General features: G+C 35.6%; 47 protein-coding genes (2 of these 47 only partly in view). 30 read left to right on the top strand and 17 right to left on the bottom strand.

Annotated features, from left to right (window positions below):
• A protein-coding gene (locus VB248_RS08785) for a hypothetical protein (RefSeq protein ID WP_323296386.1) crosses the window boundary here: on the bottom strand, positions 1–335 show its 5' portion. 220 nt of this gene lie to the left of the window's left edge; the window shows 335 of its 555 coding nt (coding positions 1–335); it begins with the start codon at positions 333–335; its stop codon lies off the left edge, out of view.
• A gap of 355 nt (positions 336–690) precedes the next feature.
• Between VB248_RS08785 and VB248_RS08780 the strand changes: the two genes are divergently transcribed.
• Positions 691–2,520: a sensor histidine kinase gene (locus VB248_RS08780; RefSeq protein ID WP_323296385.1), complete on the top strand. Its 1,830-nt coding sequence runs from the start codon at positions 691–693 to the stop codon at positions 2,518–2,520.
• A gap of 244 nt (positions 2,521–2,764) precedes the next feature.
• Here VB248_RS08780 and VB248_RS08775 read toward each other — a convergent pair whose 3' ends face one another.
• A complete protein-coding gene (locus VB248_RS08775; RefSeq protein WP_323296384.1) occupies positions 2,765–3,385 on the bottom strand; it encodes a fibronectin type III domain-containing protein in 621 nt (206 codons plus the stop codon).
• 845 nt (positions 3,386–4,230) lie between these two features.
• Here VB248_RS08775 and VB248_RS08770 point away from each other — a divergent pair.
• Positions 4,231–7,329, top strand: a complete 3,099-nt coding sequence (locus VB248_RS08770) for a BPTD_3080 family restriction endonuclease (RefSeq protein ID WP_323296383.1) — start codon at positions 4,231–4,233, stop codon at positions 7,327–7,329.
• A 2-nt stretch (positions 7,330–7,331) separates the two neighbouring features.
• Positions 7,332–9,899 carry a site-specific DNA-methyltransferase gene (locus VB248_RS08765; RefSeq protein WP_323296382.1) on the top strand — a complete coding sequence of 856 codons (2,568 nt, stop codon included), beginning with the start codon at positions 7,332–7,334 and terminating at the stop codon, positions 9,897–9,899.
• Between the two features lie 157 nt (positions 9,900–10,056).
• On the opposite strand, the gene VB248_RS08760 is transcribed toward VB248_RS08765, so the two are convergent.
• Together VB248_RS08760 and VB248_RS08755 are read right to left on the bottom strand one after the other, a co-directional pair.
• Positions 10,057–10,899 carry an Rpn family recombination-promoting nuclease/putative transposase gene (locus VB248_RS08760; RefSeq protein WP_323296381.1) on the bottom strand — a complete coding sequence of 281 codons (843 nt, stop codon included), beginning with the start codon at positions 10,897–10,899 and terminating at the stop codon, positions 10,057–10,059.
• A gap of 317 nt (positions 10,900–11,216) precedes the next feature.
• Positions 11,217–11,750 carry a leucine-rich repeat domain-containing protein gene (locus tag VB248_RS08755; RefSeq protein WP_323296380.1) on the bottom strand — a complete coding sequence of 178 codons (534 nt, stop codon included), beginning with the start codon at positions 11,748–11,750 and terminating at the stop codon, positions 11,217–11,219.
• A gap of 221 nt (positions 11,751–11,971) precedes the next feature.
• On the opposite strand from VB248_RS08755, the gene VB248_RS08750 reads away from it, so the two are divergent.
• A complete protein-coding gene (locus tag VB248_RS08750; protein WP_323296379.1) occupies positions 11,972–15,178 on the top strand; it encodes a S41 family peptidase in 3,207 nt (1,068 codons plus the stop codon).
• A 180-nt stretch (positions 15,179–15,358) separates the two neighbouring features.
• Positions 15,359–16,324 carry a pectinesterase family protein gene (locus VB248_RS08745; protein ID WP_323296378.1) on the top strand — a complete coding sequence of 322 codons (966 nt, stop codon included), beginning with the start codon at positions 15,359–15,361 and terminating at the stop codon, positions 16,322–16,324.
• Positions 16,325–16,434: 110 nt separating this feature from the next.
• Here VB248_RS08745 and VB248_RS08740 read toward each other — a convergent pair whose 3' ends face one another.
• Positions 16,435–18,675 carry a glycoside hydrolase family 20 protein gene (locus VB248_RS08740; RefSeq protein ID WP_323296377.1) on the bottom strand — a complete coding sequence of 747 codons (2,241 nt, stop codon included), beginning with the start codon at positions 18,673–18,675 and terminating at the stop codon, positions 16,435–16,437.
• A gap of 209 nt (positions 18,676–18,884) precedes the next feature.
• Between VB248_RS08740 and VB248_RS08735 the strand changes: the two genes are divergently transcribed.
• Together VB248_RS08735 and coaD are read left to right on the top strand one after the other, a co-directional pair.
• Positions 18,885–19,742 carry a DUF3822 family protein gene (locus VB248_RS08735; protein WP_323296376.1) on the top strand — a complete coding sequence of 286 codons (858 nt, stop codon included), beginning with the start codon at positions 18,885–18,887 and terminating at the stop codon, positions 19,740–19,742.
• A 173-nt stretch (positions 19,743–19,915) separates the two neighbouring features.
• Positions 19,916–20,374, top strand: coding sequence for a pantetheine-phosphate adenylyltransferase (coaD, locus tag VB248_RS08730; RefSeq protein ID WP_323296375.1), 459 nt, complete (start codon positions 19,916–19,918; stop codon positions 20,372–20,374).
• Here the strand turns inward: coaD and VB248_RS08725 are convergent.
• Entirely contained in the window at positions 20,364–20,903 is a 540-nt protein-coding gene (locus VB248_RS08725; RefSeq protein WP_323296374.1) for a MarR family winged helix-turn-helix transcriptional regulator, read from the bottom strand. The genes coaD and VB248_RS08725 overlap by 11 nt on opposite strands.
• A 352-nt stretch (positions 20,904–21,255) precedes the next feature.
• Between VB248_RS08725 and VB248_RS08720 the strand changes: the two genes are divergently transcribed.
• The 4 genes from VB248_RS08720 (at position 21,256) to VB248_RS08705 (ending at position 26,624) form a co-directional block, all read left to right on the top strand.
• Positions 21,256–22,293: an HlyD family secretion protein gene (locus tag VB248_RS08720; protein ID WP_323296373.1), complete on the top strand. Its 1,038-nt coding sequence runs from the start codon at positions 21,256–21,258 to the stop codon at positions 22,291–22,293.
• A 197-nt stretch (positions 22,294–22,490) separates the two neighbouring features.
• On the top strand, positions 22,491–24,074 hold the full coding sequence (locus VB248_RS08715; RefSeq protein WP_323296372.1) for a DHA2 family efflux MFS transporter permease subunit: 1,584 nt from the start codon (positions 22,491–22,493) through the stop codon (positions 24,072–24,074).
• Between the two features lie 55 nt (positions 24,075–24,129).
• A complete protein-coding gene (locus tag VB248_RS08710; protein WP_323296371.1) occupies positions 24,130–25,464 on the top strand; it encodes a TolC family protein in 1,335 nt (444 codons plus the stop codon).
• 38 nt (positions 25,465–25,502) lie between these two features.
• Positions 25,503–26,624, top strand: a complete 1,122-nt coding sequence (locus VB248_RS08705) for a BamA/TamA family outer membrane protein (protein ID WP_323296370.1) — start codon at positions 25,503–25,505, stop codon at positions 26,622–26,624.
• Between the two features lie 86 nt (positions 26,625–26,710).
• Here VB248_RS08705 and VB248_RS08700 read toward each other — a convergent pair whose 3' ends face one another.
• Positions 26,711–27,142 carry an FKBP-type peptidyl-prolyl cis-trans isomerase gene (locus tag VB248_RS08700; RefSeq protein ID WP_323296369.1) on the bottom strand — a complete coding sequence of 144 codons (432 nt, stop codon included), beginning with the start codon at positions 27,140–27,142 and terminating at the stop codon, positions 26,711–26,713.
• A 290-nt stretch (positions 27,143–27,432) separates the two neighbouring features.
• On the opposite strand from VB248_RS08700, the gene VB248_RS08695 reads away from it, so the two are divergent.
• The 4 genes from VB248_RS08695 to VB248_RS08680 all read left to right on the top strand — a co-directional run bounded on the left by VB248_RS08695 (position 27,433) and on the right by VB248_RS08680 (position 31,817).
• Positions 27,433–30,144, top strand: coding sequence for a PAS domain-containing sensor histidine kinase (locus tag VB248_RS08695; protein ID WP_323296368.1), 2,712 nt, complete (start codon positions 27,433–27,435; stop codon positions 30,142–30,144).
• A 113-nt stretch (positions 30,145–30,257) separates the two neighbouring features.
• A complete protein-coding gene (locus VB248_RS08690) occupies positions 30,258–30,500 on the top strand; it encodes a CBU_0592 family membrane protein (RefSeq protein ID WP_323296367.1) in 243 nt (80 codons plus the stop codon).
• Positions 30,497–31,156, top strand: a complete 660-nt coding sequence (locus VB248_RS08685) for a cyclase family protein (RefSeq protein WP_323296366.1) — start codon at positions 30,497–30,499, stop codon at positions 31,154–31,156. The genes VB248_RS08690 and VB248_RS08685 overlap by 4 nt, the downstream gene beginning before the upstream one ends.
• Before the next feature lie 94 nt (positions 31,157–31,250).
• Positions 31,251–31,817 carry a DNA-3-methyladenine glycosylase gene (locus tag VB248_RS08680; RefSeq protein ID WP_323296365.1) on the top strand — a complete coding sequence of 189 codons (567 nt, stop codon included), beginning with the start codon at positions 31,251–31,253 and terminating at the stop codon, positions 31,815–31,817.
• A gap of 188 nt (positions 31,818–32,005) precedes the next feature.
• Here the strand turns inward: VB248_RS08680 and VB248_RS08675 are convergent, their stop codons facing one another.
• A complete protein-coding gene (locus tag VB248_RS08675; protein ID WP_323296364.1) occupies positions 32,006–33,013 on the bottom strand; it encodes a zinc dependent phospholipase C family protein in 1,008 nt (335 codons plus the stop codon).
• Between the two features lie 142 nt (positions 33,014–33,155).
• Here VB248_RS08675 and rpsT point away from each other — a divergent pair, with 142 nt between their 5' ends.
• Both rpsT and radC read left to right on the top strand, forming a co-directional pair.
• Positions 33,156–33,410 carry a 30S ribosomal protein S20 gene (gene rpsT / locus VB248_RS08670; RefSeq protein WP_323296363.1) on the top strand — a complete coding sequence of 85 codons (255 nt, stop codon included), beginning with the start codon at positions 33,156–33,158 and terminating at the stop codon, positions 33,408–33,410.
• A 184-nt stretch (positions 33,411–33,594) separates the two neighbouring features.
• Positions 33,595–34,296 carry a RadC family protein gene (radC, locus tag VB248_RS08665; RefSeq protein WP_323296362.1) on the top strand — a complete coding sequence of 234 codons (702 nt, stop codon included), beginning with the start codon at positions 33,595–33,597 and terminating at the stop codon, positions 34,294–34,296.
• Between the two features lie 7 nt (positions 34,297–34,303).
• Here the strand turns inward: radC and VB248_RS08660 are convergent, their stop codons facing one another.
• Positions 34,304–35,860, bottom strand: coding sequence for a DUF5723 family protein (locus tag VB248_RS08660; RefSeq protein ID WP_323296361.1), 1,557 nt, complete (start codon positions 35,858–35,860; stop codon positions 34,304–34,306).
• Positions 35,861–36,204: 344 nt separating this feature from the next.
• Here VB248_RS08660 and pfkA point away from each other — a divergent pair, with 344 nt between their 5' ends.
• The 6 genes from pfkA to VB248_RS08630 all read left to right on the top strand — a co-directional run bounded on the left by pfkA (position 36,205) and on the right by VB248_RS08630 (position 40,315).
• The gene (gene pfkA / locus VB248_RS08655) at positions 36,205–37,179 is read left to right on the top strand and encodes a 6-phosphofructokinase (RefSeq protein ID WP_323296360.1); all 975 of its coding nucleotides are present in this window, start codon (positions 36,205–36,207) and stop codon (positions 37,177–37,179) included.
• A 121-nt stretch (positions 37,180–37,300) separates the two neighbouring features.
• Positions 37,301–37,657 carry a bleomycin resistance protein gene (locus VB248_RS08650; protein WP_323296359.1) on the top strand — a complete coding sequence of 119 codons (357 nt, stop codon included), beginning with the start codon at positions 37,301–37,303 and terminating at the stop codon, positions 37,655–37,657.
• Between the two features lie 68 nt (positions 37,658–37,725).
• Complete coding sequence (locus tag VB248_RS08645) at positions 37,726–38,505, top strand: sulfite exporter TauE/SafE family protein (protein ID WP_323296358.1); 780 nt, start codon at positions 37,726–37,728, stop codon at positions 38,503–38,505.
• A gap of 206 nt (positions 38,506–38,711) precedes the next feature.
• On the top strand, positions 38,712–39,134 hold the full coding sequence (locus VB248_RS08640) for a hypothetical protein (RefSeq protein WP_323296357.1): 423 nt from the start codon (positions 38,712–38,714) through the stop codon (positions 39,132–39,134).
• 78 nt (positions 39,135–39,212) lie between these two features.
• Positions 39,213–39,635, top strand: coding sequence for a hypothetical protein (locus VB248_RS08635; RefSeq protein WP_323296356.1), 423 nt, complete (start codon positions 39,213–39,215; stop codon positions 39,633–39,635).
• A 227-nt stretch (positions 39,636–39,862) separates the two neighbouring features.
• On the top strand, positions 39,863–40,315 hold the full coding sequence (locus tag VB248_RS08630) for a DUF2059 domain-containing protein (RefSeq protein ID WP_323296355.1): 453 nt from the start codon (positions 39,863–39,865) through the stop codon (positions 40,313–40,315).
• Positions 40,316–40,473: 158 nt separating this feature from the next.
• Here the strand turns inward: VB248_RS08630 and VB248_RS08625 are convergent, their stop codons facing one another.
• Both VB248_RS08625 and VB248_RS08620 read right to left on the bottom strand, forming a co-directional pair.
• Positions 40,474–41,991 (bottom strand): DUF7133 domain-containing protein, encoded by a 1,518-nt coding sequence (locus VB248_RS08625; RefSeq protein WP_323296354.1) that lies wholly within the window; start codon positions 41,989–41,991, stop codon positions 40,474–40,476.
• Positions 41,988–43,073 (bottom strand): plastocyanin/azurin family copper-binding protein, encoded by a 1,086-nt coding sequence (locus tag VB248_RS08620; RefSeq protein ID WP_323296353.1) that lies wholly within the window; start codon positions 43,071–43,073, stop codon positions 41,988–41,990. The genes VB248_RS08625 and VB248_RS08620 overlap by 4 nt, the downstream gene beginning before the upstream one ends.
• A gap of 342 nt (positions 43,074–43,415) precedes the next feature.
• On the opposite strand from VB248_RS08620, the gene VB248_RS08615 reads away from it, so the two are divergent.
• The 4 genes from VB248_RS08615 (at position 43,416) to VB248_RS08600 (ending at position 46,975) form a co-directional block, all read left to right on the top strand.
• A complete protein-coding gene (locus tag VB248_RS08615) occupies positions 43,416–44,447 on the top strand; it encodes a DUF3500 domain-containing protein (protein WP_323296352.1) in 1,032 nt (343 codons plus the stop codon).
• A gap of 172 nt (positions 44,448–44,619) precedes the next feature.
• On the top strand, positions 44,620–44,859 hold the full coding sequence (locus VB248_RS08610; RefSeq protein WP_323296394.1) for a 4a-hydroxytetrahydrobiopterin dehydratase: 240 nt from the start codon (positions 44,620–44,622) through the stop codon (positions 44,857–44,859).
• Positions 44,860–44,986: 127 nt separating this feature from the next.
• On the top strand, positions 44,987–45,661 hold the full coding sequence (gene rsmI, locus VB248_RS08605) for a 16S rRNA (cytidine(1402)-2'-O)-methyltransferase (protein ID WP_323296351.1): 675 nt from the start codon (positions 44,987–44,989) through the stop codon (positions 45,659–45,661).
• A 39-nt stretch (positions 45,662–45,700) separates the two neighbouring features.
• The gene (locus VB248_RS08600; protein WP_323296350.1) at positions 45,701–46,975 is read left to right on the top strand and encodes a lipoprotein N-acyltransferase Lnb domain-containing protein; all 1,275 of its coding nucleotides are present in this window, start codon (positions 45,701–45,703) and stop codon (positions 46,973–46,975) included.
• Positions 46,976–47,164: 189 nt separating this feature from the next.
• On the opposite strand, the gene VB248_RS08595 is transcribed toward VB248_RS08600, so the two are convergent.
• Positions 47,165–48,985 (bottom strand): DEAD/DEAH box helicase, encoded by a 1,821-nt coding sequence (locus VB248_RS08595; RefSeq protein ID WP_323296349.1) that lies wholly within the window; start codon positions 48,983–48,985, stop codon positions 47,165–47,167.
• A 703-nt stretch (positions 48,986–49,688) separates the two neighbouring features.
• On the opposite strand from VB248_RS08595, the gene VB248_RS08590 reads away from it, so the two are divergent.
• Both VB248_RS08590 and VB248_RS08585 read left to right on the top strand, forming a co-directional pair.
• The gene (locus VB248_RS08590) at positions 49,689–50,912 is read left to right on the top strand and encodes a hypothetical protein (protein WP_323296348.1); all 1,224 of its coding nucleotides are present in this window, start codon (positions 49,689–49,691) and stop codon (positions 50,910–50,912) included.
• Between the two features lie 238 nt (positions 50,913–51,150).
• Positions 51,151–52,056 carry a 3',5'-cyclic-nucleotide phosphodiesterase gene (locus VB248_RS08585; RefSeq protein WP_323296347.1) on the top strand — a complete coding sequence of 302 codons (906 nt, stop codon included), beginning with the start codon at positions 51,151–51,153 and terminating at the stop codon, positions 52,054–52,056.
• 17 nt (positions 52,057–52,073) lie between these two features.
• On the opposite strand, the gene VB248_RS08580 is transcribed toward VB248_RS08585, so the two are convergent.
• The gene (locus VB248_RS08580; RefSeq protein WP_323296346.1) at positions 52,074–52,262 is read right to left on the bottom strand and encodes a hypothetical protein; all 189 of its coding nucleotides are present in this window, start codon (positions 52,260–52,262) and stop codon (positions 52,074–52,076) included.
• A gap of 161 nt (positions 52,263–52,423) precedes the next feature.
• Here VB248_RS08580 and ggt point away from each other — a divergent pair, with 161 nt between their 5' ends.
• The gene (ggt, locus tag VB248_RS08575; protein ID WP_323296345.1) at positions 52,424–54,220 is read left to right on the top strand and encodes a gamma-glutamyltransferase; all 1,797 of its coding nucleotides are present in this window, start codon (positions 52,424–52,426) and stop codon (positions 54,218–54,220) included.
• 45 nt (positions 54,221–54,265) lie between these two features.
• Here ggt and VB248_RS08570 read toward each other — a convergent pair whose 3' ends face one another.
• From VB248_RS08570 to VB248_RS08555, 4 genes are all read right to left on the bottom strand, one after another.
• Positions 54,266–55,468 (bottom strand): MFS transporter, encoded by a 1,203-nt coding sequence (locus VB248_RS08570; RefSeq protein WP_323296344.1) that lies wholly within the window; start codon positions 55,466–55,468, stop codon positions 54,266–54,268.
• Positions 55,469–55,529: 61 nt separating this feature from the next.
• Positions 55,530–56,624, bottom strand: coding sequence for an FUSC family protein (locus tag VB248_RS08565; protein ID WP_323296343.1), 1,095 nt, complete (start codon positions 56,622–56,624; stop codon positions 55,530–55,532).
• A gap of 30 nt (positions 56,625–56,654) precedes the next feature.
• Positions 56,655–57,470 (bottom strand): PD-(D/E)XK nuclease family transposase, encoded by an 816-nt coding sequence (locus VB248_RS08560; RefSeq protein WP_323296342.1) that lies wholly within the window; start codon positions 57,468–57,470, stop codon positions 56,655–56,657.
• A gap of 147 nt (positions 57,471–57,617) precedes the next feature.
• On the bottom strand, positions 57,618–57,671 hold the final stretch of the coding sequence (locus VB248_RS08555) for a VIT1/CCC1 transporter family protein (protein ID WP_323296341.1). Its footprint extends 630 nt past the window's final position; only the last 54 of its 684 coding nucleotides appear in the window; the start codon falls outside the window, past its right edge; its stop codon occupies positions 57,618–57,620.

Here is a 57,671-nt window from a genome sequence, read left to right as displayed (position 1 = left end):
GGCAAACTTAGCGACTTATCTACACCCGAAAAACAAAGTGGATTGACATGATAAAGGCAGAAATAGTCGATGGCAAATGAAAAAGTAACCATCATTACATTTACGATAATAAAAAGTAAAAACCGATAAAAAGGAGTGTCGTTGGCTGTTACTTCAATAATCATTCTGGTACTTTGCCAAACAATAAAAATGATTTTACAAATCGCCAACCCAACGATTGCCCAAGTTGTATGATTGTCCGCCAGAAACTCATAGGTATCAATCAAAAAAACACTCAATCCCAAGCCAATAATCACAAGGCTTTTTAGTACAAAATCTCCGTAGTTGATACGCATTATATTCGGATTAAGGTTTATCTATAATTTTGGATGCCAAATATAAATAAATGAAATAAAAATTTCTTTTGCCTGCCGTTTAAACATTTATTTCTTCTGCTTCGGTCTTCGCTAATGTATATAATTTTATATAATAACAATAACTCCTATAATGTATCTTTTATGATTTTTGTTAGGGTTTTGCTTCTCTCATAATGTTATTTTTGACAGATTTCCCAATTGTTTAATGTCTTTTTATTTGTACAGATTAATCGTCTATTAAATGAATTAATTATGAATGTAGTACGTTTAAATGATAACAAAACCCAAGAAAATTATATTTTATTGCTTGTCCTCACATAATTTTATACTCACTATGAAAAAAGAAATTCCATTTTGTCAGGATGCTCTCGATATTCTCGTAGATCCAGTTTGCGTATTAGATGCTGAATGTAATTTTGTTCTTTTCAATAAGGCTTACAGCATTTTTTTTAAGGAGTTATATGATTATTATCCTCAGGTAGGTACTAAAAGGTTGACTGATACAGATACTTGGTTTTCGTCAGTAGCCCCTAATAACATCAGAAGAGGTCTGAGCGGAGAGACTTTCAAAACTACTCATGAAGCTAAAGGAAAGTTCTATGAGTTTTATATCAATCCTGTATTTAATGACGAAAAGAAAGTAACGCACCTGATTATCTATTCAAGAGATGTCACCGAGAATCAGCAATTAATTCAGAGGATTTCAGAACACGAAGAAAAATATAAATATGTTGTTGAAAGCGTTGACGAAGTTCTTTTTCAAACGGATACAGTTGGAAACTGGACTTTTCTCAATAAAGCTTGGACTGAAATTTTTGGTTTTTCTAACGAAGAATCTATCGGAAAACCTTTTTATAATTTTCTTCATCCTGATGATGTAAAAAAGAACGAATTACTTTTTGAACCACTCATTAAGCGTGAAAAAAGTGCCTGTGATGCTAATATTCGTTATCTGAACAAAGAGGGTAAAGTATTATGGATTAAGGTATATGCCTCTTTGTTACTAAACAACAAGGATGAAGTAATAGGGGTAACAGGAACATTAAGAGACATTACCAACGAAAAAGCTACTGCCCATTTCAGCGAGTTGCTCTCAAATAATGTGCGTGATTTAATCTGTATTAGCAATCTAAAAGGTGACTATCTCTACGTTTCACCTTCCTGTACGGAAGTGTTGGGTTATCGTCCAGAAGAACTAATTGGTAAAAATGTCTTTGAGTATGTTCATCCTGACGATTTGGACGAAGTATTAAACAAAAACGAATTACCATTAAAAGAAAGTAGTGATGAGTCTTTAGTAGAATATCGCTTTTTGAAAAAGAATGGCGAATACGTTTGGGTACAAACCAGTTATAAGGTATTCTTTGACGAATACGATATTGAAAACAGAATCATCAGTTCCAGCAGAGAAATCACTTTGCGGAAGCGAGCAGAAGAAAGTTTGATTCATGCTTTACAAAAAGAGAAAGAATTAAATCAGCTCAAAACCCGATTTGTGGCAATGGCTGCCCATGAATTTAAAACACCGCTTTCTACCATTGCCTCCTCAGCCGAAATTATAGAAATGTTTCTTGAACATCAGAAAGATGAGTCATTTAAGGAAAAAGTACATAAACAACTTAATAATATTCAGTCTGAAATCGTCAGAATTACCAATGTAATGAATGAAACACTTTTTTTAGGTAAAATTGATGATGAAAACATTGAAGTAAAAAAAGTAGAGATGGATCTTGTGGAACTGATACATTACATTATCGAACGACAAGGCAGACATCAAAAAGACGGAAGAAAATTAGTATTTAAGCAAATCGGCGAAGCAAGAAAAGTTTGGGCAGATTCACAGCATTTTGAGCATATTATAGATAATTTGGTATCGAATGCCTTTAAGTATTCACCCAACTGCGAAAGCCCAACATTGACGTTGTCTTTCAATGAAAATAACTATGTTATCGAAATCAAAGATTTTGGCATTGGTATTCCCAAAGACCAATTCAAGAAAGTGTATTCTTCCTTTTTTAGAGGGAATAATGTAGGGCAAATAAAAGGAACAGGTTTAGGACTACTGATAGTCCATAATTTAGTAAAAATGTACGGCGGTGATATTACTTTTGAAAGCGAAGAAAAAGTAGGCACAACCTTTACACTTACTTTTCCCTATGCTTAAATCAGAAGACATCAAACAGTCACTTTTTTGAATCAAAAGCCTCTTCACTGAAAAGAAGGGGCTTTTTTTCTTTCAGAGCTTGGTTCTCTTTGTCATTGTCCTTGTCTTCACTGGCAATTTTCTTTCTTCCCGAGGCAGGTCTCCTGACCAGCCTTACATTTACAAGCAAAAAAAAACTCAGTGTTCCTAATTAGAAACACTGAGTAAATCAAACTTCTTAACCTAAACAAATCTACAAAACACACTACTGAACAAACTTAAACAATATATCAGAATACACCTTTTTAGGATTTGCCCCTACACCCGTTACCCTGATAGCATATTGTGTACCTGCCGTCAGGTCTTCAAACAAAAAAGTTTTAGTCGTAGATGATTCCGTTTTCCAAATACTTTCATCCGTTACAGGAGTTTTTGTAATCTCAAATAAATATGATTTTGCTCCTTCAACTTTATCTACGCTTGCCTGTAAACTACCTGCCAATGGCCCATTTTCAATCTTAAAATTACTTGGCTTTGCCAAGATACCAATCGGTGCTCTACTTTTCTGAATTTCAAAGCCCGAACTCAAGGCAATCAATTCACTATCCTTACAATTGGCTTGTACATACAAGCCCAATAAACCCAAGAGTTTTTCCAAGTCTTTACGAGCAAGGTTTTTTCTGAGGGTTTCCTGCTTACCGCCTGTTTCATTTGCCGTTAAAGCGGCTACATAAGCATTTCTGCTTGCTGTAACTTCCGCTAAACTTGGCACAGGATTGGGAAAATCTATATTCCCTGTGAGGCTGTTGATAATCACTTGGCTTTTGGTGTCGAGGTCATCATCTCTTAGCCGTGAAAAACTGACAATTACTTTTACGATTGACATAGTCGTAGGGGGGTTAATAGTTGGAACTGTATTTTACAATAGGATTACAGCTTAACGCTTACTTAAAAAAGTTGAGTCTTGCTTGTTGTTTTAAATATATAAAAAAATGCCTTTGTAGAAAAGCCTTCCGCAAGGATTTTACTAAAAAACTTATTATACGGTAAATTTTGGATTATTCTTAGATATTTTATTGTTGACAAAAGCGAGAATTTATTAAGTTTACATCAATATTGATTTTGTTAAAGTTTTGTTATAGAAGGCATTATCTGCTGTTTTGTAGTATTACAATGCTTCATTGTAATACTACAAAAGTTTTTTGTAAGCTTGCAAAAAAGTTATGTAAGCTTACAAAAAACTTTTGCAAGGTTGCAGAGAAATTTTGTAAGATTGCAAAATAATTTTGTAAGCTTACATTAAAAATATTGAGTCGTAAAAATTGCTCTGTAAGCTTACAGAGAAGTTTTGTAATCTTACAAAAAACTTTTGCAAGCTTGCAGAGAAGTTTTGTAAGTCAACAAAAATGTATTGTAAGCTTACAAAATTGCTATGTTGGGTGAGGGGGCGGTTTGGGAGGGTATCATAGATGCTTTGAAGCTTATATTTATTATTGGGTTTTCATGCTCGGAATTAATCAATATTTAAGCAAATAAATTGCTTATCATGTTATGAAAAGCAACTATTTCAAAATTGATGGCTTTGTACTTTTTAACCTCTCTAAGATAGCATTTGATGAAGTATATTTGAAAATATGGTTTTAGTTAAGTCAGATTAAAGATTATCTTTTAAACTTGTAAATAAAGTTTTTTATCTTGCTTCCCCAATTAAAATTAATAGATTCAAACCCAATGATAGCTGATAACCCAATTTTAAATAGCCCTTATCAAGAGCCAAAACTACACTATAATACAAACAGTGAAGGAAGTTTAGATTATACAGACATCTGTAAAGGTAGAAGGGTGTTTAAACAAGACTCTGCTGTTATTCCCTCAAGACAAAAAGGACAAAAAGAAGTGTTTGAGTGGAATGATGATGCTCTTCAATATGGTACGCATATTATTAACCTTTGTAGAAAAGAAGTTGGGCTTTGGCGAAATGCTAAGTATCCAAATATTACCCGTGTTTCTAAAGAATTATTGTCCTTTTGGTTTGATAATCCTGAAAGGTTAGTAACTAAAAAATTATTCTTTGCTCAACAAGAGGCAGTTGAAACGGCTATTTGGCTGAATGAAGTAGCTGAAAAGTCAAATGCTGGACAGCATATTTTAAATTTACTTCGTGATGGACAACAAACGGTAAGTGAAGATATAGCTGATCAATTACCACGAATTGCTTTTAAGATGGCTACTGGTTCTGGCAAGACTGTTGTAATGGCTTGCTTAATCTGTTATCATTATTTTAACCGACAAGAGTATAAAAATGATACACGTTTTGCTGATTACTTCTTGATTATTGCTCCGGGAGTAACTATCAAAAGCAGGTTAGGTGTATTGTTTGTTGATACGGAAAACAAAAACCCCAGAGATATAAGTGATTACTATCGTATGCGTGGGTTGATTCCTGCCAACATGGAACATCGCTTAGAAAACTTAAATGCAAGGCTGGTCATCACTAATTATCATTCATTTGAACCAAAAATATTACAAGGTAACAAACGTAGTCCTTTTGATGGTAAAACAAATTTACAAGGTGAAAAAATTGATACTGATAACAAGGAAGATTTTTCACAAGTAGTAAAAAGAACTTTGGGTAAATTTAAAACTGGTAGTAGAGTTCTCATTCTCAATGATGAAGCTCATCACTGCTATTTGCCCAAGTCCAAAAGTAAAACTACTGATAATGAAGAAGCAGACGAAAATGCTCGTGCGGCTGTTTGGTTTAATGGTATCAGAGAAATCGCTAAAAAATTTAAACTTCAATCTGTTTACGACCTTTCTGCAACACCTTATTATTTAACAGGTTCTGGACATACTCCTTATAGTCTGTTTCCTTGGGTTGTTTCAGATTTTGGACTTATTGAAGCCATCGAATCTGGGTTAGTGAAAATTCCTTTTTTACCCGAAAGTGATAATACCCAAGAATTAACAGTTCCAATCTTACGTAATTTATACGACCATGTTCGTGATGATTTACCCAAAAAAGGTCAACGTACCAAAAAGAGAGAAGCAATAGCGGAAGGTTCAACGATTTCAGAGCAACCTCCCAAACTTCCTTCTTTGGTAAAGGGAGCTTTGGACCAATTCTATAACCATTATGTTGACTATGATTTAGGAGTAAGAAAAAATCGTGAAGCGAAAGCCAATTTGTTTTCAGCACCTCCTGTATTCATTGCTGTCTGTAATAATACTTCTGTTTCAAAAGAAGTCTATAAATATATTGCAGGTTATGAATACACTAATGCAGATGGCGATACTGTCATTGTTCATGGTGCTAAAGATTTGTTTTCTAATTACGACCCTTCAACGAACAAACCGCTTAAACGTCCTCCAACGCTTTTGATTGATAGTGATGCCCTTGAAAATAGCGAACAAGTAAACGATGATTTTAAGAAAATCTTTTCATCCGAAATAGAAGAGTTTAAAAAGGATTATGTGAAAATGTATGGGCAAGGAAGTGTAGATAAAATAACGGATGCTGAAATCTTGCGTGAAGTTGTAAATACCGTAGGTCAACAAGGAAAATTGGGTTCTCATATTCGTTGTGTAGTTTCTGTTTCTATGCTTACCGAAGGCTGGGATGCCAACACCGTTACCCATATTATGGGTTTACGTGCTTTTGGTTCGCAATTACTTTGTGAACAAGTAGCTGGTCGTGCATTGAGAAGAATGAGCTATATCCTGCAAGGCTATGATAAAGAAGGGAATCCGACGAACGATAAACGCAAAATTGTTATTGAAAAATTCCCTCCCGAATACGCTCACATTATTGGTGTACCTTTCAAAATGTTTAAAGGAGGTAAATCTGAGCCACCACCTCCTCCTATTGATTTAACACATATTGCTGCGATACCAGAAAGACAAGCAACAATGGAAATTGTTTTTCCTAATGTGGTGGGGTATCGTGTTGAAAATTATGATGGGGAAATAAAGTTTGATTTCACTAAGGTTGAAAACTATGAAATAGATGGTTCTAAATTCCCTACTGAAACCATCATGGCAAGTCCAATTTCTGCTAATGAAGAAACGTTGAAATTGAAATCAGTCTTGGAAAGACGTGACCATGAATTGATTTTTACCATTACGAAAGAATTGATTAAATATCATTTTAGTGATGAAAATCAAGAAAACTTGCAGTTTCATAAGTTTAATAAACTAAAACAAATTGTAGAATTCTGGTACAATGAAAAAGTAATCTTACTTAATATTACTGACCAAAGATATAAACGTTGGCTATTCTTTGAAGACCCAAAAAAAATCGTTGACCATATCATTAGAGGAATAAATCCAGAGATTAATACTTCTGAATTTATTCGACCTATATTTAATTATTATAATAAATTCAATAGTACAAAGTATGTCAACGGAAACACGGTGAAAGATGTATTTCCAACCCAGAAAAGTCATGTGAATTATGTAGTAATGGACAGCGATTGGGAAGGTATTTGTGCTAAAAGCTTGGAAGAGATTGAAACAGTAGAATGCTATGTCAAAAATCAATTCCTTGGTGTTACAGTTCCTTATGTGAAAAATGGGAAAGACCATTTGTATTATCCTGATTTTGTGGCTCGTGTAAAAACTCAAGATGGAGTCGTTAAGAACTTGTTGATTGAAATTAGTGGCATGAGTAATGACAAAGCAGAAAAAAAATGGTTCGTAGAAAACCGTTGGATTCCTGCGGTGAATGCTTTGAAAGATAAATACGAATATCCAGAATGGCATTTTATCGAAATCGCAAATGACATCAGAAATATTAAAAATCAACTAATCGAAAAAATACAGTCTCTATAACCATGGCAAAGCAAGTCGAATCTATCAAACATACAACCACTACTCGCCCACATATTCCTTCTAAAGAAGAAGCTGGCTATGAAGATGCAAACAGCATCGTAAAAAACGGAAAAAAAGTGTTAGAACTATCTAAAAACCCTGTTACTCATCGAGGACAAGACCCTGAGCTGTATTGGCTTAATAAATATGGTAAGGACGACCGTGACGAATTACTAAAAGTAGATATTCGTTCTCTGTATCGTCATGAACATATCGCTCCAGAAACGCTTATTAAAAATCTTTATAAAGCTACTGAGACACAACCTGCTCAGTTAGACCTTTTTAGTGTGAACACACTCTTTGGTAATGCTTTAGAAAAAGATGAAATAGAAAAAGTATCGGAATATTATCAACATCAAGACGGCTGGACAAACCGACTGATACAAGGTGATAGTCATTTGGTAATGGCGAGCCTTTTGGAAAGAGAGGGGATGGCAGGAAAAGTGCAAACCATTTATATTGACCCTCCTTACGGTATCAAATACGGTGGAAATTGGCAAATAAAACTTAATAACCGTGATGTAAAAGATGGTAGTGATGAGGCTCTTACGGGTGAACCAGAACAGATAAAAGCCTTCCGTGATACATGGGAATTGGGTATCCATTCTTATCTTTCTTACCTAAGAGATAGACTATTGATTGCTAAAGAACTACTAACAGAAAGTGGTTCTTGCTTTGTGCAAATCTCAGATGAAAATGTGCATTTAGTCCGAAATATCATGGATGAGGTTTTTGGTAGTGAAAATTTTGTGAGTTTAATAATTTTGAAAAAAACAAGTGGTTTAGGAACAAGTCTTTTAAAAAGTGTTTATGACATCATTATTTGGTATGGTAAAAACAAAGAAAAATTAAAATATCGACAGCTCTTTAAGGAATTTGAGGAGTCAGATTTAGTCGAATTATATCCTTCAATTGAAATTGATAAGAAAAGAAGACCATTAACTTCTGAAGAAAAGCTAAATTTTAAGCAGACGATGAAAACTGGAACTTTATATAGGACAATGGATTTGTCTTCAAGTGGTTTAACTCCAAGTTGTGTCTTTGACTTTGAATATAATGGAAAAACATATCAATCTTTAAAAGGGAAAAGCTGGAAAACAAACTTGTCAGGAATGCAAAAATTGTCCAGTATTGGTCGATTGGATAACTCAGGCTCTACACTCAGATTTATACGCTATGCAAATGATTTTCCAGTTGCAGAATATTCAAATATTTGGGATGGCATTGGCGGAGCAAGTGATAAACTATATGTTGTTCAAACTTCAAATGAGGCTGTCAAGCGTTGCTTATTAATGACCACAGACCCAGGCGATTTAGTTTTAGACCCTACTTGTGGGAGTGGCACAACAGCCTATGTAGCAGAACAATGGGGAAGACGTTGGATAACCATTGATACCAGTAGAATTGCTTTAAACATTGCCAAAACAAGATTAATGACGGCAGTTTTTCCTTTTTATAATTTGTATGATGAAAATGGTGATATTCGGCAGGGTTTTAAATACAAAACCGTTCCGCACATTACTTTAAAAAGTTTGGCAAACGATGAACCTCCTGCTACAGAAACACTCTATGACCAACCCGAACAAGACAAGAAAAAACTACGAGTATCGGGGCCTTTTACAGTAGAAACGCTTCAAAACTATGAGCCAACTACGCCAGAAGAATTGGACGATGAAATTAGAGTCAACGAAGAAGAAGGAGCTTTTGAGGAACACATCAAACAACATTTATTAAGTGCCGGAATTAAGAACGGAACAAAATCAGAGATGGTTGTTTTTAGAAGTGTTGAATTATTGGCAGGCGAAGCACTTCATGCAGAAGGTTTTTATCAATCTGAAAAAGGAGAAGAAAAAGCGTATTTTCATATCGGACCAAAATTCGGAACGGTTAGTAAAAAATTAGTGAGTGATGCCATTAAACAATGCCGTCAAAAAGGTGATGCCAGTTGGTTAGTTATTTTAGGATTCAGCTTTGAGAGTGACATCGAAGGAGGTTCACAATCAACCAGTATGGGAACATTTCAAGTAGATAAAGTCCGTATTCACGATGATTTACTACAAGAAGGATTGAAAAAGAAACCAGCTAAATCAGCGGCAAGTTTTGTTACGATTGGCGAAACAGACATTGCTTTGCATAAAGAAGGTAATACAGTAAGTGTTGAAATTAGAGGATTAGACATCTATGACCCAATTCAAGACGTAGTAAAAGCCAGAAACGTAGCTGATATAGCTTATTGGATGGTTGATGATGATTATGACGGAAGTAATTTTGTAGTAAAACAAGTATTTTTCTGTGGTGGAGATAAATCTGAATTTGATAAATGGAGAAAAGGATTAGACAATTTAGCAAAAGACACCACCAAAAAGAAAGTAGAAAAAACGTTAAAAATAGAGATAGACGACGAAGCCTTTGAACGTTTATACGGACATATTTCTCACCCGATTGAAGTAAAGAATAAGGGACAAAAAATTGCGGTTCGAGTTATCAGTCAATTTGGAGAGGAGATAATGAAAGTATTAAGTGTAAAATAGTTTTTTATTGCCAGTGTGGAGACACTGGCAATTTCTTTATACTTGTTTAGAGAAGTGTTTCTCTATGCAAGTATTTAATAATGAGTTGAGTAATTTAGATAATTAAGGATTGTCTCATTACCAGCCTCGGATAAAATAGTTAGGTAAAGTACATTTTTTAAAGGTCGTTTATTTCTTCCTCGGAAAGTCCTGTCATGTCGGAAATGTCAGATGATGAAATCCCTTTGAGTTTCATTTTTCTTGCAACTTCTATCTTTCCTTCTATCTTTCCCTCATCAAAAGCTGTATTGACTGCATATTCATAAACTGCTTTATTGTCTCGAAAAACCTTCAAACTTTGTTCATAATCATGGCGTTCGGCTTCGCTATACTTGGCTATTTCTGCTTTTTCAAAAGCTTGAATAAAAACTTCGTCCTTGAAGACTTCTGGAATACCCTGAAAGTCCTCCAAGTGCTTGATGAAGTATAGCCATTTATCTAATCGATTGGCAAGGTCATGTTCTGCTTGCACAAAATGAGGCATTTCTAAGTAAACAAATTTCAACTTTTCATAAAATACTTTATTGTTTTGGTCTTTAAGCTGTACTGTGTGAATTACTTCTCCCTCTCCGTTAGTAACTTTTTCTTCAAACTTAAAATCCAGAATACCAACACAATAGACATATTTAAGCTTATAGTTCCATTCGCCTCTTTCGGCTTGCTCTTGAATAGGAAAGGTTGAATAGTAAACGGTTCTGTCCTTGAAGTAGTTCTGCTTTGCCTTTTGCAGTTCCACAATGATCTTTTCTCCTAAATTATTCTCGCAATAGATGTCGTAAACAGCTTTTCTGTCTTCCTCCGTTTTGCCCATTTGGTCTTTGTCTTTGAAGGTCAAGTCCACTATGTTGCTTTCTGGCAAAAGGCTCTTTAGGAAGTCGATAAGCAAAGGCTTACTGGCTTCTTCTCCGAATATTTTCTTAAAACCAAAGTCGGTAAATGGGTTTACATATTTTGCCTTCATTTTTTGTCCAATTGTTAGTAGGCTAATTTACGAAATTATTTGCGGGAGTTTTCTTCGTTTGTTGTTTTTTGTCTGCTGTCCATTGCATTGTGTCTTACGAGTATATAACCGCCATAAAGCTCTGTTTTTTATAATTTATTACGTTTATATTTAATGTCTCTGAACTCCATAGTAAATTTCTTTGCCGTTGCCAGTGTCCTCACTGGCAATTGCTTCATATTTGTTTGGTGAAGTGTTTCTCCGAGCAAGTATTTATTTAATAAAGAGTTGAGTAATTTTGATAGTTAAAGGTTAGTCTGGATTCTTGTGTAGCCATCTCATTTCGATGCCTCAATATATTCAGGAATAGTCAGAATGACTTTCGTGGCAGGACGAAAAGCTGACTTTATCTTATTTACTTCGTCCCTCGTCATTTTAACGTTTACGATTTTCAACACTTTAAGCTTTGGTAATTGTTTCAGTTTGTCAAGTTGTTGAACAATGTCAAGGTCTTTATTAATTGACAAGTCAAGAACTTCAAGATTAATAAGCTTTACAATAGAGTATGGAAGAGTTGTCAATTTGTTTGTATTGATAATAAGTGTTTTCAGGTTTGTGAGCATACCAATTTTTTCAGATAAGAAAGAAATATTGTTTGCGTTGCTGTCAACCAATGCTGATAGAGGGGGATAAAATGTAACTTTACTACTTCCTAAGTCTAAATAAGTGATTTCAAAGTTTTGGTATATACTGTCTGGAATTTCTTTTAAATGTAGTCCGCTTAAATCAACTCTCAATTCTTGCTGTGTTATTGGTCTCTGGGAATAAGAGTTTAAAGTTAAAAATGTTATGATGGTTGCTATTAGTCTCATTATATTTCATGTCTCTGAACTCCATAGTAAATTTCTATTTGGTTCAGATTTGTTCTGAAACTAAGTATTTATTTCAAAATATCCAATTTATCTAAAGGGCTTTTTCTCTTGCCATTCTCCCCAAGTCAATTTCTTTATTTTCCTAACAGCAAACCTTTTGTTTTTATCGCTATCCCGATTAGCTTTATGAAATTTTAATGGATTCAATAAAACTAAACGTTATGCGAAAAATATTGCTATTGGGGGCTTACCTCTGCCTTTGCTCTTTGTCTGTATTTGCCCAAAACCAAGAAGTATTTTTTACTTCTTTCCCCACATTAAGTCCTGATGCCCAAACTTTAGTATATAGTTTTGAAGGCGACCTCTGGAAAGCTGATTTAGCCACCAATACTTCTACCAGATTAACAGCCATGCGAGGTTTTGAAAGTCGTGCCAAAATCTCTCCAGATGGCAAATGGGTTGCTTTTACGGGTACACAATACGGTAATCCTGATGTGTATTTAATTCCTTTGTCGGGCGGAGCGATTCGTCAATTAACTTTCCATGATAGTTTTGATTATGTAGAATCTTGGTCTTGGGATTCGCAAACTTTATACTTCGGTTCTGGAGCTCAGAACGACGGCACGGTTTATTCCATCAATATCAACAGTGGCACGCCCAAACGTATTTTTCCGCATTTTTTCAATCGTATTCATAATGTAGTAGAGCATCCAAGTTCGGGAGAATTATTCTTCAACGATACTTGGGAAAGCGACAACCAAGCTTACCGAAAAGGCTATAAAGGAGCTTTTAATCCTGATATTCAGTCTTATAATTTCAAAACAAAAACCTACAAACGATACACAGATTATGTTGGGAAAGACCTTTGGGCAAGTATCGACCGTGCAGGAAAATTGTATTTTAGTTCGGATGAAGGCAACGGCAATTATAACCTTTATACTTTAGAAAATGGCAAAAAAGTAGCTTTAACGCAATTTGGCGAAGCCATCAAGCGTCCGCAAGTAAGTGCTAATGGTCAAAAAGTAGTTTTTGAAAAAGAGTATCAATTGTATTTGTACGATGTTGCTACCAAAAGCACACAGAAAGTAAGTCTCAATGCCATCCGAAATTATGTATTGCCCAAAGAGCAAGACTATAAAATTGCAGGCAATATCAACGCTTTTGATGTGGCTGGCGATGGTAAAAAATTGGCTTTTTCTTCAAGAGGCGTATTGTTTGTGTCGGATTTGGAAGGAAAGTACATCGCTAAATTACCAACTGATGCCCAACAAAGAGTGATAGAAGTAAAATGGCTTGCCGATAACAAAACCTTGTTGTACAGCCAAACCAACGAAAACGGTTATTTGAATTTGTTCACCATTGCAGCCGATGGAAAAGGCGTAGCCAAACAAATCACCAGCGACCAACAGAACAATAGAAATATTTCTTTCAACAAAGAAAAAACGCAGGCGGTGTATCTCAGTGGTAAAAATGAAGTAAGAATTTTAGATTTAAAAACCTTGCTTTCTACCACCATCGTCAAGGAAGAACTTTGGGCAATGTACAATCCAATGCCTTACTTTTCACCCAATAGCGAATATGTGATGTTTACGGCTTACCGCAATTTTGAACAAGATATTTTCCTGTTTCATTTGGCTGACAAAAGACTTATCAATCTTACGAACACGGGTATTTCAGAAACAAGTCCGTACTGGTCGCCCGACGGGAAATATATTTATTTTGAGTCTGACAGAACCAAACCCAGTTATCCTTTTGGTGGCACAGATAGTAGAATTTACCGAGTGCCTTTGGTGAAAATAGATGCCCCTTACAAATCGGATAAATTCAATGACTTGTTTAAAGTAGTAGAGAAAAAAGAAGAAAAGAAAGAAGATAACAATACGGCAAAAAAAGTAAGTGATAAAAAGAAAAATACTAAAACGCCTATCAAAACTGATACTTTGGCAACCGTGAAAAAAGAGCCAATCGTAATAGATTTTGAAGATATTTTACAACGTTTCGAGCAGATTAGTCCCAACTTCGGAGCAGCCGAACAGCCTTTGGTGTATCAGAAAGACGAAAAAACTTATGTACTCTTTTTGTCGAACCACGAAGCAGGCAAAAGTAAACTTTGGAAAACGACCATCGAACCATTTGCCAACAATAAAACCGAAAGAGTAGAAGGAGCAGATGTAAACGGTATCGACGTAGTAGTAGCCGATGGCAAATATTATGGTTTGGTAAGTGGCAATCTTTATAAACTGAATATGGAGGGAAACAAATTAGATAAAATTGATTTGAATTTTACTTTCAGAAAAAATCTGGCGAGCGAATTTAAACAAATGTTTTTTGAAGCTTGGGCAGGCGTAGAAGAGAATTTTTATAGCGAAAATTTCAATGGCGTAGATTGGGTAAAAATGAGACAAAAGTATCAACAATACTTGCCACAAATCAATACTCGTGGCGATTTACGTACTTTGTTGGTAGATATGTTGGGCGAATTGAATGCTTCACATACAGGTTTTTCAACTTATGGCGACGAAGACGATGCCTATTTCAAAACCGTTACTTTGAATACAGGCATTGTGTTTGATAATGAAAATCCCTATCAAGTAAAATATGTAGTGAAAAAATCGCCAGCAGACAAAGCTGGAAAAGATATTCAAGCAGGTGATAAATTGATAAAAGTAAATGGCGATAGCCTTGATACGAATCAAAACCGTGATTTTTACTTCCAAAAACCATCATTAGACGATGAGATTTCACTGACTTTTGATAGAAATGGAAAGATTTTTACAACCAAAATTCACCCACAAAGTACAGGTGCTTTTGTCAGAAATTTATACAACGAATGGATTGACCAAAACCAAAAGTATGTAGATACCAAAGCCAACAAGCGTATTGCCTACGTTCACATGAGTGACATGGGACGTGAAGAATTAGAGAAATTTTTAATAGACATGACTTCCGAAGCCTACAATCGTGAAGGTTTGATTTTTGACATTCGTAATAACAGAGGAGGCAATGTGCATGATTTAGTCTTGAATTTCTTGGCACAAAAACCTTATTTAAAATGGAAGTACCGTGAAGGACAATACACCATTCAGCCCAATTTTAGTCCAGCCGCCAAACCTATTGTTTTGTTGATTAACGAACAGTCGCTAAGTGATGCCGAAATGACTGCACAAGGATTTAAAGCCCTGAAACTGGGTAAAATCATCGGTACAGAAACTTATCGTTGGATTATCTTTACTTCGGGTAAAGGCTTGGTAGATGGTTCTTTTTATCGTTTACCTTCGTGGGGTTGTTATACTTTAGAAGGCAAAGATTTAGAAAAAGAAGGCGTAAGTCCTGATATTTTTGTACGTCAAAGTTTTGAAGACAAACTCAACAACAAAGACCCACAATTGGATAAAGCGATTGAGGAGATTTTGAAGGATTTGAAGTAGTTGAATTGTTTTAAACATTATATAGAGCTTTACCTCCGAGGCTGGTCTCCTGACCAGCCTCAAATCAACCTCATAAATAATCCCACATTTGGCAGTGTCCGCAATCACTATTTTATAGGAGTAAAAAACCTTTGGCATATACTTTAGAAAGAAGTTTCAATCATCTAAAAATATTTCCTGATGTCAAAGATTTCCAGTTTTTTACTTGTACTTTTTTTCAGTTGCTTTCATTTGATAAATGCCTCGCCTACAAAACGTTGGGTGGTGGCAAAAAACGGTAGTGGCGATTTCAGTACTCTACAAGAGGCTTTTAATGCTGTACCACTCAATAATCGTATTCCCACAACGATTTATATCAAAAATGGGATTTATCAAGAAAAACTCATCCTTGATTCTACTAAAAACTTTGTGATACTCATCGGAGAAAGTGCCAAAAACACCATTTTGACTTACGATGATTTTTCTGGAAAAGTAACTAAAGAAGGCATCAAATTGGGTACGACTACTTCAACTTCAACTCGCATCGTAGCCGATAATTTTACTGCCAAAAATATCACATTCGCTAACAGTGCCGGGCCAGTTGGTCAAGCCGTAGCTATGTTGGTCGATGGTGACAAAGCCCGTTTTTTCAATTGTCGTTTTTTAGGATTTCAAGACACCCTTTATCCCAAAAGGGCGGGTACACGGCAGTATTACAAAAACTGTTATATCGAAGGAACTGTAGATTTTATTTTTGGCTGGGCAATTGCCTATTTCGACCATTGCGAATTGGTTGGCAAATTAGACGCTGGCTACTTTACCGCAGCTTCAACACCACAAAATCAGGCTTTTGGCTTTGTGTTTAATCATTGCAAAATTGGCGGAACAGCACCTGCTGAAAGCTATTACTTAGGAAGACCGTGGCGTGATTATGCTCAAACAGTATTTATTTCTTGTGAAATGTCGAACATCGTAAAAGTCGAAGGCTGGCATAACTGGTATAAAATCAATGCAGAAAAAACCGCCTTTTACGCCGAGTATCAATCAAAAGGCAAAGGAGGCAATACAGAAAGAAGAGTAAAATGGGCAAAACAACTCAGTAAAGATGAAGTAAAAAAGTACAAAGCAAAGAATGTTTTAAGTGGGAGTGATGGGTGGAGGTTTTAGTTTTGTGAAATCTAATTTCTGTGGCTGACCTACATTTACACCCGAGGCTGGTCGGGAAACCAGCCTAAGAGAAAGTTCAAAACTCGGCACTCAAAATTCAATACTCCATTTTACTCCACCACAATCTCATCCACAAACAACCAAGGTTTATCGCCTGCACCAGTTGAATTGGCTGGAATTGTCCCGAATGATGGTGCGATAATTCTTAGGTATTTTACACTTTTATTGAATGATACTTGTACCTGTGTAACGCCTTCTTTGGTAGGAACAGCCACTTTTTGTTGGGCAATCTGTTCATAATTTACGCCATCGTTTGAACCTAAAATTTGTACTTCCGAAGGAATCCAAATCCAGCTTGAAGGCTTGTGAAAGAAACGGAAAGTAGCTTTTTGAATGTCGGTAATTTTGCCGAAATCTATCGTTCCTTCAAAATCTAAACCATTCCAACCCAACCATTCTTCGTCGCCAAATCTACTTTCGCCACCAAACATTCCGTTGGTCAAGGCTTTTACGCCACCACGATTATAACGCTGGTCTGGTGCAGTTTTTAGCGTCATCAAATGCCCCGTAGCTTTGTTATAAGTAATCGTTCTTGTGATTTCGTCAACCAATTTTCCTTTCATAACCGTAGCCGCTTTTACGGTGCTACTTTTACGAATGGCGATTGGTGAAGAATACTTGGCAGACTGTAAAGTCGGACTTGTGCCGTCTAAAGTATAATAAATCGGAGCGTCGCCATTATCACAACTAAGAGCCAACTGAATCGTATTGTCTGCCGAAGTGGACATACTCGTTTTGATTTCAAAGAAATGTTTGGCATAATTTACCTGACGATAATCCATGCGGTTCAAATAGCTACTCAAGCGATTTAAAAAATCATTATAATTTCTGGATTCTTTTGTTGACCAATCTACTTCTGCCAAAGCCACCGCTCTCGGAAAAGTCATGTATTCTACGTGCGAGCCAACGGGTACTTGTTCTGTCCAAAGGTTTGCTTGTCCGCCCAAAATATACTTTTCTTCTTCTTTCGTCAAACCTGCTGGAATGGGTTCAAAACTGTAAATTTTAGGCAAATTAATAAAGCCACTAAAAGCCAAAGGTTCGTTCGGGTCTTCGGATTGATAATAATCTAAATAACAATGTGAAGTAGGAGAGATGATGGCTTGATGTTTCAATTTTGCAGCCGTTCCGCCACTTTCAATACTTCTCCAAGCCATTACGGTTGCGTTTGGAGCTAAACCGCCATCTAAAATTTCATCCCAACCAATAATTTGTCTGCCTTTTTGGTTGACGTGTACTTCGATACTTTTTATAAAATCACTTTGTAATTCATCAATATTTTTCAAGCCTTTGTCTTTCATTCTTTTTTGACAGTTTGGACATTTGTGCCAAGCCGTTTTCGAGGCTTCGTCTCCGCCAATATGAATGTATTTGCTTGGGAAAATTTCCATTACTTCGTCTAAAATATCATTCACAAAAGCAATAGACTCATCTTTCGGACAAAATTCTCCTTGAAACAACAATTGTTTTCCTGTGCTATCCAAACAAGCAAATTGCGGATAAGCCACCAAAGCAGCGTTTGAATGGGCAGGCACGTCAATTTCTGGAATAATGGTAATAAATCTTTCAGAAGCATATTTTACGATGTCTCGCATTTCATTTTGCGAGTAAAAGCCTTCGTTGGTTGGCCATTGAGGCGATTTTGCGGTGTGAAGTAAAGGATATTTTTTACTTTCAAAACGAAAAGCTTGTCCGTCGCTAAGATGCCAATGAAAGCGATTGAGTTTCAAAGAAGCCAATTCGTCAATGTATTTTTTGATGAAATCCACAGGCATAAAATGGCGAGAAACGTCCAACATGATACCTCTGTAAGGAAATCTTGGAGCGTCTTCAATCGTCAAAGCTGGAATTTTTGTGTCTATATTTTTTACAAAAGTACTTTGTTCAATCTCAGCAGGCAGTAATTGCAAAATACTTTGCACAGCATAAAATACACCCGAAGGTTTTGCTGCTTTGATATGAATCAATTGCGGAGAAATGGCTAAAATATAGCCTTCTGGATTAGTGATTTTGTTATCAAACTCAACAATAATTTGATTAAACTTTGCTGTCTTTTTGCTGATTTTCAGTGAAATACCAGTTGTCTTTTTTAGTTTTGACACTAAAGGTGCTAAAGCAAAATTTGTTTCTGCATTATCGCCTAAGGTTCTGATACTGGTTTTTTCGTTGAACTGAAAAAAACCTTTTTGAGGTGTAATTTTATTCGGTAAAGGAATAATGGAAGAAGTGTTTTGTGCGAAAAGATTCCAAGAAAGCAACAAGGAAATACAAATTGACAACACAGATTTCATAAAATGGATAATTTATCATTCCAGAGCAATCATCTCTAAAATATCGTGAAAAAATTGTTTGTTATGAGAAGACAAATTCTGTGAAATATACTTAGTTGTAGGCTTTTCAGCAGCGTAGAAAGCGAGAAATTGAAAACAGTCTGAGAATAAACTTTAATTAATAGAGATAGAATTGTATTTTTGCGGACTCTATTTTTTATTATTACAGCTTGAATTCAGAAACAATACATATCGTTCCGCAAATAAAATACATTTCTCAGCAGTTCGATGCCGAGAAAATACACCAGTATCAGCTTTTTGCTGAAATTTCAGATAATTATTTTCATTTTTGGGTGGTTGAACATACATCAAAGTCATTGTTGGCTTTAGAGAGTTTTGTCTTGCCTGTTCAATTATCTTTCTCATCGCCAACGGATAATTTATCTCAGATTTTTTCACAGCATGATTTTTTGAAATCCTTGAAGTGGAAATCGGTAAAAATTACGATAGATAACCATTCTTTTACTTTACTTCCCGTAGCTTTATTCAGAAAAGAATATACCAATAAGTATTTGCAATTGGCAAAGGGGCAATTTATTGGCGATGACGAAGAAGTACGCCAAAGACTTCATCCTTCTTTGGAAATGCTGAATATTTATAGTTGCGAAAGAAAACTCTACAATTGGTTGGCGGAAACCTATCCTTTAGTAGATTTGGAGTATGAACATCTTTCAAGCGAATTGATTGAATTTGCCTTACGTTCGAGTAAGTCGCAGTCTGCTTTTATTTATGTTGGAAGCGGAGCGTTTACTTTGGTAATTACGTTGAACGGAACGCTTAAATTCTGTAATCGTTTTGTATATGCCACGCCCGAAGATTTGGCTTATTATGTACTTTTTGTAATGAGCGAACTGGGGATTGAACCAGACGAAATCTTTTTACGTCTTTATGGAAATATCGAAAAAGATGCAGAAGAGTATAAGGTTTTGACCCAGTATTTGCCAAAAGTAAAAATTGGCGATACTTCAACGGATATGCTTTTTGATAATAAAATAGCCTTGCATCATTATCTTGGGCTTAGTATTTAGGGTTCTAAGCTTTGAGTTGTGAGCCTTGAGCTTTTAGTTGTGAATCATGATTTTTAGTTTTTAGTTATAAAGTATTATGTTTAATTGTTTGAAATTCAATGTTTTATTTGAATTTATTTCAAATTTGCTCATGACCAATTACTAATCACCAAACACTCAAAAAATAAAAGACAGTGCCAAAAAAAATTGCTTTCTTTCCCGGATCATTCGACCCTTTTACGAAAGGGCATGAAGATATTGTCGTTCGTGCATTGTCTTTATTTGATGAAATCATCATAGGAATTGGACACAACTCGAACAAGGCTCGGTATTTCCCGATTGAAAAAATGATTCGTTGGATAGAGGAAACTTTTGAAGGTAAGCCTGTAAAAGTAGTTGCCTACAACGATCTTACGGCGAATGTAGCCGTAGAAATGGGAGCAAACTTCTTACTCAGAGGCTTGAGAAACACCACTGACTTTGAGTATGAAAACTCAATTTCACAAGTGAATCGCTTTTTAGTAGATGGCTTAGAAACCATTTTTCTCATTACTTCGCCAGCACTTGCACCCATTAGCTCAACCATTATCAGGGATTTACATCGCTACGGCACTAATGTAGATGCTTTTTTACCTTATAATATCAATACTTAACAGGAATAGCGTTGGCAAGATTAAGATTTAGCACCGCTTTATCGCTCATACAGGCATTGTTTGTCTCGTAATAACTTGTGATTTTCGATAAAAGGTCAATCAATTGTTCCAGTTTTTCTTGACCGATTACATCAGTGAAAGTCATTTCAATTTTTTGAGTACATTCTTTCCAGTCGAGCATTGTATCGATGCCTTTTTCGCTGAGTTTTACAATCAGCGTTCTGGCATCGTTGGGATGTTTTTCTATGGTTACAAAACCTTCATCTTGTAATTCTTTCACCAATTTACTCATGGCTTGTTTTGTTACGCCTGCCAAATGAGCCAAATTATTAATATTCGAGCCTTGTAAATCAGTATGAATCAAGGCTACCATGTGTCCTACTCTAAAATTAGTATAACCTTTCTCTTGTAAAAAATCACTGGCAATTTCACGGACAAATCGCTGAGTTTTGGAAACCAAACGCCCGATGTGGCGGTCTTTCTCTTGTTTGAACTTATATAGTTCTGTTAATTTATCATTAAGCTCCATTATATTAATTGAGTTTTATGTGGTACTAAGCTCTTAATTTTTAGCTAAAATCTAGGCTGGCATGACTGAATGGTGAACAATTGTTAATTCTTTAAACTGCTAAAATAAAGCCTTTTGACGGAATTTCTACTGACAATGCCCCAAAATCCTTCCTGAAATACTTCTGTTGTTTTCTGAATTGAAATATTTAATGTAAATATTTAACAAAGGTAATACATAAAAAAATAATTGTCAATAAACTTGACTAATTTAGTAAACTTAGTTTACCTTTGTGCTGTCAACCAAGTTTACTATTTATATTTTTATCATAATAGAACCAATCAACGAATTGTTACTCTAAAATTTTTCAATAATGGAAACTCAAGATCCAATCAAAGCGTACTTGCCAAAAATTATATTATTCATTGTAGTAGTAGTAGGTCTTTATTTAGGTTATAATAAATATCAATATGCACAAACGCATGAAGATACTGATAACGCACAAGTAGAAACCTATTTTGTACCAGTATTGCCACGCATGACTGGTTATGTAAAATCAGTTTCGGTAAAAGACTACGACGTAGTGAAAAAAGACCAATTACTGATAGAAATTGATACAGATGAAGCCCAGTTAGCTTTATCTGAAATGGAAGCCGATTTGTTTCAAGCTGAAACAGACGTTGAAAATGCCAAAGCCAATATTTCTAATTTGGCAATGACGGTAAAGTCAACCGAAGCGAATTTGAAATCAACTTATTTACGCAAGGAAAAAGCCAAAAAAGACGCTGACCGTGACGCTAACTTAGTAGCAGAAAATGCTATTACTCGTAAACAAGCAGACGACAGTAAATCGGCTCATGAAGTATTACAAGCACAATACGAGGCAGGTTTGGCGGATATTGCTACGGCAAAATCTCGTTTACCTATCTTACAAGCAGCTTTGCATAAAGCAGAGGCAGTGTTGGCAGTGAAAAAAGTGAAGATTGACCAACAAAAATTAAAGTTGACCTATTCAAAAGTATATGCTCCATCGTCAGGTAGAATTGGAAAGAAAAGCGTAGAAGCAGGGCAATTTATCCAAGCAGGTCAGCCATTGATGACGATTGTACAAGACTCAACTTTCTGGGTTGTAGCTAATTTCAAAGAAACACAAGTAGGTCGTTTGAAAATAGGAGCGGAAGCAGAAATTAAATTAGATGCTTATCCAAACCGTATTTTAAAAGGAAGAATTGCTTCGATTTCTGAATCAACAGGAGCGAAAAGTGCTTTGTTGCCTCCTGATAATGCTTCTGGAAACTTCGTAAAAGTAACACAACGTGTTCCAGTGAAAATTGAAATTCTTGATTTAGCTCAAAACAAGGATATTCTAAGAGCTGGGCTTTCATTAGAAGTAAGTGTGGAGATTAAGTAATTAGGGAATTATTTATTTAGTGATTTGTGATTTAGTGATTGAGTGATTTAATGAATTGTGAATGAGTGAATTGTGATTGAGTGATTGTAATTTATTCAATAAGTCAATTTATTACATTTAGACTTTATCAAAATTCAATCAAAGTCGAAACAATCACTCATTCACTAACTCACTCATTCACAACTAAAAAAAGCGACATGGCTGCTAAAACAGGTTTTGCAAAATATATAATCGTTATCACGACGGTTTCGGCGGCAATCATGGAATTGCTCGATACAACCATTGTGAACGTCGCCCTCAATCAAATGGCTGGTTCTTTAAGTTCAACCATCGAGGACGTAGCTTGGGTGATTACTTCTTATGCGATTGCCAATGTAATCATCATTCCCATGACGGGATTTTTAGGAGAGTATTTCGGTAGAAAAACCTATTACCTTACTTCAATGGTACTTTTTGGAGTAGCTTCTTACTTCTGTGGAGCTTCAGAAGGTTTGTGGGAATTGGTTTTCTGGCGATTTATTCAAGGGATTGGCGGAGGTGCTTTGTTGTCAACTTCGCAAGCCATTTTATTTGATGCTTTTGACCCAAAAGATAGGGGAGTAGCCTCTGGACTTTTTGGGATGGGTATTGTACTTGGCCCAACACTTGGTCCAGCTTTAGGAGGATACATTTTAGAGCATTATACTTGGTCTCAAATTTTTTATGTCAATATTCCTATTTGTGTGATTGCCACCATTCTTACCATCATTTATATTGAAAGAAAAGAAGGCGAAGGCGAACGAAAAAGTGAGATTCAGATAGATTACATCGGTATTGCACTTTTGGTCATTGGTATTGGTGCTTTACAATTTGTATTAGAAAAAGGAGAATCAGAAGACTGGTTTCAGTCGAGAATGATTGTTACACTCAGTATTGTAGCCGCCATCGGGATTTTAGGATTTATTTGGCAAGAAACCCATACCGAGCATCCAGTAGTGAATTTGGGCGTTTTCAAGTATAAAATCTTTGCTTTCTCAACCATTTTTACGCTGATTGCTGGGGTTGGTTTGTTTACTTCATCCTTTGTGTATCCCGTTTTGGTACAAAGAGTAAACGGTTTTACTCCTTACGAAGCTGGTCTTTCATTAGTTGCTCCTACTTTGGCGGCAGTCATTCTTTTCCCAATTATTGGCAAAAGAATGGCGGCAGGTGCTCCACCTATTCCGTTTATGGTGGCAGGGATTTTATTCTTTGTCTTCTTCGGATTTTATAGCGGAACGGCTACGCCCGACATGGGAAGATGGGATTTTTTCCCGATGCAACTTTGTAGAACAGTAGGTATATCATTATTACAATTACCACTCATCAATCAAGCTGTGGCTGGGCTAAAACCGAAAGAATATCCGGCTGGAATCGCTTTATCTAATATGATTCGTCAGTTAGGAGGAGCTTTCGGAATTGCCTTAGCCAACAATTTTGCAACAAACCGTGCTGCTCAACATCGTTCGGATTTGATGGCAAATATGAGTACAGATAATCCGCTTTTCAACGAACGATTGGCTAACATGACCAGAAATATGGCAGGATTGACAGGAGATACTTTCAATGCCGCTACAATGGCTTATAAGCAAATGGAAGCTGGCGTGGTTCGACAAGCCTATTATTTGGCTTATTTGGATACTTTCAGACTCATCGCTGTATTTTTTGTTTGTTTACTTCCCTTTGTGTATTTGTTGAAAACCAAAAAATTAACAGCAGAAGAAGTAGCCGAAATGGCAAAAGCTACGGCAGAAAGCCATTAATTGGAGTGATGAGTATTTTTCCGAATTTTAATGAACTTGATTAATTTTTCAAACAATGAAAATCAATAATAGATATATCGTTTCGCTTGTATTTCTTTCAGGAATATTATCGGGTCAGTCAGTTTTGGCACAAGAAAAGACCGACGAAACTCTTAAAGGTTTGGTGCGTTCGGCGATAGAGTACGCTCCGAAAATTAAGGAACAACAACAAATGGTAACCATTGGTGATTTCCGTACTAAAGTACAGGAATCGGCACTGAAACCACAAGTACAATCTGAAATTGGCGTTACTCGTATCGACCCAGTGGCAAAAGCTACTTTTGGTACTACCAATTTACAGTTTCAGCCCAATATGAATTACAATGCCAACATTGGTGCAAATTACGTTTTGTACGATTGGGGAAAGCAAAATATTAATATTGAAAAATCTAAATTAGAAACTGAGCTTTCTAAAACTGGCGTAGAAAACCTAAAAAATGCTTATGCCTACCAAGTAGCCAATTTGTATTATGGTATTATTTATACACAAAAGGCTATTGAAGTACAAAAAGAGCAATTGAAATTGGTAGAAGATAATGGCAAAGTAATCGGTGACCGCTTGAAACAAGGCGACGCTTTGGATTACGACCAAGTATCCATTCAAGTAAGGTATAAAAATGCAGAAAGTAGATTGACTGACTTACAAAATCAATTAGAACGCCAGTACATTTACTTGTCTTCATTGATTGGTAAAGATGCTCATGGTATGATTGCCAAAGATGCCAATTTCAATTTAGGCATTGCCGATTTGAGCGTTGAAGGAGCATACACACAAGCACAAAGTAGCAACCTTGACTTAAAAACCCTAAAAGACAAAGATTTAATTGCCGAACGTGAGGTGAAAATCGCACAAATGGGTGCAGCCCCATATATTGCTGCCAACGCTTCTTTTGGTTTGAAAAACGGGTATTTACCAAGAATCAATGGAGAAGTACCTGCTATTTCGGATGATTTTAAATTTGGAACAACAGTAGGTGTTAAATTGACAATCCCCGTTTACTCAGGTAACCGAGCGGCACATCAAACCGAAATTGCTAAATTGAATCGTGAAATGTTGAAGTACTCAGTAGATGCCACCAATCAGGCTTTGAAAAGAGATTTAGAAGTTGCCCAAAATGACTATCTTACAGCCAAAAATAAACTGGCTTTATCAGAAAGAAACGTCTATCAAGCACAATATGCACTAAAGTTAGCCAATACTAGATACAAAAATGGTGTAATTACTAATGTAGAGATTGAAGCATCGCAAACCGCTTTGGGCGAGGCTCAACTCACACAATTACAATATCAATATCAAATGGCAATTGCACAATTAGAGCTTAATCGCTTATCGGGCATTCGTTTTTGGTAGAAAATCTATCCCACAGGTTAACCTGTGGGATTCACTCTATGAAAAAAACACTACTTTTTTACCTCTTTCTTTTGCTATGTTTTCAGGGAAAAGCCACTGAAACCGACTCAACTTTACGCTCCAAATTCAAGGTTGTCCAATTCCTTACAGGACACAAATACCTTACTTCTCCTTTTGTTTTTTACATGCCCGAAACCAGTTGGGTATTAGGTATTGGTATCAAACGTTTCTTTAATGCAGGTGGCGAAGGCGACTCGCTTACTCGTGTGTCCAATTCGGCGGTTTTTGTGCAGTATTCGCTCAATAATCAATTGATGATAGAACATAACTATCAGATTTTCACCAATAAAGAAAAGTATTATTTAGTGGGATATTACGGTTACAGCCGTTTTCCAGTACTTTTTTATGGAATAGGGAAAGATGCCAAACTTGAAAACAAAGAAGCCATCACTTACGATTTAATCCGTTTTGATAACCTTACTTACCGGAAAGTCGGTCGGCATTCCTTTGCTGGTTTGGGTTGGCGATACTTCAATATGTACAATGTGAAAGGCGAAGAAAATGGTATTTTTGAAAATGGAGATATTGTTGGTAGAAACGGTTCAGTAGTTTCGGGTTTAAACGTTTCGTATCAGTTTGATACTCGTGACAATGTACTTACACCTTCACAAGGCTCTTTTTTACAAATTGAATACTCCGCTCATGAACGTTGGACAGGGAGTACCAATGCTTTTCATCGCTGGCAAATTGATGCTCGACACTTCTTCAAACCTTTTCCTAATCGCAAGGATGTGTTGGCATTTCAAGGCTTTGGTTTTTTTAATAATGGCAGCAAAATTCCTTTTCACGAATTAGCACTTTTAGGCGGTGATATGATTATGCGAGGTTATTATGTAGGCTCGCTCAGAGATAAAAACCTTATGGCTTTTCAAGGCGAGTACCGTTGGCAAGCCTTGAAACGTTGGGGTTTAGTAGGTTTTGGAGGCTTAGGTTGGGTAAATGAAAAAGTTAGCGATATGGGCATGAAAAACATTTTACCCAGTTACGGAGCAGGCTTACGTTTCAAAATCAACCGAAAAGAAAACGTAAATGTGCGAGTGGACTATGGCTTTGGCAATGGACAGCAAAATTTATACTTTTTTATTGCCGAGGCGTTTTAGGTTTCGAAGAACGTGAACGCTATAAAATTCAAAAGGCTGTCGCAATAAATGTGACAGCCTTTTGAATGATATAAGAATATCTTACTCTATCCGATTGAAACCAATTCAATATCAAAAATCAAATCTTTCCCTGCTAAAGGATGGTTGGCATCTAAAGTGATACTTGTATCAGTTACTTCTGTTACAGTCACTTGCATTACTTGACCAGTACCATCTTGGTGCATATTTAATTGCATACCTACTTCGTAAGGAATATCCGCTGGAATTTCTGATTTTGGAAATTCCGCTAAATAATCAGGATTTACAGGCCCGTAAGCATCTTCTGCTGGAATGTGAACTGTCTTTTTCTCTCCGATAATCATGCCAGTAATGCCGTCATCAAAACCTTTGATAACCATTCCTGAACCTAATTCAAACTCCAAAGTGTCACGTCCTTCTGAACTATCAAAAATAGTTCCGTCTGTTAATCTTCCTGTGTAATGGACGTTTACTTTATCGCCCGACTTTGCTTGTGCCATTGTTTTAATGAAATGTTAAAAATTTCGGTAAAGGTCGTGAATTTTATGGAATTTCAGAGAGCCTTTTAGAAATATTGATAGAGAATTTTTATGTTTACTTGCTTTGGGCTATTTTGTGATAAAACGTATATTTTTCATAAATTTTTATTGAGATTTTTGATGTTTAACGTTGATTATAGATTATATTACTGATAATATCAGAATTTTCTTTTGTCTAACTTATATATTTTATAAATTGACAAATTATTTCGATTAGCCACTTAATGTGATTGATGCCACAAATGAATACTATGAATTACCTACGTGATGAGTTATATGAATTGATGAAAAAGGAAGAATTTATCTTCAGTTTTACTCAAGAGTTTGCTCATGATGGATTATGGTTTTGCGATTTAGAAAATCCTGAAAATGAATGGATGAATCCAAAATTTTGGATTACTCTTGGCTATGACCCCAAAGAAATGCCTCATAAATCATCGGCTTGGAAGGAAATAATTCATCCAGATGATTTAAAGACTGTCAACGAAATTTTCAAAAAGCATCAAGAAAACCCCAAATTCTCTTACGATACAATTGTGCGTTATACTCACAAAGACGGTTCTACCGTGTGGATGCAACGCAAAGGCTTGGCCCTAAAAGACAAAACCGGCAAAGCAAACAGAATGCTCGGTGCTCATATCCTTGTGCCTAAACAAAAAATTGTGGAAACTCAACTCAGAGAAAGAATACAACGCTACGAATACATCATCAACGGTACTAATATTGCCACTTGGGAATGGAATGTAAAAACTGGCGAAACGATTTATAATGAGCGTTGGGCTGAAATTTTGGGCTATACCCTCAAAGAACTCGAACCTATTAGTATAGAAACTTGGATGAAATTTGTTCATCCAGACGATTTAAAAACATCTATTAAACTTCTTGAAGACCATTTCGATAACAAAACGCCATTTTACGAAAACGAAACTCGCCTAAGACACAAAGACGGACAATGGGTTTGGGTACTTGATAAAGGAAAAGTATTTAGCTGGACAGACAACGGTAAGCCACTTTGGATGATGGGTTCGCATCAGGACATCACTGAGCGTAAAAATAATGAGTTGTTGTTACTCAAGTACAAAGATTTATTAGAGCGTACTAAAGAATCGCCTTCAACAGGTACTTGGGAAATTAATTTGGTGAATAATGTAATTCACTGGAGTAAAAGAACGAAGGAAATCTATGAAGTAGATGATAGTTTTTCTCCTACTTATGAGTCGGTATTTAACTTTTTCCCGCAAGGAGAAAACAGAAATAAAATCATGGAGGCCATTAATAAGGCAACCACTAAAGGCTCAAGCTATGATTTAGAACTCCAAATTGTTACGCATAAAAATAAAACTAAATGGGTGCGTGCAATCGGTATTCCTGAATTTTTAGAGAAAAAATGTGTATTGATTTACGGTCTTTTCCAAGATATAGACGAGAAAAAGAAAGCAAGATTAGAAATAGCATTTAAGGAAGAACAATTCCAAAAAACATTCAAGTACGCCGCCAACGGCATGGCTTTGATGGGCGTAAAAGGAGAGTGGTTGGACGTAAACAACAGCCTTTGCGAAATGCTTGGCTATTCGGAGGAGGAACTACTCAAACTTACTTCTCAGGATATTACTAATCCTGAAGACTTGCATACCGATTTAAGTTTATTGCAAGAATTAGTGGAAGGCAAAAGAGAAAGTTATCAGTTAGAAAAACGATTTACGCATAAAAACGGACAAATTGTGTGGGTGATGGTTTCTACTTCAATGGTAAAAGACGACCAAGGAAACCCCATTCACTTTGTTTCGCAAATCAACGATATTACACAAAAAAAATGGACGGCACTGCAACTGCAAGTAACCATTAATAAACTGCAAGGAATCCAAGATGCCAGTACGCAAGTAGCCATTATTGAAACCGACAAGCGAGGAATTATTAAAACCTTCAATAAAGGAGCAGAAAATCTTTTAGGTTATACAGCAGACGAATTAGTAAGAAAGCAAACACCCGAAATTATTCATGTTCAAGAAGAAGTAGAACAGCGAGCAGCCGAATTATCACAAGAATTTAACGAAGAAATTAGTGGTATTGAAGTATTCGTTACTTATGCCAAAAAAGGACTTTTTGAAACTCGTGAGTGGACTTATATCCGTAAGGATTTATCAAGATTCCCAGTACAATTGACGGTTACTTCTATCAAAAATCATGAGAACGACATCAAAGGATTTTTGTATGTAGCCACCGACATTACTTTATTAAAAGCTTCTGAAAATGAAGTAAAAGCACTTTTGGAAGTAACCCAAGAGCAAAACAAAAGGCTTTTGAACTTCGCACATATTGTTTCTCATAATTTACGTTCACATTCTGGTAATTTCAGTATGTTGATTGATTTGATGAAAGAAGAAGTACCAGAGGCGACGGATAATGAATTCTTCCCATTATTAAGTGTGGCTTCGGATAACTTAAAAGAAACCATTACTCACTTGAACGAAGTGGTATTGATGAATACCAAAACCAACGAAAACCTCATTCCTTTAAACCTCAATGAGTTCGTTGAAAAAGCAATTCTAAATGTGAAAGCTTTAGCGATTGCCTCTAAATTGGTGATTCATAATACCGTAAATCCGAAAATTACGATCAATTATGTGGCTGCCTATTTGGAAAGTATCATTCTGAATTTCTTGACGAATGCCATTAAATACAAATCGCCAGACCGTGACCCTGTGATTAGAATTTCAACCGAAATTTCAAAACCATTTGTGGTATTGAACATTGAAGACAACGGTATCGGTATTGATTTGGAATTGCATGGAAGCAAACTTTTTGGAATGTACAAAACTTTCCACGGCAACAAAGACGCAAGAGGTATCGGTTTGTTCATTACCAAAAACCAAGTAGAAAGTTTGGGTGGAAAAATAGAAGTAGAAAGCGAATTGGACAAAGGCACAACTTTCAAAATCTATTTACCTTATTTAGAAGATTAAGGGAAGACGATAATATAATTGATAGTTTTTGTTCATGTAATTATGTGATAATTAGTGGCTTGAAATACTAATCACCAATCACTATTCTCAAATCACTACTTAAAAAAGAATGAATGTATTTAATATTTGTAGAAATTATCGGTTGGATTGGCTCAGTCTTAATCGTTGGAGCTTTCGCTCTAAATGCTCTAAATAAAATATCGTCAACTTCGGCATTTTACCGATGGGCAAATTTTGTAGGAGGAATCTGTTTTATCATCAATACTTATGAGCATAAAGCCTATCCATCGGTATTCGTGAATGTCGTTTGGGTAATTATTGCGGTCATTGCCATTTCTAAAGCTAAAAAAGAATGAAATTTATAGATTTAAGCCATATCATCGAAGAAGGCGTAGTTACTTATAAAGGACTTCCTGCCCCTGTAATTTGTGATTTTTGGACTCGTGAAGAATCTAAACAATGGTACGAAGAAGGTACTTCGTTTCAGATGGGAAAAATTGAAATGGTATCGAATACAGGTACTTATTTAGATACACCTTTTCATCGCTACGAAGATGGAAAAGATTTGTCTGAAATTCTGATTGAACAAACGGCTCAATTGGATGCAATTTTAGTAAGTATTTCTTACAAAGAACAATTAAGTATCGACAAAAGCTATTTTGAAGGTTTGGATTTAAAAGGAAAAGCACTTTTAGTACATACAAGTTGGGATGAAAATTGGAAAACAGACGCTTATTATTCTGGAAATCCATTTTTAACGGCAGATGCGGCTGAGTACTTAGTCGCCCAAGGTGTAAAATTAGTAGGCATTGATTCCCATAATATTGATGATGTTTCAGGAAAATCTCGACCAGTTCACACCATTTTATTGAAAAATGAAATCCTAATTGTAGAACATTTATGCAATTTAGGAGCAATTCCTGCAAATACTCCTTTCAAATTCTCAGCCACGCCACCCAAAGTAAAAGGGATGGGAACATTCCCCGTTCGAGCTTATGCAGTGATTGAATAGAACTAAACAATAAGTTCTACTTTTGTGTTTATGATGAATAATTTGTCTAAAACTAAAGCTTTCAATTACCATTTACTCATCATTCCCTAATTAAATGAATACTTTACTGACTGCTGATACAATTTCTGTGGCTAAAAATTTACTTGGTTATCGTTTAGTCCACGAAAGCGATGAAGGAATTACAGCAGGTATTATTGTTGAAACAGAAGCCTATTTGCAAGGCGACCCCGCTTGTCATGCTTATAGAAAAAAGAGTGTCAGAAACGCTCCAATGTTTGGCAAAGCAGGAACAATTTATGTGTATCAAATTTATGGAATGCACTTTTGTATCAATATTGCAACCAACCAAGAAGACATTGGCGAAGCCGTGCTAATTCGTGCCTTAGAACCCACCGAAGGAATTGACCTAATGGCACAAAGACGAAAAACGGATTCTATTAAAAATCTTTGTTCTGGCCCGGGAAAGTTGGTACAAGCAATGGGCATTCACAAAGGCATGAATCACTGGCATATTTTAAATTCTGACTTAACAATATATCCACCATTGAGTGATTATCAATATTCCGAAATATTCACCACTACCAGAATCGGTATTACACAAGGCGTAGATTTGCCTTATCGCTTTTATTTAAAGGATAATCCATTTATTAGTCGAAAATAGGAAGTTAGTTTGATGGTAAATTTTATAAAATACACAGAGGAACACAGTGAATAAGTAGAGTTTCACAGAGACACATTGTATTAATATTCTGTGAAACTCAGTAAAACTCCGCTAAACTCTGTGGCTGAAAATTATCTAATAATCAGTTTCAAGATAAATCCCAAATCTGAAATCCGACATCCAAAATCCTATTCTTCTCTTACTTTAAACAATTTTTGTAACCAAGATTTTTGTTCTTTTGCTTCGGCTTCTTTTTCCTGTTTACTGGGTTGATAAAGTAAGTTACCTAAATCTGGCTGTCCGGCATCAATCCAAGCAGTGTACCAAAAATCACCAATCATTTTAATTGACCTTCTCATTTGTCTTTCTACTTGATGATTCAGGGCATCGTGATACTGCTTAGAAAATTCTTGAGAATAGGTTTTAATGGTTACTCCGTTGCGTTCCTCGATACTGTATTTTTTACTTGCTTTGGTTGAAATACTCAGTTTTTGTTCAAAAGTAAAAACCGAATCTAAACAAGTATTGGCATTTCTAACTGCCTCCCAAATTCTTTTGCTGACATACTTTTCATAAGTGGCTGTGCCAACAAAGAAATCGTATTCGTCGGAATAAAGCTCTGGCAAACGGGATTCCCAAAAGCCATGAATCCCTACTTGGTTCGTTTTTTGTCCGTTATAATTAGAAGAAGTATGTAAAGGCACATTGGCATCGGCAATATAATGCCCAATTTCTGCAGAGAGTTTTAAAATTCTGGCGGTATTTTTTTCTTGAAAAGCTTTTGTGAGTTGAAATTTCATCAATTGAATATGCCACGGAACAATGCCGTGTTTCATCAAACTATCTTCTGAAAATTGGGCAACAGCATCATTCCAGAAGTGCGGGAGTTTATAAGTAGCACTGTCGCCATAAGCATCTAAGTCAATATAATGCCGAGGGGCTTCCTCTTTTACGGCATAGCGTCGGCGGTCGGGAGCAACGGAATTTTCTACTAAATAATAAAGGTTAGCTTTGTAGAAAACAATCATTTCGGGCGGTAAAGTAAAAATTGCCAAGCGATTGATGCGTTGATGGGCAAAAAATCCCCATTTGTTTTGCGTTTTGGTAGGAAAAATTGAAATAGGTCTTTTTTCAGCAAAACCTTCTGAAAAAACCATTAAACAAACTAAAATAGGAAAGAAATAGTACTTTTTCATTAGAATAAATTTAAGATAAGGATAGGAATAATATCAAATTTGAAAGAATTTGTAAATATGTACTTGTATTGTCTTAAAAAAAATGTACCTTTGCACCTCAATAATAGAAAATCAGGAAACCAATATTATTCGGGAAATAAACATGGCAAATCACAAATCATCATTAAAGAGAATCAGAGCTAACGAAGCAAAAAGATTACGTAATCGTTATCAGCACAAAACTACCCGTACAATGGTAAAGAAGTTGCGTTTGACACACGATAAGGTAGTTGCTACTGATCTCTATAAAAAAGTTTCTTCTGCTCTTGACAAATTAGCTAAGAAGAACATTATTCACAAAAACAAAGCTTCTAACTTGAAATCAAAGTTAGCGAAGTTAGTGAATAAATTAGCTTAATATAGCTTTGAGATATTCATAAAAAAAGACCTTTCTGAAAAGTTAGGTCTTTTTTTATGCCCAAAATTTTGAGAGAAACAATTTTACACTTAAATTAGACTTAATGAATTGTGATTGAGCAATTTAGTAAACAGTTTAAAACCTTTAAATTTCAATTTTCATAGACTACAAATCCATAACACCTATGAAATCCTACGAAAATACACATCTCAATATCAAATCTTGGGCAGAGGAAGACAGACCTCGTGAAAAACTTTTACTCAAAGGAAAAGCCTCATTATCCGATGCGGAATTATTAGGAATTCTGATTGCTACGGGCATTCAGAATATGACTGCCGTGGACATCGCCAAAGTAATTCTTCAAAGTGTTCAGAATGATTTGAATCAATTGGCACGTTTGTCGGTAAAAGATTTGGCGAAATTTAAAGGCATTGGCGAAGCAAAAGCCATTACGATTGTAAGTGCCTTAGAATTGGGACGAAGAAAGAAAGCAACAGAATCTGCCGAGAAGCCCAGAATAAAGTCGTCAAGCGACGCTTATGAAGTTTTAAGACCTTATCTATCTGATTTATCCCATGAAGAATTCTGGATAATTTTATTAAATCGAGCCAACGAAGTAATTAAATGCGAGAAAATTAGTAGCGGAGGTGTTTCGGGAACAGTAGCCGACCCTAAAATTATTTTCAAATATGCTTTAGAAAATTTAGCAAGTGCTATAATTCTTTCGCATAATCATCCTTCTGGAAATCTCAGTCCAAGCCAAGCCGATAGAGATTTAACGAAAAAATTAAAAGCCGCAGGGAATAACTTAGATATTCCTGTACTCGACCATTTAATTTTTACAGATAAAACATACTTTAGCTTCGTAGACGAAGGAATCCTTTAAAAATCAATTATTTCCAAAACATCAATCTTTCCTTTAAGCTTTTACGTTCTCCTTTTTCATAAAAACAAGCGTTCAAAGAGTAAGGAGGTTTTTGGAAAATAGGAATTGTAGCTCCAAAATATAAATCTAAACCTCGACTTTTACCGATATTTAATAAACCAGCGAGGTTATCAGAACCAATAAAAACAGGGCCAACTCTTCCAGATAAACCAAAAGTAAACACGCTATAATTTCTTACCAAAGCCAAAGGAAGGGCTACTTCAAACCACTTTGTCTCCCACCGTGGCGTTACAGCTATCAATGAAGGCATTTTCATTCCAATTGAATATTCTGAAGTAAGCGATTGAGTCCAAGTAGCGTTGATGTAAATATTTTTTTTGTAGAGATAGTCCAGATTTACATTTAATGAGCTTGGTAAACTTGACCTAAATGAGTTCAAAGCCTGAGCATCTCTGATGGTCAAAGTATTATTAATTCTTCTAAATGAATCATCAATATTCTCAGTATCTCTAAAATCAGCAGAGCCAATAAGTTTGTTATTAGTTCTACTAATCCAGCTTTTTACGAAATCTGGGTTGGCATATTTCAAACTTCCGATGTCTAACAAAGCTATACTTAAACGATATTGATACTTGTTTTTAGTTGGGTCGAGTTTCACAACACCTTCGTCACGATAGCTAATTCTCCGAGTATCAGGTCTAAATTCATACACAAAGCCAATATCGAAGCCCCAACCATTTCCAGCCGCTAAATCACCTAAAACCCATCCCGGTGAGGGAGCAATATTTTTAAATGAAGCATCTTTAGTATAGCCTATGTCGGCAGTAAGATTATCTATTCTCAATATTTTTTCGTTGACAAGGGTAGGAGTAGGGTCATCTACGATTTCGTACTTCATTTCATCAATTAAAGCATGAGCTGAGTACAAGCCAATCAATCTTTTGGCAGTAATCCCCATTTTGATAAAATCTTCATCACCATCAAGCAATACTTGCCCAAAAGTGAAGCCAAACTCAGCATAACTATTGATATTGAAGGCTGCATTGTTTACAGTTTCTACTTTATTCAATACTTCGTCGTTTTTGATACCTAATCTGATAAAATTAGCAAAGCCCGCATCAATATTGGTGAGGTTAATACCCGTCCTCATTCTGGTCAATAAAGCAATGGATTGTTTGTCGTTCAAATCAAACTGAATAGAAGGACCTCTGAAATCATCAATGGCATGGAGTTTTTTAACAGTATTGTCTGTATCAGCAATTAAGTATTCATCTTTGAAAAGGATTTTGTTGTCGGCAGAACGGTACTGTCTTCCAACAGAATTGGTTAAATATCCCAACATCGAGAACGGAGCATTCCATTGCACATAGTTATTATGTACAAAGATGTCGTTACTCCCTAAATTAATAAAGATGCGATAGCGAGAATCGGCTACATTGGCAGGGTTGAGATAAACAGCATTTGTACCCGCATAATTACTACTTGAAATGCCTAACCATTGTTGAGCAACTCCATGAAAAGGGATAAAAAAGTATAAAAGCAGCACAAACAATAAACGCAGCATAAATAAAAATTGATAACTTTGCCTTGTCGGAAAAGTATAAAATGGAAATAAAATAATTTTGCAAATATACTTCAATTACAAATTAGTTATAGATGATATGACTTTTTGCATTCAAAATATTTTAAAACGCACAAAAATACCAAACAATTCAATTTAATATTGAAATGTTTATATAATATAGGTGTTTTAGTTTATTAAAATGTAATTTTTTCAAAAAATATTAGAAACATCACTTATAAACGATAAATTTGTGTTGTTGTGAGTATAGAAAGAATACAATTTCTTTTAAGCACAAATAGAAAAACTACTATTAACCAAGTTACTAAAATACAATCTTTACCATCATGAAAAGAATTGCGGTATTTACTTCAGGAGGAGATGCACCAGGTATGAACGCTTCAATTAGAGCGGTTGTTAGAGGAGGGCTACATCATGGAGTCGAAATTTTTGGAATAATTCGGGGATACAACGGTATGATTAAGGGCGATATTATCCCGCTTAATTCACAATCTGTAAGTAATATTATTCAACGTGGTGGTACTATTTTGAAATCTGCGAGAAGTAAAGAATTTATGACTCCAGAAGGAAGAAAAAAGGCTTATGAACAGTTGAAATCGCACGGAATAGAAGGTTTGGTAGCCATCGGAGGAAACGGAACTTTTACAGGTGCTGAGATTTTTTATAATGAATTTCAGATTCCAACCGTTGGTGTTCCGGGTACAATTGATAACGACCTTTATGGCACTGACTTCACAGTTGGATACGATACAGCCGTTAACACAGCTTTGGATGCAATTGATAAAATTAGAGATACAGCGGATTCACACGATAGAGTATTTTTTATTGAAGTGATGGGTCGTGACTCAGGCTATATTGCTATTCAATCAGGTATTTCAGGTGGAGCAGAATCAATTTTGATTCCAGAAGAAAGACAAACCGTAGATGATGTAGTAGGTACATTGAAAGCAGGTTTCAATAAGAAAAAGACTTCATCAATTGTTATTGTAGCTGAAGGAGACGAAGAAGGAAACGCAGCCGTAATAGCTGACCAAATTAAAAAGACAATAGATGTTCCTGTTGACATTCGAGTAACAAACCTTGGTCATATTCAAAGAGGAGGTAGCCCAAGTGCAGCGGATAGAATTTTAGCAAGTCGTTTAGGTTTAGGAGCATTAGAAGGTTTATTAGCAGGACATAAAAATGAAATGGCAGGTATTGTAAACGATCAATTACTTTACACACCATTCCATGATACAATTACTAAAAAGAAATTAATCAATTCTGATTTGATTAGACTTGCTGGGATTTTGAGTAAGTAAGATTTACGTTCTTTTATAAAAAAGGCTGGAAATTTTTCCAGCCTTTTTTATGTTTTATTGAATTAAGTTTAAGAGATTCACAATTAAATAAATTACAAAAAAACATTTAACTATAAGAACTATGCTAACGGCTATTAATCCTAAATTACCCATGCGAAACAAAGCTATCACAAAGGATTTTTATGTAAATCAATTGGGTTTTCAGCTTTTCGGTTCGGCTGATTTTGATGCTTATCTGATGCTTCAAAAAGACGGTATTCAACTCCATTTTTTTGAATTTAAAAACCTTGAGCCAACTGAAAATTATGGGCAAGTATATATCAGAACGGATAATATTGAAGAACTGTACCAATCAATGATTGATAATCAGGTTGTTATTCACCCAGCGGGGTCACTTCAAACTAAACCTTGGGGGCAAAAAGAGTTTTCTATTCTGGACCCTGACTATAATTTATTGACTTTCGGTCAAAGTATTTAATTGAAATTTTGTCTTAGCTATTAAATATAATTCTTACTCTCCAATAAAATTAACAATACATTCCACTAATGCCCATTCACGATATTACGCTTCAAACCCTTTTGATTCTTTCTTGTTTTGCTTTTTTTGCGGGCTTTATTGATGCGATTGTGGGTGGCGGTGGCTTGATTCAGCTACCTGCTTTGTTGATTTTTCTTCCTCAGTATGCCATTCCTACCATTATTGGTACGCATAAATTAGCGTCGGTTTCGGGTACTTTGGTGGCGGCTTCGCAGTATATGCGGAAAGTGAAAATTGATTGGAAATTTATCGTGCCTGCTATACTTGCCACGGGTTTGTTTGCTTTGATGGGAGCAAGATTGGTAACGTCTTTGGATAAAAATATCCTAAAACCTATCATTTTACTTTTACTTGTGTTGGTACTCATTTATACTTTTCTGAAAAAAGATTTAGGCACAGACCATACGCCTAAGTATTTCGGGAAACAGTTCTTGATTGGGGGCTTACTGACAGGGGCTATTTTAGGTTTTTATGATGGCTTTTTTGGCCCTGGAATGGGTAGTTTTTTGATTTTTACCTTTGTTTCTATTTTTGGTTTAGACTTCCTGCACGCTTCGGCTTATGCCAAAATCTTGAATTGTGCTTCTAATATTCCTGCCATCATCTTTTTTATGTCTTCGGGTGATGTCCTTTTTGAAGTAGCCATTCCTTTAGGGATTGCCAATATTATTGGTTCTGTTGTAGGTACACGACTGGCATTGTTCAAAGGAAGTGCTTTTGTAAGAGTATTTTTTCTGTTAGTAGTTTCTGCCATTATCATTCGCTTTGCTTATGATATTTGGCGGTAAGACTATACAGATAAGTGGATAGTATGGAAGCTCAAACCTTTAGTTTAGATACTCATGATACAATTGATTGCATATTTTTAGAATTTGTTTAAGGAAACACCATGTTTTTACCAAATACTTTGCCGTTGTCAGTGTCTTCACTGACAACATCTTTTGCTCGCATGTCTTGTTGGTGAAAAACACCAACAAAGGCGAAAAATACTTAAATGAAAACTAACATCATCATATTTTTACTGGTATCTATAAATTCAATTACTTTATTCTCACAAGCAATTGAAATGAATAATCCATTTAGTTTTTCGATAAAAAACAGTTCTATCGTAATTCCTGATTCTGTTTGTAAAGAAATTAAATATGGTAAAATCTATGTCCATTTAATAATAAATAAGGAAGGAAAATTGATTGAATCTACTATTTTAAGACTTGATTTGAAGTCCTTGACTGAAAATATTCAATTCTTTAATGAAAGTATTTTGACCGATAGTTCTAAAAATATTCCCTTAAAAATTGCCAAATACTTACCTTTTGTTAGAAATAAAATTAAATACATTCGAATACACAAAAATAAGTATTCTCAAATCCATGAAAAGAATTATGCCGTAATCCCTTTTTCTTTAGTGAACAAATGAGCTATTTGTATTTTGTTAGCATAGCCAACTACATACCTAAATAATTGCAATTAGAATACTAACATTAGCAATACTTTGATGAAGCAGACAACAAAAAGCAAGCTGTACATTACCCCTTGGATTTTATCGTTAGGATTCAACTTTTTATCGGTAGAAAATCAATCCATTGGAGTCTGGGAAAAATGGATTATAATGATTTGCTGGTTAGTAATTATATCACTAAATATAAAGCGGATCAATGAACATTATAAAGGCTTAACATTAATTGATGATGTTCTAATTGTTCGTGATACTTTTACCAAAGAAAAGCAATACAATTTAAAAACTGTTTTGAGTTGGACTGAAAATCACTATCAATGTATGGGCTTCAACACTGGGAGTGAAATAATCTTAAGAACAAGTAGTGGAATAAAAATTAACCTTTGGGTTAAAAAATCAGAAGGTTTCGAGAAACTTTCTGACTATTTGAATGAAAATTTATCGGATAAATATGAAAACTAAGCCTTGTTTGCATAAGGTATTTATAACTTTTTGCCGTTGTCAGTGTCTTCACTGACAACCTCCTTTGCTGTCGCACGTTTTGTTGGTGAAAAACACCAACAAAGGCGAAGTTTTGCTTATAATAGTTGGAGAAGTTTAAAGGTATTGATAAAAAAAGTGCTATTTCTTTTAATTTCTTATAAATCTTTATCATATTGTATTCCAACACATTTTAAACATACAGCAACATGAAAGCAATCACCTTTATTATTTTATTACTTATTTCCTCCACAAGTTTTGCACAAACAGATAGTGCAAAAGTAAAAGATATTAAAAAACTTCTTGAGGTAAGTGGAACGGTTAAGATGGTCAAAACAATGATGACACAGTACATTGGTATGATGAAAACCAACCCAGCTTATAAAGATGTACCAGATAGCTATTTTGATAAAGTACTTGCCATTATTGATTATGACGAGTTTGTGGCATTGTATGTACCTGTTTATGATAAACATTTTACCCACAGTGAGATAAAAGAAATCATAGCTTATCAACAAAGTCCAGTAGGAAAAAAAGTAGTTGAAAAACAGCCACTGATTATGACTGAATCAATGCAGATAGGGCAAGCATTTGGCGAAAAATTAGGCATGAAAGTATATCAAATATTGCAAGACGAAAAAGCAAAAGAAAAAAATAAGTAAGATATAGTTTATCAATTCTCTTTTATTGCCGTTGCCAGTGTCTCCACTGGCAATTTCTTTATCTTCATTGTAGAAATAACACTTTGCCGCTGTCAGTACCTCCACTGCTAATTTCTATTTTCGAGGCTAATCTCCCGACCAGCCTCGGATTCGATAACCTACCTCAACTGATTCAAAGTATAGCAAATCAAATTATTGAAAAGGTATTTGCCATCTGCACTTTCTATATCGCCTGTTTTTAGTTCATACACATAACCTGCTTTTAATTCTGCTAAGGTCAATGAAACGGTTTTGCCATCGGCTGAAAGTTTGATGGATTCTACTGGAACGTCTTTTACATCAAATTGCTTTGAACCATAAGCTTGATGATACTCATAATAAAAACGACGGAATTTATAATTGAGTAAATCTTGTGCTTTGGCTGGGTCGAGTGGCAAAGAGAAGGTTAAATCAAAACCTGTTTTGGTAAGTTTCATCGCCATAATATCCAAATGCTTTTTGCCTTTCCAAGTAATGCGTTGAATACCTCTTGCTCCAACCCAACCGTGGTCGTTTTGTCCAACCCACAAACTTCCGTCTGGAGCAAAAGCCAAGCGATTATTCCCAATTCGCATTTTTGAACCAAAATTCAAAGGAATACAAGCTCCTTGCATTGCTCCGCCTACTTCTTCCATCAATAGGCGAATAACGTATTTATGATCCATGTCGCCAATCAACATTTGTCCGCCAAACATTCCAAATTTTCCTCCTGTATTTTCTAAAACAGGTTGTGTGGGCGAATTAGCAAAATATCCATGCGGAAACTGAATGGATTCTTTGGTTCGCATACTGTCTAAGTGGGCAACAGGTAATTTAATCGGAACTACTCTTGGAAAATCTTCTTTCCAAATCAAACCAGCAGGATGTCCGTAAAATTTCCCTTCTTCTACATGATACAATTTACTTGTGCCTAACCAATCGCCCTGATTATCGGAAACGAATAATCGTCCTTGTGCATCAAAGCCCAAACCATTTGGCGAGCGAAAACCTACGGCAAAAGGTTTTAAAATACCATCTTTGCCTAATTTCATAATCCAACCACGATAAGGCACGCAAGAGTACATTCGTCCCGGACGAGAAAGTGAATCATATTTTCCCCGAATTTCATTTCTGATTCCTGCACCGTTCGAGGCTAAATTCAAAGCAATAAAAAGGTTTCCTTGTTTATCGGCAATTGGCCCAAAAGCAAATTCATGGTAATTGCCCGACATTCCGAAATCGTCTGTTACGGTTTGGTAAACATCGGCTACGCCATCGCCATCGGTATCTTTTACACGAGTAAGTTCTGGGCGTTGCATAATTAAAATTTCATGATTGTTAATCACCATCATGCCCAAAGGTTCGTGCAAACCTTCGGCAAACATTTTCCATTGTTTGGTTTTCTGGTTATACATCATTACTTCTCCACGGTGAAAACAGGCTACAAAACGCCCGTCTGGCATAAAGCCAATTGCACCTGTTTCGGCAACTAAACCGTCGGATAAAGTAATGTTTTCTACTTCATAATAATTTGCCGCAGAATCTTTTGGCGTAATGGTTTGTGCTTTTAGGCTTGCATTAAATAACAACAAAGCCAACAAACAGCCTAAGAGTATTTTAAAAGTTCTTTTGTTGTGAAGCATATTGTGATTTTTCATCTTTTCATGGAAATACTAAGACGTTGAACATTGGCAGGAATACTGAGTACGCCATTGTTGAATTTGCTTAATTTGCTTTGATACACAATACCATCGTCGGTATTGACTAAAAAGTAAAGCTTTTGCTTATTGTTCTTAAAGGTAAAATCTCTAATTAATGTCGTTCCGTTGGCACTTAAACGAATCGTTTCGGTCACTTCTACTTTATCTAATAAGTACTTGAAAGTGGGTAATCTTTTTTTGAGTTGATAACCTTTAAAATCAACGGTTGGAATGTTTTTTACATTCGCAATTCTGAAAGGAAAACCAGTTTTATCTCGCCAATATACTTCACCAATTACTTTCGTTAATTTACTTCCGTTGCCTTTCCATTGTTCTGAATTATCGACAAATCCACCCGACCAAGCGTATCTTAAATAACATTTGCCTGCATCAAAACAGTATGCTTCGGTTTCTGTTAAGCCAACAGCAATGGCAGCAGGGCCACAGTCTGGCATAAATGTACGATAGAGTAGGGGGTATTTTACAGGAAAAGGATGCGGCGAAGGTGGCGTTTCCACAGCATGATGCCCTGCATGATTCATGACCACTGCGGCGGTTTTTTGTCGCTGTGCTTCGGGTACGTTGATGTCTTTTTCTAAAGGCGGCAAAGCTTTGTTGGTGGCATAAATTGCTCCATACATCACAAAACCATGTCCAGGATAAGTACAGACATAAGGATAAATGCCTTCTTTTTCTAAAGTGAACGTAATGGTATCTATTCTTCCCGGTTCAAGGATTTTGGTATTGGCAATAATCAATGGAGAGTTGGGTACATAATCCATCGTTGCCCCTTTGTCGCCCAATTTCATGGCTTCTTCTACTACTTTTAGTCGGGCATTGGGTTTGGTGACAACCATATTATGAGCCATATCGTCGTGATTATCCAAAATAATCGTCAGACGAGTATTGGGTTGAACCGCGAAACGAGGCAAATCAAATTGTAATCCACCTAAAATTTTAACAGTAATGGTTGTATCTTTTTGTGAAAAGCTTTTCAGGCTCATCAACAAAAGGGTACATATCACACTTAAACGTATCATTTTTATCTCTTTTAGCATTGCTGAAGCAAGGGAAATTATAAATTTTGGTTTGTAAATTAAGCATGATAGCTGAATTTATACTTATGTATTATAGGTTTTCAGCTTTTTCGGTAACGTTTTACTACTTATAAAGAGTACTCTTTGTAAAATCTAATGGTTTAAACGATTTTAAATCGTCTGTGTTTTCGTAAATCTGTGGGTAGCTGTCCTTATCTTAGTCAAAAACAACTATCATTAGGGGAAATTGCTAACTCAAATTGTTACAAATTTGTGACTCGTTAGGCTTTAGGAATTAATTATCCAAAGCCTAACATGAATCGCCAAATTTTAAAACAATTAAACATGAAAAAATCACTACTCTTTTTTGCTTTTATTTGCTGTATATTTCATTCCGCTTTTTCGCAAAAGAACTCTTCACAATCTTCTTTAGATGCTACAAAAGCATTTTTAGCCACTTTAAATCCCGAACAATTAGCCACAGTTTCATATCCTTATGATTCGGAAGAACGAAGCAATTGGTATTACATTCCTAAAGAACGAAATGGTTTGTGGCTCAAGTCTATGAACGAAATACAAAGAAAAGCAGCTATTGAAATCTTGAAGAGTACTTTGAGCGAACAAGGAAAAGACAAAGCAATAGCCATTATGCAATTAGAAATTATCTTGAAAGAAATAGAAAACGTAATTCCTGAAAGCGATAGAAGAAATCCTTTAAAATATTACTTTACAGTTTTCGGCACGCCAAGTGCAACAAGTACTTGGGGCTGGCGAATTGAAGGACATCATTTATCGCTCAATTTTACTTCACAAAACAATAAAGTGATTTCTGGAACGCCCCTTTTTATGGGAACAAATCCTGCGATTGTACCAAGTGGGAATCAAAAAGGCTATCAGATTTTAAAAGATGAAACTAACTTGGGCTTTGAGCTTTTAGCTTCTCTTTCAGAAGGACAAAAGAAAAAAGCTATTTTCTCGGAAGACCCATTTTTTGATATACTTTCCGCTAATTGTCCCAAACCTCAACCTGTGGTGTATAAAGGAATTGGCTTTGACGAGCTAAATGATGATCAACAAAAGAAGTTGATGAAAATTGTGGCTTTGTATGTAAAGAATTATCCTTTGGGTTTTGCAGATGAATTTATGCGGAAAATTGAAAAAGCAGGCTTGAATAAATTACGTTTTGCGTGGTCTGGCGAACAGAAAAATACTGGAAAAGGTAACTATTATTGTATTCAAAATGATGTACTTTTAATTGAATACGACAATACACAGAACAACGCCAACCATGTACATTCGGTAGTGAGAGATTTAACAAATGATTTTGGAGAAGATTTTCTTAGAAAGCATTATCAAAAAGAACATTCCAAAAATTGAAATAATAAAATTCTTAGTATTGAAAAGGGTAGTCTTGAACAGATTACCTTTTTTTGTGTTTGAATTGTAGTTCAAGCATAGTGCCAAGACCAGAATATCATCAAAATATTCCTACCTTTGGCATGAAATGAATTGAATTATCCGAAAAACATAGCCAAAAGCTGTAAATACAATTTTTATGTGGATAGAAGAAGACAATAAACTAAAAAGAAGCTTCACTTTTAAGGATTTTTCAGAAGCCTTTGCTTTTATGACTCGTGTGGCAATTTTGGCAGAAAAGCACAATCATCATCCGTATTGGTCGAACGTTTACAACAAAGTAAGTATTGAACTCAATACGCACGATGCAGGAAATATCGTAACCGAAAAGGATTTTTCATTAGCAAAAGACATAGATTTATTATTAGACTAAGCCCAAATGTTACCAGAAAATTATTGACGAATATAATTTAATCAACGGTTTTGTTTGTCTTAAATAGTTGATAATAAAAAAGTTAAAAATACTAATCACCAATTACTATTTACAATCATTACTTATTATGAAATTGTACCTTGTTCCCACGCCCATCGGCAATCTGGACGATATTACTTACAGAGCCGTAAAAGTGTTACAATCTGTTGATGCAGTATTGGCGGAGGATACTCGTAATTCGGGCGTTTTGCTCAAACATTTGAATATTTCTAAGCCACTGTACGCTCATCACGCCCACAACGAGCATCATGGTACAAACGGAATCATTAAATTATTGAAAGAAGGCAAAACCTTGGCTTTGGTTTCAGACGCTGGTACTCCTGCTATTTCAGATCCCGGTTTTTTATTGGTTCGTGAATGTTTAAAACAAGGTATAGAGGTTGAGTGTTTACCTGGTGCAACGGCTTTTGTACCTGCCTTGGTGAATTCGGGTTTACCCGCAGACCGTTTTACTTTCGAGGGTTTTTTACCACATAAAAAAGGAAGACAAACACGTCTGAAAAATTTGGTAGAAGAAGAAAGAACCATGATTTTTTATGAATCACCACATCGTTTATTAAAAACCTTAGAACAGTTAGCAGAATACTTGGGCGGCGAACGACAAGGCTGTGTTTCCAGAGAACTGACGAAGGTTTTTGAAGAAAATATTCGAGGTACTCTCACTGAAATCCTAACACATTATCAAGCTAATCCAACAACAATTAAAGGTGAAATTGTTATCGTTGTTGCAGGAAAAGCATAAAATTTATTATTTTAGGATGTTAATTCCAAACCAAACTAAATGATGAAAAACCTCTCTCTTTGTAAAACTTTCTTTGTCACCCTCCTTATGTGCTGTTTTTTACAGAAGTCGCTACTGGCACAGCAACTTTCAGCGGGCTGTAAAGTAAGTTTGATTACTGTTGAACCTGGCAATGAACTAAATGATGCTTTTGGGCATACGCTATTGTGGATTTACGACCCAATGACTCAAGTGGATAAAGCATATAACTTTGGCGTATATGATTTTGAGACAGAGAACTTTTATTGGAAATTCGTCAGAGGACAATTGCCTTATAAAATGTCTTATGCTCCGATTCAGCTCTATCAGCAGTATTATCGAGAGAATCATCGGAAAATGACCGAGCAAGTACTGGATTTATCAATAGCCCAAAAACAGAAGGTTTATGATGAATTAGAAAGAACCTATAACGACCCTTCAAAAAGAGTTTATATGTATAAATTCTTTTACGATAACTGTGCTACTCGAATTCGTGATGCAATCATGGTAGCTTGTACTGATAGCCTTCATCTTCAGAATATCGTTGAAATGAATGACAGTACTTATCGCCAATGGATGAATAAATGTTTAATTCGCAAGCATCATTATTGGTCGGCATTAGGAATGAATATCGCTTTAGGTGCTCCGGCAGACGAAAGAATTTTGCAACTTAAATCATGCTATTTGCCCGAAAACTTACAAAGAAGTATGCGTTCGGCAAAAAGAATGACCCGTCACGTTTTACGTTTCTTGGTTCGTTCAGAAAGTACAATGTATGAAACTACTTCAATTGACGACGAACCACTTTTTGTCTTTACGCCACGATTTTGGCTCTTGTTAGCTTTCTTTTATACCATTTATGTTACTTATAATCACTGGAAAAAGCGACAAAAAGGTTACTCTTACGACCGAATACTTTTTGCCATTGTTGGTGTAGTAGGTTGGGTATTATTGTTTTTATGGTTCGGAACAGACCACGGAGTAACCAACAATAACAGAAATTTACTTTGGGCTATGCCTTTGCATCTACCTTTGATATTGATGATGAAAGAGAAAAACGGTAGTTATTGGTATGGATATTACTTTATTTTTGTAGGTTTATTACTGGCTATGGGCTTGTTTTATGCAGTACAGTATTCAGTAGATATTACCATTATCGTGTTAATGCTTATCACAAGAGCATTTTATCATGCAGGATTTGAAAGAGAACATAGAATGACACAAACTAAATTCCGTAAAATCATTAAAGGAAGACGTTTGGAAGTGATTCATAAAGAACACGTTGATTTTGAATAAGTCAACAAATCATCGAAAATACAGATTACCTCGATTGATTTAATTTGTATTAAACTTAAAGTACTTCTTCAATAAAACGGCTGTTCACCAGAAGTGAACAGCCGTTTTATTTTCTTACAATTATCTTTCAAATAAAAAAGCAGTAATAACATTCGTTACTACTGCTTTTGCTTATGATATTGAAAATGCTTAGTTGCTTGGTTTAGCGATTTCAACATTTACTCTTTTTCCTTTGATAGAAGCACCTTCCATACGGTTTAACACTGTACTTGCATACTCTTTCGGCACATCAACAAATGAATATTTATCAAAAATGTTGATTTGTCCTAAAGTATTACCCGGAATACCCGACTCACCAGCGAAAGCACCAACGATATTAGCAGGAGAGATTTTCTCATCGAAACCGATGTTTACGAACATTCTCACCATGTTAGCATCCTGACGGTATGGTTTACCGGCTTTGTCTGTACGTGGGCCACGGTCTTCATAAGAACGTTGACGGTCATTTGAGCGACCACCCGAACGGTCATCACGTGAATTACCACGGTCAAAACGTCCACCTTCTCTGTTTCCAAAACGATTTCCAGCTTCACGACCTCCGTCACGTCCGCCACGACCACCATCTCTTCCGAAACGGTCGCTACCACGTTCGTTTCTACGTTGGTTACGTTCAGCTTCTCCGTCTAAGTTTTCGTCAGCGAATTCGTTTTTCGCAACACCCATATTCATTTTTACTAAAGCGGCAACGATTTGCTCAGTAGTAAAACCTGAATGTTGTAAAGAACCGAATACATCACCGAACAATTCTAAATCTCCTTCTTGGATAGTGTTTTGAAGACGTTCGATAAACATTCCTTTTTTCACACCCACTACATCAGAGAATGTAGGAATTACACCTTTGTCAATTTTCACTTTGGTATAATTCATAATATCACGCAAACGGTTACGTTCAGCACCTACTACTAAAGTAAAGGCTTTACCTGATTTACCTGCACGACCAGTACGACCGATACGGTGTACATAATATTCTTCGTCTAATGGAATATCGTAGTTAAATACTGCATCTACATCGCTAACGTCGATACCACGAGCGGCAACGTCAGTAGCCACTAAGATAGTTACCAAACCAGAACGGAATTTAGCCATTACGTTTGTACGTTGAGCTTGGCGTAAATCACCGTGTAAACCTTCAGCAGCATAACCACGCAATACTAATTCTTCTACTACTTCGTCAACTTTTTTCTTCTGATTACAGAATACCAAAGCCAATTTCACAGCGTGTAAATCCATCAAACGAGTCATTACTTCTAATTTCGCTTTTCCTTTTACATCGAAGTATAATTGTTCGATGTTAGCATTAGTAATTTCGTTTTTCACTACTTTCACTAATTTAGGATTATTCTGATAACGAGTTGTCAAGGCCATAATAGGCTTAGACATGGTAGCAGAGAAGAAAACTGTTTGACGGTCTTCGTTAGTTTCTTGTAAAATACTTTCAATGTCTTCACGGAATCCCATGTCAAGCATTTCATCTGCTTCGTCAAGGACAGCCATTTTCACATTTTCAAGTTTCAATGCACGTCTTTCAATAAGGTCAATAATACGTCCAGGAGTACCTACAACGATATTTGCACCAGCTTTTAAAGACTTAATCTGACGTTCGATAGAATCACCACCGAATACCGTAGTTACCCAAACGCCTTTTTTGTATTTTGATAATTTTTTGATTTCTTCTGTTACTTGTACTGCCAATTCACGAGTTGGGCAAAGTACCAAACCTTGTACGTATTTCTCAAACGCCACCACTTTGTCAATCATCGGAATACCAAACGCTGCAGTTTTACCTGTACCAGTTTGTGCTTGTCCGATTACGTCACGTCCTTCTAATAAATAAGGAATTGCTTCTGATTGGATTGGTGAAGCAGTTTCGAACCCCATGTCCTTTACTGCATTTTTGATGTCTTCCGACACGGAAAGCTCATCGAATCTTAATCTTGTGATTTCACTCATGATTTTTCTAAAACGATTTCAAAGACGCAAACAAAGCAAGAGAAACTGTTTGAAGTGTACAATTTCTGCGGATGTTTTTTCAATGATTTCGTTGCCTTTTTTTTGTATAACCTGCCAAACGACATGAAGATATTATGAGGGCATCGACCTGATGCTCCACTCGTTTCTGAGGCTAATTTGTAATTGATTTGATAATTTGCTTTAATGATGCCCTAACATCCGTTAAAGCTCTGGGAGACCGACTTAAAGCTGTAAAAAGCTTCTGAGAAGAATTGCTTCGTATCCAACGAAGCTACACAGAGACGTGCGGATGTTTTTGTATTAATTTTTCACAAAGGTACGTCAATCTTTTTTAAACGCAAGTGTTTTTTGCATTTTTTTTAGAAATCTTCTAAAATACTTTTGATGATATTTTTTCATTTTTATTACAATCTATATTTTCTCTCTATTTAAAGCTACAATTTACTTGTTTTCAAACCTCAAGCTGAATACCCAAAAATTATCCAAAATGAATTATTATTCTGGATTTTTAACTTCTATTACTATTGTATAAGTGACTAAAATCGTAGATTGCGAAAATACTCAGACAATAGATGTTAGTAAAAAACATAAAACCCAATAGATTTGTGGAAATTTTGTAGAAACTTTAACCAATAAAATTTTCTTTGCTACGTTAAGCTTGTAAATAAATTTGTATTATTCCATGAAAAAATCAATCTTGTTAATTTGTATTTTTTGTATAAGTGCTACAACTCAGGCATTTAGCCAAGTTTTTTCTGACTCGCTGATATTCAATATTCAAGGTTCGTTGGGAAAACTGCAGAATGAAAACGAAAACCTAAAGAGTAGAGTAGAAATGCAGAGTCGTTCTTTGATGGATATATCTAAAAATCAATCACTTACTGATAGAACTAAATGGGATAAAATCAAAGTGAATTTGATAAGAAGTACTGAAGTATATAAAATTTTAAGTGATGATATTATCGATTTAAAGTCGCAAGTAATCAATCAAGACTATCAAGGATATATTAAAAAACTAAGTTCTGTTGAAAAAGGTCCTTTAGGATTTTCTTTTGAAGAAGTAATTTTAAAAACGGCAGAAAACAAGGCTATTTTTAACAAAAAACAAAAAAATGAACGCTTTGTAAGTGTACTGAAAAGCTTGAAGGATAGTCCAATTGTAGGTTTAATTCCTTATGCTTCGCAGGCGGTAAATCTTTCTACGGCTGCAGTAAATGTGGCTTATGCTGCGGGTGTGCAAGATAAAAAAGTAAATTTTGAAAAAATTAAGGAGTTTGAAAAAGAACTCCAACGTTATACGGGTTTTTATAATGCCTTGGATAAAGCCAATATTACAAACGCCAATTCAAGTTCACAGACGGTAACCTTACTTGAATCTTTGCAATTAGACTTATTAGAAAAGTTCAAAAAGGATGCTCAGAAAATTGGATATAATCCAAGAGAAATGAAGAATGATGAAACCTTAGATGATTACTTCAACTACTTGGTAGGCGACTTTACGACTGACTATATGAAAAAACGTATTTCAGACATTGAAGGGAAATATACCCAAAAAGACGGAAAAACGAATTTAGCCGAATTGCTACAATATGAATTAGATATTCGTCATGTGAATAACAATTTAGATTTTTTACAAAGTTTATGTAATCGTTTTATTGGCATTCACGACCAGTATTTTGATTTAGAAAATCGTTATTTCGACCAAGTAAAACAAGCAATCAACGTAGCAAAAGCCAACAATATCATCGAAGCCGTAGGTGAACGTCCTGCACAAATGGTATATGATGATTTGATAAAAGAATTAGGAGCGAAAAAGAAAAAGAAAGATTCAGCTATCAAATCAAGTATCAATATCAAAGAGTTGAAAGATAAAATTGAATCAGTGGATATTTATAAAATCCTTTAATTTTTATAATCGTCTATTCTCAGTGTGTCTAAAGCAATTTTCACTGAGCGGTATAAGTACTTAAAAATCAATATTTTGAATTGTAATTCATAACTCATCATTCAAAACTCATACTTTAAATGCCTCTTTCTCGCCCGAAGGAGGTATTTTTATGTTTATTCTTTTCCAGCAATCAACCAAACTTAAAATCATGACTCTCCGAATTTTTCTTTGTTTTCTTTTATTTTCCACTAATCTAATGGCTCAAAAAAGCAAGCAATCGGCTTTTCAAGTAGTGCCTTTGGGCGTAAGAGGTGGTATTGATGAAAAAAATCTTTCAGCCTATATGCTTGCACCCGTAGCTACAAACGATTTTGTCTGTTTGGATGCAGGAACAATTTATGCAGGCATTGAAAAAGCCATCGACAATAAAGTTTTTCAAGGCTCTGTGCAAGAAGTACTTAGGAAGTACATCAAAGGATATTTTATTTCACACGCTCATCTCGACCATGTTTCGGGCTTAATTATTAATTCGCCAGCCGACTCATCCAAAACAGTTTATGCCACTCAGAAGTGTATGGAGTTGATGCAAAATCATTATTTTAACGATGAAACTTGGGCAAATTTTGGCGATGCAGGCAAAGGATTTCCCTTAAAAAAATACCATTTTGAAACCTTGAAAGTAAGCGAAGAAGTAAAAATCAATAATACTTCTATGACCGTAAAAGCCCTGAGCTTGAGCCACGTAAATCCTTATGAGAGTACAGCTTTTTTAGTGAAAAGTAACAACGATTTCGTTTTGTATTTAGGCGATACTGGGCCAGATGAAGTAGAAAAGAGTACGCATTTAGCCAATTTGTGGAAAGAAATAGCTCCACTGATTCAGCATAAGCAGTTAAGAGGAATTTTTATAGAAGTATCGTTCCCGAACGAACAGCCTGATAAGTTTTTGTTTGGTCACCTAACGCCCAATTGGTTAATGAAAGAAATGACAAAATTGAGTGAGCTAACAGGAAAAGATGCTTTAAAAGGATTTAAAGTAATTATTACGCATCAAAAACCACCTGCGAGTAGTGAAGCAAAAATCAAGAAACAGTTACAAGAGCAGAATAATTTGGGTTTAGAATTGATTTTCCCCGAGCAAGGAAAGAGGTTTGAATTGTAGTAGGTTTAAGATGACAATTACCATTCATCCATCAATTCGTTTGAGTAATTTTTAACATCCCAGATTTTATCAGCTTCATCAATTGCTTTTTGCAAAAAAAACTGAGCCAGATAATCTTTTATATGTAACAAGTCTTTTTCGTCAATATCCATCTCATATAAATTCAATAATTCCTGTTGGATATTAGACAAGGGTTTTGAGTTCATTGTCATTTTCTGTAAGATTAAAGCTTGTAAAAAATATGAAGGTACTTTGAGCAAATATACATAAAATGAAATCTAAAAGTTTTGAAACCGCTCGTATTATCAGAAATTAATTGCTTAAATTCTGATAATTCCATAAATTGAGAAGAAAAAAATCAACAAATATGAATTTAAAACACGTACTTCTTTTATCAACAAGTATATTAAGTATTGTTGCTTGCAAAAGTCAACAAGCTGTTCAACAAAGTACTACTATACAAAAACCTGCTGAAAATCAAGGTTTTTATCAATTTACTAATGAAGACCCAAACGCATCTCCTTTCTTTGCTAAAAAAGCCTCTGTATATGCTAAAAATGGATTGGCTACTTCTGCCCATCCTGTTGCTTCTCAAGTAGGCGTAGATATTTTGAAAATGGGTGGCAATGCCATTGATGCGGCTGTGGCTACGCAATTTGCATTGTCGGTGGTTCATCCTGCGGCTGGTAATATCGGAGGGGGTGGTTTTATGGTTTTTCGTGATAAAAAGGGTAAAACTTTTACGCTTGATTATCGTGAAAAAGCTCCAGAAAATGCCAGCCGAGATATGTATTTGGACGAAAACAAAAACGTAAAAGCAGGGCAATTAAGTTGGGTTGGGCATTTGGCAAGCGGAACGCCCGGTTCGGTAGATGGTTTAGAGCAAGCACATAAGCGTTTTGGAAAACTTACTTGGCAACAAGTACTACAACCAGCCATTGATTTGGCAGAAAATGGCGTAAAACTGACTGCTCGTGAAGCAAGAGGTTTGAATAATGTAAGGGCTGAATTAATTAAATTTAACCCGAACAAAACCTACTTTATGAAGGCTGACACGGCTAAATGGAAAGAAGGAGATGTATTAGTACAGAAAGATTTAGCAAAGACACTACGCTTGATTCAAGCACAGGGAAGAAAAGGCTTTTATGAAGGCGAAACAGCAAAATTGTTGTTAGCCGAAATGAAGAGGGGAGGAGGAATCATTACCCAAAAAGATTTGGATAATTATCATGCAGTTTGGCGTGATGCAGTGATTGATACTTACAAAAATTTAAAGGTAATTTCAATGCCACCGCCATCAAGTGGAGGTATTGCTTTGATTCAGTTGTTGAAATTTGTTGAACCTTATCCTTTGAAAAAATGGGGCTGGCATAGCGATTCTACTACGCAAGTAATGATAGAAGCCGAACGCCGTGTATATGCCGACCGCTCGAAATGGTTAGGTGACCCTGATTTTGTAAAAGTACCTCAAAAGGAATTATTAGATGCTGAGTACTTAAAAAAACGCTGGCAAGATTTTCAGTTCAGTCAGGCATCGGATAGTAAAGTTATCAAAGGCGGAACAATTGCTGGTTTTGAAAGTACCGAAACTACACATTCATCTTTTGTAGATAAAGAAGGAAATGCGGTTTCAATTACCACCACTTTAAATGGTTCTTATGGAAGTAAAGTCGTAGTGGACGGTGCAGGTTTTTTGATGAATGATGAAATGGATGATTTTTCCATCAAACCGGGCGTACCCAATGTATATGGTTTGATTGGCAACGAAGCTAACGCCATTGCTCCAAATAAGAGAATGCTTTCGTCGATGACTCCTACGATTGTTGAAAAAGATGGAAAATTGATGATGGTGCTTGGTACTCCGGGTGGCTCTACCATTATTACTTCTGTTTTTCAGGTATTTCTAAATGTGGCAGAACATGATATGACCATGCAACAGGCAGTAGATGCACTGCGTTTTCATCACCAATGGATGCCAGATAGAACTACTTTTGAGGACGGAGCTTTTACTGAAAAAACCTTAATTAGACTCAGAGAAAAAGGCTATAAAATGGATGCTCAAAAAAATACCATTGGTAGAATGGATTGTATTTTGGTATTGCCTGATGGTACTTATGAAGGCGGTGCAGATGTAAGGTCTGATGATACTGCGGTTGGATATTAATTTATGTAATTGCTTGAGATTTCTTGAAATCTCAAGCAATTACATTTAAACATCTTTCACTCTGAATAAAATAATAAATGCCGAAATAGCGGTTAATAATCCAATTGATAAAATAGAAAAATTTATCCCAAAATGATCAGCCAATATGCCTGTGATAATAGCTCCGATGGCATAACCTAAATCTCTCCAAAATCTAAATATTCCTAAACTTTCAGCTCTTTGCATTGGGTGAGTATAATCTGCAATGGCATTAATAAAAGTTGGATAAACTAATGCTGTACCGATACCCAAGGATAAGCCGATGACTGCAAAATGCCAAAATGTATTTGCCCAAATCAATAAAATGATGGCTAAAGCTTGTAAAAGCATCCCCCAAAACAAGAGCATTTTCTTTGAATATATATCAGAAAGCCTTCCCGTAAATAGTTGGGAAATCCCCCAAACTGTTGGGTAAATAGCAGCTAAAACACCTATTTCTGTTGCCTCAAAATGCTTTGCAAAAAGAAGTATAGGCAAGATTCCCCAAACCATCCCATCGTTGAGATTGTTAACTAAACCTGCTTGAGTAATGCCACTTAGCGACGGATGCTTGAAGCTTGTATCAACAAATATATTTCTTAAAAACGGTATTTTACTTTCTTGACTTTCGTTATTGACGTGTCCTTTCGTGTCTTTTACAAATAAAATACTCAATAGTAACCCTGATACTGAGAAAACAATGCCTAAATAAAAAGGGTAAGGTCTCACGCCATAATTACTGGCGATATAACCTGTCAGAAAAGCTACAAGTCCAACTGAAACATAACCAGCAAATTCATTGATGCCAACGGCAAGCCCACGCTTTTTACTTCCGACAAGGTCCACTTTCATAATGACAGCCATACTCCATGCTAAACCTTGATTAACTCCTAAGAGTATGTTGGCAATAATAATCCAGTTCCAATGATTTGCGTAAATTAGAATAAAAGGAACAGGCAAGGCAAATAGCCAACCAATCACTAAAAGTCTTTTACGACCAATTTTATTGGCTAATTTTCCAGTGAAATAATTACAAACAGCTTTGGTGATACCAAAGGCAATGATAAAAGAAAAAATTGCCGTATGAGATGAAATACCAAATTCTTTTTCAGCTAATTGTGGTAAAATTGAGCGTTCAAGCCCAATCATTCCGCCAACAAAAGCATTAATAATGACTAAAAGAGAAAATTGTTTCCAGTTTTCTTTTAACCCAAATTGTATATTTTCCATTTGATTTTTAATTATCAACTCACCGAATATACAATGCTTTCTCCTTCAAACAATCATTATTTTATTTTCCTTGAATTGATTTTTTGACGTTTCTAAGTTTATTGGTAGCATAAAAACGAATTTTTTCGTGATGAATAAACCAACCGCCAATCGCTCCGATGAGACTTCCGATTGAAATATCTATCAAGCGAGTATATATTAATAAGTTAGGGTCTTGAATCAGTGGATTTGAGGCTTCTGCAAGTAGAATCGTCATTGGAGTAATAAAAATCACTGCCAAAGCATAATGCCGAACAATCAACATTTCGATAATGAACTGCAAAGTAATGATAGTCAGGCAAATACTTAGGGGTGTATTAGTTACAGACAGCACTATCCAACAAAGTCCTAAGCCCAAGAAAGTACCCAAAATTCTATGAAAAACCCTTTCCCAAATATGGTACAGCGTAGCTCCTTGCATCACGGCAAGGCACGAAATCGGAATCCAGTAAGGGTTTTGGAGTTTTAATAAATGACCAAAAAGAGTAGAAGAAAACATGAAAAATCCTATCATCAACGATTCAATAATGATGGAAGATTTGTCTTTAGCTTGTAGTTCGGGCAAAAGATTTCCTTCTTTTTTCTCTTGCTTTTTCTTGGTAATCAAGCTGTAAATTAAAGCTAAAGTACAAGCCAATATTGTTCCCAAAGCTATTAAACCAACTTTTTCGGGAATACTTTTGATGTCATGTGGCATTCCACCAGCCAAGGCAGCTATCAAAATAAAGAAGAAACTTGCGGGAGGTTTGGTTTTGAAGTAAAGATTGATGCTGAATACAATGCTTGAAAAAATGCCAAAAACGATAGTGGAAACCAGCGGATTGAAACTAAAAATCAATCCTACAAAACAAGAAATCATAAAACCGAATGAACAAATAAATAAAGTGGTCATGCGGTTTACGATTGAATTTGAAGTAGGAATATACAAAATAACAAGCCCTGCAAGGCTTGCCAAAAGTCCTGATTTTAGACTGTCGAAGTACAAGCCAACGAGTAGGGGAGTGCCAATACACAAAGCCGCCAACACAGGAATATGCCAAAGTCTGGTACTTTGTTTTACTTGAAAGAAATTTTTAATCTCTCTTTCCAATATCTTTTTGATGGATTTTTCCTGCATTTTTTTAAAATAACAAAAAAAATGGAAAGCTTAATATGCTTGCTCGTCTGCCCTTAGTTTTTGAATTTGCTCTATTGTTAAATCTGTTAGCTCAGCAATTGTTTCATCATCAAAACCTTTTTTGATTGCTTTTTGGGCAATCTCAATGCTTCTTTCATTTCTCTCAAGCTTGAGTACTTTGCGATGAGACGCTTCTATTTTAGCTTCTTCCCATTCTTCGGGGCTTATATTCTCATAACTTACAATTTCGGTTACTCTTTTGATACCTTTATTTTGGATATTTATCTTTGGATTTTCTGGATTGTGAATACTTTCATAAATCAAATCCAACCAGTCACGATAATTTTGAGGAATATCTTGTCCTTTGTAGTTGGGATTAAGATATATTAATTCATGATTGAATATTTTTCTTTCAATTCCCTTTAAATTTTTAGGATTCAAAGAAGAAATCAGTACTTCATCTCGATAAAATTCTCTTGTTTTTTCATTGATTCTGTAAGGTGCAGTCATTACAACGATAGTGTAAACAGTTCTTTCTACGGTATAGTCTTCACTACTTCTTTGTTGTTCAGTAATGGCTTGTAAATGATAATGCAGAAACCTGTCGAAATTATGGTCATACTCTACTTTTTGGATTTCGATGATAATTCTTTTTTTAATATCTTCAGCAAAAATGTCATACTTGAAATTGATGTTTCCTAATTTGGGTTGAAATGCCTTTTCAGTTTCAATTTTCTCGGGATTCACGTCAATACCAACAATATCTTTTACAAAAGCCCTGAAAACAATCGCATCAGTAAAGGCTTTTTTAAAGAAAACTTCATTGTCTAATCTTGCAAGTGCCATACATATCTTATTTTTAGTAAAGATAAATTAAAATGATATTCGGAAGTAAGGCAAAATTATTTTCAATTCTCATTTGTAGTGTTACTCGAGAAACAATTTTTATATTCGCCTCAGTATCCTGAATTATAGACACCTACTTCATTTTATTTATCCTCCAAACATCTTCGCTACAAAAAAGGCTGCCCCTGCTGCCGCTGCCCC

This window comes from Arcicella rigui (assembly GCF_034929435.1).
Lineage (GTDB): Bacteria > Bacteroidota > Bacteroidia > Cytophagales > Spirosomataceae > Arcicella > Arcicella rigui.
This window is presented reverse-complemented; position numbering and strand designations above follow the sequence as displayed.

Bases quoted from the DNA above. Each gene is read 5' to 3' on its own strand.
- VB248_RS08640 (WP_323296357.1), top strand. From the start codon at position 38,712: ATGAAAACTAACATCATCATATTTTTACTGGTATCTATAAATTCAATT.
- VB248_RS08675 (WP_323296364.1), bottom strand. From the start codon at position 33,013: ATGAAAAAGTACTATTTCTTTCCTATTTTAGTTTGTTTAATGGTTTTT.
- VB248_RS08630 (WP_323296355.1), top strand. From the start codon at position 39,863: ATGAAAGCAATCACCTTTATTATTTTATTACTTATTTCCTCCACAAGT.
- radC (WP_323296362.1), top strand. From the start codon at position 33,595: ATGAAATCCTACGAAAATACACATCTCAATATCAAATCTTGGGCAGAG.
- pfkA (WP_323296360.1), top strand. From the start codon at position 36,205: ATGAAAAGAATTGCGGTATTTACTTCAGGAGGAGATGCACCAGGTATG.
- VB248_RS08745 (WP_323296378.1), top strand. From the start codon at position 15,359: ATGTCAAAGATTTCCAGTTTTTTACTTGTACTTTTTTTCAGTTGCTTT.
- VB248_RS08750 (WP_323296379.1), top strand. From the start codon at position 11,972: ATGCGAAAAATATTGCTATTGGGGGCTTACCTCTGCCTTTGCTCTTTG.
- VB248_RS08725 (WP_323296374.1), bottom strand. From the start codon at position 20,903: ATGGAGCTTAATGATAAATTAACAGAACTATATAAGTTCAAACAAGAG.
- VB248_RS08650 (WP_323296359.1), top strand. From the start codon at position 37,301: ATGCTAACGGCTATTAATCCTAAATTACCCATGCGAAACAAAGCTATC.
- rsmI (WP_323296351.1), top strand. From the start codon at position 44,987: ATGAAATTGTACCTTGTTCCCACGCCCATCGGCAATCTGGACGATATT.
- VB248_RS08715 (WP_323296372.1), top strand. From the start codon at position 22,491: ATGGCTGCTAAAACAGGTTTTGCAAAATATATAATCGTTATCACGACG.
- VB248_RS08740 (WP_323296377.1), bottom strand. From the start codon at position 18,675: ATGAAATCTGTGTTGTCAATTTGTATTTCCTTGTTGCTTTCTTGGAAT.
- VB248_RS08565 (WP_323296343.1), bottom strand. From the start codon at position 56,624: ATGCAGGAAAAATCCATCAAAAAGATATTGGAAAGAGAGATTAAAAAT.
- VB248_RS08720 (WP_323296373.1), top strand. From the start codon at position 21,256: ATGGAAACTCAAGATCCAATCAAAGCGTACTTGCCAAAAATTATATTA.
- ggt (WP_323296345.1), top strand. From the start codon at position 52,424: ATGAATTTAAAACACGTACTTCTTTTATCAACAAGTATATTAAGTATT.
- VB248_RS08600 (WP_323296350.1), top strand. From the start codon at position 45,701: ATGATGAAAAACCTCTCTCTTTGTAAAACTTTCTTTGTCACCCTCCTT.
- rpsT (WP_323296363.1), top strand. From the start codon at position 33,156: ATGGCAAATCACAAATCATCATTAAAGAGAATCAGAGCTAACGAAGCA.
- VB248_RS08690 (WP_323296367.1), top strand. From the start codon at position 30,258: ATGTATTTAATATTTGTAGAAATTATCGGTTGGATTGGCTCAGTCTTA.
- VB248_RS08765 (WP_323296382.1), top strand. From the start codon at position 7,332: ATGGCAAAGCAAGTCGAATCTATCAAACATACAACCACTACTCGCCCA.
- VB248_RS08645 (WP_323296358.1), top strand. From the start codon at position 37,726: ATGCCCATTCACGATATTACGCTTCAAACCCTTTTGATTCTTTCTTGT.
- VB248_RS08755 (WP_323296380.1), bottom strand. From the start codon at position 11,750: ATGAGACTAATAGCAACCATCATAACATTTTTAACTTTAAACTCTTAT.
- VB248_RS08775 (WP_323296384.1), bottom strand. From the start codon at position 3,385: ATGTCAATCGTAAAAGTAATTGTCAGTTTTTCACGGCTAAGAGATGAT.
- VB248_RS08760 (WP_323296381.1), bottom strand. From the start codon at position 10,899: ATGAAGGCAAAATATGTAAACCCATTTACCGACTTTGGTTTTAAGAAA.
- VB248_RS08595 (WP_323296349.1), bottom strand. From the start codon at position 48,985: ATGAGTGAAATCACAAGATTAAGATTCGATGAGCTTTCCGTGTCGGAA.
- VB248_RS08560 (WP_323296342.1), bottom strand. From the start codon at position 57,470: ATGGCACTTGCAAGATTAGACAATGAAGTTTTCTTTAAAAAAGCCTTT.
- VB248_RS08585 (WP_323296347.1), top strand. From the start codon at position 51,151: ATGGCTCAAAAAAGCAAGCAATCGGCTTTTCAAGTAGTGCCTTTGGGC.
- VB248_RS08695 (WP_323296368.1), top strand. From the start codon at position 27,433: ATGAATTACCTACGTGATGAGTTATATGAATTGATGAAAAAGGAAGAA.
- VB248_RS08710 (WP_323296371.1), top strand. From the start codon at position 24,130: ATGAAAATCAATAATAGATATATCGTTTCGCTTGTATTTCTTTCAGGA.
- VB248_RS08780 (WP_323296385.1), top strand. From the start codon at position 691: ATGAAAAAAGAAATTCCATTTTGTCAGGATGCTCTCGATATTCTCGTA.
- VB248_RS08625 (WP_323296354.1), bottom strand. From the start codon at position 41,991: ATGAAAAATCACAATATGCTTCACAACAAAAGAACTTTTAAAATACTC.
- VB248_RS08615 (WP_323296352.1), top strand. From the start codon at position 43,416: ATGAAAAAATCACTACTCTTTTTTGCTTTTATTTGCTGTATATTTCAT.
- VB248_RS08590 (WP_323296348.1), top strand. From the start codon at position 49,689: ATGAAAAAATCAATCTTGTTAATTTGTATTTTTTGTATAAGTGCTACA.
- VB248_RS08620 (WP_323296353.1), bottom strand. From the start codon at position 43,073: ATGATACGTTTAAGTGTGATATGTACCCTTTTGTTGATGAGCCTGAAA.
- VB248_RS08770 (WP_323296383.1), top strand. From the start codon at position 4,231: ATGATAGCTGATAACCCAATTTTAAATAGCCCTTATCAAGAGCCAAAA.
- VB248_RS08700 (WP_323296369.1), bottom strand. From the start codon at position 27,142: ATGGCACAAGCAAAGTCGGGCGATAAAGTAAACGTCCATTACACAGGA.
- VB248_RS08635 (WP_323296356.1), top strand. From the start codon at position 39,213: ATGAAGCAGACAACAAAAAGCAAGCTGTACATTACCCCTTGGATTTTA.
- VB248_RS08685 (WP_323296366.1), top strand. From the start codon at position 30,497: ATGAAATTTATAGATTTAAGCCATATCATCGAAGAAGGCGTAGTTACT.
- VB248_RS08705 (WP_323296370.1), top strand. From the start codon at position 25,503: ATGAAAAAAACACTACTTTTTTACCTCTTTCTTTTGCTATGTTTTCAG.
- VB248_RS08660 (WP_323296361.1), bottom strand. From the start codon at position 35,860: ATGCTGCGTTTATTGTTTGTGCTGCTTTTATACTTTTTTATCCCTTTT.
- VB248_RS08580 (WP_323296346.1), bottom strand. From the start codon at position 52,262: ATGAACTCAAAACCCTTGTCTAATATCCAACAGGAATTATTGAATTTA.
- VB248_RS08680 (WP_323296365.1), top strand. From the start codon at position 31,251: ATGAATACTTTACTGACTGCTGATACAATTTCTGTGGCTAAAAATTTA.
- VB248_RS08570 (WP_323296344.1), bottom strand. From the start codon at position 55,468: ATGGAAAATATACAATTTGGGTTAAAAGAAAACTGGAAACAATTTTCT.